A 52,451-nucleotide genomic window follows, 5' to 3' on the forward strand; every position below is an offset into this window, starting at 1 on the left:
ACCCCCCCCCCCTGGGGGGTGGTGGGGGTGGTCTCCCGGGGCCCCCCGGCCCCCCCCCCCCCCCACCCCGGGTCACTGCTTGTAGAAGATCTTCCGCTCCCAGGACTCCCGGCTGGTCAGGTCGGGCAGCGCCGCGCGGTAGCTGCGGCGCAGCTCCGGCCACGCCTTGGCGACCTCGCGCAGCTGGCGCACCGAGTTCGCCAGCATGCCGCGGAACAGCTGCGGGTCGCGGCGGCGGAAGGTGACGCCGCGGCCGTCGGGCGTGGAGACGGTGGCCGAGTCGAGCCGGGACAGCACGAACCACTGCGCCTGCCGCGACGGCACGTTGCGCTGCGGCACGACGTGGAAAGCCGGGTCGGGGGTGCGCAGGTTGTGCACCACGCTGCGGGCCAGGCCCTTGGCGATGGCGACCTTGCCGGTCGGCGGCTCCGGGAACAGCTGCGCGGCCAGCGCGTCCAGCTCGGAGAGCGGCACCTGGGTGGCCGAGTCGAGCGGGCGCCCGTCGTCGTACTGGGCGCGGGTGGCCCGGATGTCGGCGAGGATGGTCGGCAGGTTCTCGAACAGCTTGTCCGGGCCGGCCAGGAAGTCGCGCAGCGCCATGGCCTGCAGCGCGACCGCCGAGTACTCCATCAGCATCAGGTGGCGCAGGGTGCGCTTGACGGTGTCGCGCACCAGGGCCTTGGCGCTGTCCGGGCCGTGCAGCGCGGCGGCGACGAACCGGTTGCGGTAGTGGAAGTAGGCCTGCCAGTCGCTGGTGTCGTCCTTCTCCATGAACGACATGTGCCAGATCGCGATGCCCGGCACGGTGGCCGTGCGGTAGCCGCGGGAGCGGGCGCGCAGGCCGTACTCGGCGTCGTCCCACTTGATGAACAGCGGCAGCGGCATGCCGAGGTCCTCGGCGACGGCCCGCGGGATCAGGCACATCCACCAGGCGTTGTAGTCGACGTCGGTGCGCCGGTGCAGCCACGGGGTCTGGCGCAGCGGGCGCTCGGCCAGGTCGTGGTGCGGCTGGGTGCCCGGGGCGTTGCGCCACAGGAAGGCGTTGCGGTCGACGACCTCGCCCATGGTGGACAGCTGCGAGCGCACCTGCAGCGACAGCATCTGCCCGCCGACCAGCATCGGCTCGCGCGAGTACCGGGAGAACGCGACGGCGCGCAGCACCGAGTCGGGCTCGAGCAGGATGTCGTCGTCCATGAACAGGATCTGCTCGCAGCCGGTGCCCGCGCCGTCGGCGCCGTAGAGCGCCTCGTGCATGACGCGGGCGTAGCCGCCGGACCCGCCCAGGTTGGGCTGGTCGATGATGCGCAGCTTGTCGCCCAGCACGGCGGCGGCCTCGGCGAAGCCCGGCTCGTCGCGGACCTTCTTCGTGCCCTGGTCGGCGATGACGACGGCGGTGACGGTGGCCAGCACGAGCGGCTGCTCGCCGATCGCGGTGAGCGTGGCGACGCAGTCGGCGGGCCGGTTGAACGTCGGCATGCCGATGGTGACCGCGGCCCGCCCGGTCGGCGCCTCGGTGGCGAACCACCCGCCGGAGTGCACGACCAGCTCGTCGCTGTCGGTGGTGAGGTCGAACCAGTACCAGCCGCCGTCCTCGAACGGGCGCAGGTCGAGGGTGATCTCGACGTCGCGGCGCCCGCCGGCGAGCACCTCGCCGCACACGAAGATGTGCGAGCCGTCGGCCTTGGTCCGGTAGACGTCGATCCGCCCGGTGCCCTCGACGTTCAGCCGCAGCCGCACGTCGGTGAGCCGCGACCAGCGCCGCCAGTAGCCGGCGGCGAACGCGTTGAAGTACGCCCCGAACGACACCTCGCTCTGCGCGGCGATCACCGCGGAGGTGCGGGAGGTGGCCAGCAGCCTGCGCGCGCTGGTCGCCGACCCGGCCAGGTGCACGGGGGTGACGGGCGCGCCGTAGGGGTCGCCGGGTGCGGTGGTCATGCGGATGCCGGTGCGCTCGTCCATGTACAGCGAGCGCACGCTCATCGGGTCGCCCGCGCGCGGCAGGATGACCCGTTGGAGCAGGTTGCCGATCGGGTCGGTGTCCCCGTTCACCGGCACGGTCAGCTCAGCGGTCTGCGTCATCAGGGAAGGCTCAGTCCTCGCTCGACTCGGTGCCGGCCAGTGCGCGGCCCTCGGTGAAGTACGGCGTGATCCGGTTCTCGAACATGGTCAGCGCCGACCCGATCGCCATGTGCATGTCCAGGTACTTGTAGGTGCCCAGGCGCCCGCCGAACAGCACGTTGGCGTTGGCGGTCTCCTTGCGGGCCAGCTCGCGGTAGCGGGTGAGCTTGGCGCGGTCCTCCGGCGTGCCCACCGGGTAGTACGGCTCGTCGCCGGGCTCGGCGAAGCGCGAGTACTCCCGGACGATCACCGTCTTGTCCTTGGGGTAGTCGCGCTCGGGGTGGAAGTGGCGGAACTCGTGGATGCGGGTGTAGGGCACGTCCGCGTCGTTGTAGTTCATGACCGAGGTGCCCTGGAAGTCGCCGGTGCCGTGCAGGACCTCCTGCTCGAAGTCCAGCGTGCGCCAGCTCAGCTCGCCCTCGGAGTTGCCGAAGTAGCGGTCCAGCGGCCCGGTGTAGACGGTCGGGGTGCCGGCCGGGATGTCCTCGCGGACGTCGAAGTAGTCGACGTCGAGCCGCACCTCGATGTTCGGGTGGTCGGCCATCTTCTCCAGCCACGCGGTGTACCCGTCGACGGGCAGGCCCTCGTAGGTGTCGTTGAAGTACCGGTTGTCGAAGGTGTAGCGGACCGGGAGCCGGGTGATGATCGCGGCGTCCAGCTCGGTGGGGTCGGTCTGCCACTGCTTGGCCGAGTAGCCCTTGACGAACGCCTCGTAGAGCGGGCGCCCGACCAGCGAGATCGCCTTCTCCTCGAGGTTCTTCGCGTCCTTGGTGTTGATTTCGCCGGCCTGCTCGGCGATGAGGGCGCGGGCCTCGTCCGGGGTGTGCGACTTCCCGAAGAACTGGTTGATCAGCGCCAGGTTCATCGGGAACGCGTAGACCTGGTCGGCGACGCGGGCGAACACGCGGTGCTGGTAGCCGGTGAACTCGGTGAACCGGCTGACGTAGTCCCACACGCGCTTGTTCGAGGTGTGGAACAGGTGCGCGCCGTACCGGTGGATCTCGATGCCGGTCTCCGGCTCGGCCTCCGAGTAGGCGTTGCCGCCGATGTGCGACCGCCGCTCCAGAACCAGCACGCGCTTGCCGAGCTCGGCGGTGCGCTCGGCGATGGTCAGACCGAAGAATCCCGAACCGACGACGATGAGGTCGTATCCCGCGTAGCTCACGACCATCGAGGGTAGCGGGGGGCCGGCGAGGACCGACGGCCGCGGTGACCGTGGCGACGACGGCGGCGATGGCAGGGTGGTGGCGGCGCCGGGCGGTGCGCCGGGCGGCGGTCCCCGCGACGAACCGTGCGCCGTGTGCGGGGCTGTACGACGCGCATGACATGCTCGCCCACGGACCGGTGATGATCAGTGGAGGATGACCGTGCCACTGCCCGACCTCACCGCCGCGGATCTCGGACTCGTCGGCTTCACCCTCGCTCTCGTGCTGACCCCCGGCGCCCTGGTCGGCGCGGCGGGCGGGCTGCGGGGGTGGTCGCTGGTCGCGGCCGCCCCGCTGCTCACCTACGCCATGGCCGGGCTCACCGGGCCGTGGACCACCGCGCTGGGCATCCCCTGGTCACCCTGGGTGCTGGTGAGCGCCACGCTGGTCCTCGCCGCCGTCGTCGCGGTCGTGCGGGTGGTGGTCACGCCAGGGCGCGACCCGGACCGCGCGCCGGACCGACCGCCGCCCCGCCCGCCGGCCGCCGACCTCGCGCTGGCCGCCGCGGTCGCGGTCTCGGCGCTGGTCGGCGCCGCCGCCGTGCTCGGCGGGATGGGCGGGCTGGGCACCGTGCCGCAGGACTGGGACGCGGTCTTCCACGCCAGCGGCATCCGGTGGGTCGCCGAGACCGGCGACGCCGGGCTGTTCGGGATGAGCCAGACCAACTGGTTCGTCGGCGGCACCGAGATCTTCTACCCGAACGCCTACCACCTCGTGGGAGCCGTCGTCCGGCAGGTGACCGCCCAGGACCTGCCCTCGGTGCTGAACGCGCAGACCTGCCTGCTGCCGGGCCTGGCCGCGCTCGCGCTCGCCGCGTTCGTCCGCCGCTTCGGCGGCTCGACCACGCACGCCGCCGGGGCCGCGCTCGCCGTGTCCGGCCTGAGCGCCTTCTACGACATGCTGTGGCGCGGGCCGCTGCTGCCCTACACCACCGGCGTCGTGCTCACGCCGGTCTTCGCGCTGCTGATCGTGGAGTTCCTCGACGCCGCCGACCGGCGGGCGCGCACCGGCACCGGGGTGCTGCTGGCGCTGGGCACCGCCGGGCTGCTGTGCCTGCACCCGTCGATGCTGTTCGGCGCGGTCGTGTTCGCGCTGGCCCTCGTGGTGTGGCGGTGGGCGCGCCGGCCCGCGGCGCTGCGCCGCGAACCGCTGCTGCTGGTCGCGGCCGGGCTGGGCGGGCTCGCGCTGTCGGCCCAGCAGATCGCCGGCTCGATCTACAGCGCCGCGAGCTTCCCGCCGGTGGACTGGCCCGCGGACCTGGCGTGGACGACGGCGACCGTCGAACTGCTGTCCTTCGGCCACGAGGCCGACACCCCGCAGCTGTGGCCGACGCTGCTGCTCGCCGTCGGCGTGGCGACCTACCACCGGCTCGGGGAGCTGCGCTGGGTCGGGGCCGTGGCCGTCGTGCTCGGTGCGCTGTTCGTGCTGGCCGCGAGCTCGGACGCGGAGTGGGTGAACGCGATCACCCGGCCGTGGTGGAACGACCGCTGGCGGCTGGCCGGGCTGTTCGCGCTCACCGCGTGCGTGCTGATCGGGCACGGCCTCGCCCAGCTCGCCGCGCTGGGCGCGGCGCTGGCGCGGGCCGCCGTCCCGCGCCACCCCGTCGACCCCGCCGCGGTGGGCGCTGTGGCGGTGGTCGCGCTGGTCGCGGGCAGCGGGCTGCTCGACCTCGGCCGCAGCCAGATCCGGATGTCGAACAACACCGGGGAGGGGCCCGCGGTGTCCTCCGCGGAGATCGCCGCGTTCCACGCGCTCGCCGAGATCGTGCCGCCCGGCACGCGGGTGCTCAACGACCGCAACGACGGGTCGGTGTGGATGTACCCGCTGGCCGGGCTGCACCCGGTCGCCGGACACTACGACGCCACCGCGCTCGGCGACACCGACGTCGGGCTGCTGGAGACCCGCTTCAACCAGTACGCCGACGACCGCGCCGTGCGAGCGGCGGTGGAGCGGCTGGACGTGGGCTTCGTGCTGGTGGGCCGCGGCTTCCTGCGCGGCGAGCAGACCCAGCGCGCACCCGGGCTCACCGATCTGGCCGACCGGCCGTTCCTGACCGAGGTCTACCGCAACGCCGACGCCACCGCCTACCGGATCGACCGCGACTACGTCCCCGACCGGCCGTGAGACCCCGTCCGGCCCGGCGCGGCGCGCCGGACCGGACGGGGCTCAGGCCGCGGGCGGCGAGGAGGACACCTGGCGCACCGCGCGCGGCGGCAACGGGTCCTCGCGCAGCTGGCGCGACGGCGGCGCCGACGGCCGGTCGGGGCTCTCCTGGATGTCGAGCATCAGCGCGTACATCAGCATCTGCATGCCCAGCAGGAACGGCGCCACGGCGAGGATGACCGACCCGGCCGTCGCCGCCGGCGGCCCGATCGTCTCGATGATCGTCCAGATGCCCACCGCGGTGCCGAACAGCGTCAGCAGCAGCCCGCCGATGACGAACAGCGCCACCGGCGAGAACGAGTGCACGACGTACTTCCACAGGAAGCGCCGCCAGAAGCCGCGGAACAGCAGGTTCGCGATCTCCGGGCCGACCCGGCGCAGCTTGATCGAGGAGATCTCGTCGCCGTAGACCGCCGGGATCGGCACGTCGGTGGCCGGCACGCGCAGGATGTTGAGGTTGATCAGGACGTCGTTCTCGTAGGAGTAGCGCCGGGCGAGCTGGTGCATCGGCATCCGCTGCAGCACGTCGCGGCGGGTGGCCGTGTAGCCGTTCTGCGGGTCGAACATGTGCCAGTACCCGGAGGCGAACTTCGTCAGGAACGACAGCACGATGTTGCCGAGCACCCGGTAGGCCGGCATGCCCTGGTAGGAGCCGGTGGAGAAGAACCGGTTGGCCTTGGCGAAGCCGTAGCCCTCGTGCACGATCGGGTCGAGCAGCGCGGGCAGGTAGCTCGGGTCCATCTGGGCGTCGCCCGCCATCACGACGTCGATGTCGGCGCCGAGGTCGAGCGCGGCCCGGTGCCCGGTGATGATGGCCCCGCCCACACCGGTGTTCTTCTCGTGGGTGATGACGAGCACCCGCGGGTCGCCGGTGGAGCGGGCCCGCTCGGCCGTGGCATCGCTGCTCTTGTCGTCGACGATCACGATGTGGTCGACGAAGTCCGGCATCGTCGTGATCACCTTGGTGATCAGCTTCTCCTCGTTGTACGCCGGCACCACGGCCGCGATGCGGTGGTTCTCGTACACCCTCGTCCCGTCTCCCTCGTGTGTGGATGGTCTCGTGCGGTGGGTGGTCAGAGCCCGGCCGCGGCGCGCACCCGCTCGGCCAGGTCGAGCGCCCGCATGCCGTCGCGCCCGGTGACGCGCGGCTCGGTGCCGTCGCGCACGGCCGCGGCGAAGTGTGACAGCTCCAGGTACAGCGGCTCCCCCCGGTTCTCGAGGAACGGCAGTTCGACCACGCCGGTCTGCCGGTAGCGCGTCCCCTCGTCGGAGAGGTACTCCGAATGGTCCACCCGGTGGATCGTCACGTCCTGGCGGAGCAGGTCGACGCTGACGAAGTCCTTCTCCCGGGTGATGGCCAGCGTGCGGATCTTGTTCTGGCCGATCCGGCTGGCCGTCAGCGACGCGCTGACCCCGTTGTCGAACTCCACGATCGCGCTGACCAGGTCCTCGGTGGCCGAGCGCGGCCGCTGCGCGATGGCCGACACCGCGGTCGGCTCGCCCCCGGCCAGGGCGAGCACGATGTCCAGGTCGTGGATCATGAGGTCGAGCACCACGCCGACCTCGACCCGGTTGCTGTAGGGGCTGATCCGGGCGGTGTCGATGTGCACGATGCCGTCGCGCAGCCGGTCGAGCTCCAGCACCGCCGGGTTGAACCGCTCGACGTGCCCGACCTGCAGGACGACGCCCCGGTCGGCGGCGGCGTCGACGAGCCGCTGCGCCTCCTCGCGGCTGGTCGCGATCGGCTTCTCGATCAGCAGGTGGGTGCCGTGCCCGAGCAGGGCCAGTCCGTGCTGCTCGTGCAGCGAGCTGGGCGAGGCGACGACGGCGCAGTCGACGCGGCCGAGGACGTCGGCGAGGTCGGTGGTGGCCTGCGCACCGCAGCCGGCGGCGACCCGCTCGGCGCGGTCGCGGTCGGGGTCGACGACGTACGCGACCTGCACTCCGGGCACGGAGCGGGCGATGCGCGCGTGGTTGGTGCCCATGACACCGGCGCCGACGATGGCGAACTTCAACACGGCTGCTTCCTCGTATCGGCTCAGGTTGTGGTGACCGGGTCGGCCGGTTCGGTGCTGCGGAACACCCACAGCTGGTAGGCGAAGTAGTTCCAGAGGGTGGTCATCGCCACCGAGATGATCTTCCCGAGCTGGTAGCCGAGCCCGGTCCGCTCGGCGAGCCAGATCACCCCGAGCGTCGCCAGGTAGTTGACCCCGAGCAGGATGAAGTAGCGCACCAGCTGGCGGTGCCCGGCCCCCTGCGCGCCGAAGGTCAGGTACTTGTTGGACAGGAAGACCACGCCGAGGCTGCCCCAGAACGCGACGGTCGCGGCGAGCCAGACGGGGGCGCCGAACACCTCGCGCAGCAGCACCAGCAGGCCGAAGTCGACGGCGAACCCGATCGCGCCGACCCCGATGTAGATCAGGAACCGGCGCGCGCTGAGCGTCGAGCGCCCGCTCCGCTGCGGCGCGTCACTCACGACAGCACGTCCCGCACCGCGTCGGCGACCCGCTCGACCTCGTCGTCGGTCAGCGCGGCGTGCACGGGGAGCGCGAGGCACTGCCGGGCGATCCGCGCGGCGACCGGGGTGTCGGCCACCTCGACCAGGGGGTGCTCGGCGTAGGCGGGGTACTCGTGGGCGAGCTTCGGGTAGTAGATCCCGCTGCCGACCCCGCGCTCGGCCAGCCCGGCGCCGAGCGCGTCGCGGTCGACGGCGGCGTCCTCGGTGACCAGCACGGTGTACTGGTGCCAGACGTGCTCGCGCCCCGGCAGCACCTCGGGCACGACCAGCCCGGGCACGTCGCGCAGCCGCTCGGTCAGCCGGTCGGCGTTCGCCCTGCGGCGCCGCACCTGCTCGGGGTAGCGGGCCAGCTGGGGCAGCCCGACCGCCGCGGCCAGGTCGGTCATCCGGTAGTTGTGACCGACCATCTCGTACTGGTAGCGCGCCCGCATGCCCTGGTTGCGCAGGACCCGCAGCCGGTCGGCCAGCTCGTCGTCGGCGGTGGTGATCATCCCGCCCTCGCCGGTGGTCAGGTTCTTCGTCGCGTAGAACGAGAAGCACCCGACGCCGAACGACCCGGCCGTACGGCCGCGGTACCCGGCCCCGTGCGCCTGTGCGGCGTCCTCCACGAGCCGCAGGCCGTGGTCGGCGGCCACGGCGAGCAGCGGGTCCATGTCGGCGGTCTGCCCGAACAGGTGCACCGGCATCAGCACCTTCGTGCTCCCGGTCACCGCGTCCTTGACCGCGGACGGGTCGAGGGCGAAGTCGTCGGCGCGGATGTCGGCGAAGCGCACCCGGGCCCCGGTGGCGAGCACGGCGTTCACCGTGGCGATGAAGGTGAACGGCGAGGTGAGCACCTCGTCGCCGGCGCCGAGCCCCAGTCCCTGCAGCGCGGCGGTGAGCGCGATGCTGCCGTTGCTCACCGCCACGGCGTGCGGGACCCCGCACAGCGCGGCGAACTCCCGCTCGAACTCGGCCACCTTCGCGCCCTGCGCCAGATGGCCGGAGCGCAGCACCTCGAGCACGGCGCGCTCCACGTCGGACCCGAGCTGGACGGTGGAGATGGGGATCATGCGGTTCCCGGCGGTGGACACGATCGGACAGCGTATCCGGGCATCCGCACGGCGGCGGTCCCCCCACCTCTACGGTGGTCCGCGTGATCGTCCATCCGACCGCGGTCGTCGGGCCCGGCGTCGAGCTCGGCACCGGTGTCGAGATCGGGCCGCACGCCGTGCTGCTCGGTCCCTGCCACATCGGCGACGGCGTGCGCATCGGGGCGGGGTGCGTGATCGGCAGCCCGCCCGAGCTCACCAGCGCCGCGCAGAACGCCGCGTGGACGGGCGACCTGCAGCACCACGGGGTGGAGATCGGGCCGGGCACGGTCGTGCGGGAGATGTCCAGCGTGCAGCAGGGCAGCCGGGGCCCCACCCGGATCGGCGCCGGGTGCTGGCTGCTGAGCCGCTCCTACGTCGCCCACGACTGCGAGCTCGGCGACGAGGTGACCACGTCGGCGGGCGCGGCGCTCGGCGGACACGCCCGCATCGGGTCCTGGGCCAACCTCGGCATGAACGCCACCGTGCACCAGCGCCGCGTGGTCGGGCCCGGTTCGATGATCGGGATGTCGGCCGTGGTGACCCGCGACGTGCCGCCGTTCGGCAAGGCCTACGGCAGCCCGGCGCGGGTGCACGGGGCCAACACGGTCGGCATGGCCCGCCGCGGCGTCACGGAGGCGGACGCCGCGGCCCTCGACGCGTCCTACCGCGCGGGCCGGGTGCCCGCCGACCCGGGCCCGGGCGACGCGCTGGTCGCCGCCTGGCGGTGGTGGGACGAGCGGACCGGGACGGCTCAGAAGTAGACCGCTGCGGTGAGCGTGGCCAGCCACATCACGGCCAGCACCTGCAGCACCCGGTCGCCGAGGGCGATCTCCTCCGGCTCGCCGCCGTTGCCGCCGTCGACGTCGACGGAGTAGCGCAGCACCGCGACCACGAACGGGACGATCGAGATCGCCGACCACACCATGTTGTGCTGCTGCTCACCGATCGCGAACGCCCACAGGCAGTACGTGGTGATGAGCACGGTGGCCGACAGCGCCCACACGAACCGCAGGTAGGACGCCGAGTAGCTCTCCAGCGACTTGCGGATCTTCGCGCCGGTGCGCTCGGCGAGCATCATCTCCGCGTAGCGCTTGCCGGCCACCATGAACAGCGAGCCGAAGCCGGCCGAGAGCAGGAACCACTGCGACAGCGGGATGCCGGTGGCCGCGCCGCCGGCCACGGCGCGCAGCAGGAAGCCGGAGGCGACGATGCAGATGTCGAGCACCGGCTGGTGCTTGAGCCAGAAGCAGTACGACAGCTGCACGACCACGTAGACGGCCAGCACCGCAAGCAGCTGCAGGCTGGCCAGCGCGCTGAGCGCGAGCGCGCCCAGCAGCAGCACCACGGCCACGCCCAGCGCCAGCGGCACCGGGACGACGCCCGCGGCGATGGGGCGGTTGCGCTTGGTCGGGTGGGCGCGGTCGGCCGCGACGTCGTTGGCGTCGTTGACCAGGTAGATGCCCGATGCGGCGATGGAGAACGCGGCGAACGCGATCAGCAGGTCGACCGCGATGCCGGGCATGAAGATGTCGCCCGCGGCGAACGGGGCGGCCAGCACCAGGACGTTCTTCACCCACTGGCGCGGGCGCATGGTGCGCAGCACGCCCGCGGCCACCCGGGCGGGGGTGCGGGGGGTCGGCTCGGCAGGCGTCGTCGACTCGTCGCCGGTCGGTCCGGCCATGTCGGGCTCGGTGGTCGGCTCCACGACCGGCGGGTCGGTCGGCTCCGCCGCAGGCTCCACGACCGCTTCCTCGGCCGACTGCTCGGTCGACTGCTCGGTCGACTGCTCGGTCGACTGCTCGGTCGACTGCTCGGTCGACTGCTCGGCGGGCGTCGGGTCCACGGGCTTCGAGCCGTTCGCGGCGGTCGCCCCGTTGGTGCGCGCGGTGGAGTCGGTGCTGCTGGTCATCGCCGTCCCTCCCGGGCGGAGAGGCGCCGGGTGAACAGGCCGACCGCGGCGCCGAGGGCGGTTCCGGCGAGGACGTCGGTGGGGTAGTGCACGCCCAGCACCATGCGCGACAGCGCCATCGGCGCCACCGCGGCGGTGACCAGCCGGCCCGGCCTGCCCAGCAGCGGGCCGAGCAGCACGGCGGCGGCGGCCGTGGAGGTGGCGTGGGCGGAGGGGAAGCTCAGCTTGCTGGGGGTGCCCACGAGCACCCGCACGCGCTCGTGGTCGGGGCGCGGGCGGCGGACCACCCGCTTGACCCCGACCGAGGCGCCGTGCGCGAGCGCGACGCCCGCGGTGGCGGCGACCCACTCGCGGCGACGGCGGCGGTCGAGCAGCGCGCCCGCGGCACCGATCGCCAGCCAGCCCATGGCGTGCTCGCCGAAGTGCGACATGCCGGTGGCCGCGCGGACCACCGGCGGGCGTCCCATGCGCTGCTGCACCGCTTCCAGGACGCGGACCTCGGCGGGGGCCGGGGGCACGACGACCTGCTCGGTCGTCGCGTCGGGATCGGCTCCCGGTCGGGGAGCGGGAGCCTGCGGGCGGCTCGGGCCGGGGCGGTCGAGGAGCTCGGCCACGGTGGAGGGCCTCCAGTGCGGCGCCGGAGCTCGTGCCCGCGCCGGGGATCGGGTGTGGGCGGACAGGGGTGCGTGCCCGCGGTGCGGCGACGATGCTACGCCCGGCGCCCCGCACCGACCGGGTGCGGTGCACCAGTGCGGATGCCGGGCCCGGTCAGAACCAGCGTTCCAGGACCAGCGCCAGCCCGTCCTCGCCGTTGGCCGCGGTGACCTCGTCGGCCACCTCGATCAGCGCCGGGTGGGCGTTGCCCATGGCCACGCCGTGCCCGACCCAGCGCAGCATCTCCAGGTCGTTGGGCATGTCGCCGAACGCGATGACGTCGCAGGGCTCGACCCCGGCCCGGCGCGCCACCTCGGCGAGCCCGGTGGCCTTGGTGACCCCCGGCGGCGACATCTCGACCAGGCCGCGGGGGTGGGAGAACGTGAGGTCGGCGAGGTGGCCGACCACCGGGGTCAGCGCGGCGACCATCGCGTCGCTGGACAGGCCCGGGTTGCGCACCAGCATCTTCACCGCGGGCCGGTCGAGCAGCTCGTCGCGGGTGGTGACGGCGTTGTCGGCCTCGGGCCAGGCGTGCTGGTAGGCGGGCTCGGCGATGAACGGCACGGCGTCGTCGAGTGCGCGCTCCCCCACCCGCTCGACGGCCAGCCCGGACTCCGGGAACACCCCGGCGACCGCGGTGGCCAGGGCGTCGAGGGCGTCGGGGTCGAGCGTGCGGGACCACAGGATGCGGTCGTCGACGGCGTCGTACAGGACGCCGCCGTTGGCGCACACGGCCAGCCTGCCCACCGGCAGCTCGGCCAGCACGGGCGGGATCCAGCGCGGCGGCCTGCCGGTGACCAGCACGAAGCCGACCCCGGCCGCGACCAGCCGCTCGATGACGGCGACCGCCCTGGCCGGGACGTGGTCGTCCGGGCCGAGGAGCGTGCCGTCCACGTCGGTGGCGACGAGCCGTGGAGCCTGCACCCGCCCCACCCTACGTACCGCTCCGGTCAGAGCTGGGCGCGGAGGCGGGCCACGGCGCCGGTGATCATGTCGGCGTACTCGCCGGGCGGCAGGTCGGCGAAGCCGGCCTCGGCGCGATCGAGGTGGTGTCGGGCGGCCTCCGGATCGCCGAGCTCGACGAGGTCGGCGGCCAGGTTCAGGTGCAGCGACGGGTAGAAGCCGCGCACCGCCAGCGACGAGTGGTACTCCCGGGCGCGCTCGTCGGTGAGGCCGTCGGCGGCGCGCAGGGCGCGGCGGTCCCACTCCAGCTCGTCGGCCGGGTCGTCCTGCAGATCGGCCAGGAAGTGGGCCAGCGACACGGCGTGCAGCGGGTCGCCCGCCTCGCCGCCGATCTCGTCCCACAGCGCCGCCAGGTCGGCGGCCGCCCCGGCCCGCTCCCCCGCCGCGGCCCGCAGCTGGGCGGCGTGGATCCGGCCCATCACCGGGTCCTCGACGCCGGTCGCCTCCCGCCCCGTCGCCTCCCGGCCCGTCACAGCCGCACCGGCATCAGCAGCGAGACCGACCGCGGCGAACGCACGACCAGCGGTGTCACCGGGCCGTCGAGCAGCAGCTCCAGCTGGCCGGGACCACCGGCGTCCAGCGCCTGCAGCAGGAACTCCCGGTTGACGCCGATCCCGCCGCTGCCGTCCGCGGTGAGCAGGCCGTCGGCGGTCAGGCCGAGCGCCGCGACCTCGAACTCGACGCCGTCGGGCTCGCGGCTCATGGTGCGGGTGGGCGCGGCGGCCAGCGCGCGGCGCAGCCCCTCGTCGACCGCGACCCGGCGGCCGTCCCCGGTGAGCAGGGCCCGGTAGTCGGGGTAGGCGTCGGGCAGCAGCTCACCCCCGACCGCCCCGACGGTGATCGACATCCCGCGCACGGACACGGCGACCTCGGTGTCGTCGAGCTGCGCGGCGATGCGGTCGGCCAGCTCGACCGGCACCAGCGCGCCCACCGGCGGCCCGCTGACCTCGACGCACGGGGCGGGCGCCACGGCCAACCGGAAGCGGTCGGTGGCGACCAGGGTGATCGCGTCGGCACCGACGTCGAACAGCACGGCGCCCAGCGCCGGCATGTCGGGGTGCGCCCCGGCGGCGAACCGGACGGCGCGCAGAACGGCGGCCAGGTCGGCGCCGCGCACGCGGGCGGTGGTGGGCAGGGCGGGCACGGGGTCCTCCTCGAGCAGCGAGCGGATCGAGGAGAGCGCGCGACGGGCGTCGACCAGGCCCTGCTCCAGCCGGCGCAGGTGCGCGGCCAGCAGCGCGTCGAGCGCGTCCGGGTCGTCGCGGTGCGCCAGCACCTCGCGGATCCCGGCCAGCGGCATCCCCACCCGGCGCAGCCCGGCCACCAGCCGGGCCACGACGAGCTGGTCGGGAGCGTAGAACCGGTAGCCCGAGCGCGGGTCGACGACGGCGGGCACGAGCACCCCGGCGCCGTCGTAGAAGCGCAGGGCGCTGACCGACAGCCCGGACTCCCGGGCCATCGCGCCGATCCCGCGCAAGCTCTCCTCCATGCCGATCACCCTCGGGTCTCGACCTTGTCGAGAGTCAACTGCACCATCGCGACCCCATCCCGGAGTTCAGGAAAGCCACGATGCTGCCCTCTGAGGGCAGCATCGTGGCTTCCTGAACTTTCGAGCGAGCGAGCGAGCGGCGAGGGGGTGGGAGCGGGGAGGGAGCGGGGAGGGAGGGTCAGAGGATGGCGACGGCGACGACGAGGCCGAGGGCGACGTGGGCGGCGGAGACGACGTAGGCCTGGGGGCGGATCTCCGGGGCGGCGAGCACCTCGCCGATGTCGATGCCGGTCACCCACTCCAGCAGCCGCACGCCCAGTACCTGCACGATGATCCCGACCAGGCCGAAGATCAGCGAGGCCAGCAGCCCCTCCAGCAGCGCGCCCCCGGAGCTGTAGATGGCCACGACGACGATGAACGCCATGCTCACCATGCCGGCGGCGGTGACGATGACGGAGTTGGGGCGACCCTCGCGGACGAGGCGGTTGAGCTTGCCGGGCGTGGTGATGTCGACGGCCCAGAAGCCGAGCAGCATCAGCAGCACGCCGACGACAGCGTAGAGCAGGATCGCGCCGATCCCGCGGCCGATCAGGGAGAAGTAGGTCCCGTCGATCTGGGCGAGGATGGTGGTGTTCACGGACGGCCTCCAGGGAGCTCCGAGCGGGGTGCCCGGCGGATCTAAGGGGGTGGGGAGGGGTGTGGGGAGCGGTCAGTCCCGTATCAGGTGCGGGACGAAGGCGGCGCCGTCGTCGGTGACCAGTCCGACGGTCTCCCGGATGCCCAGGCCGGCGGAGGTGTCGCCGACGATCCAGGCGCCGAGGGCGGGACGGTATCCGTCGAACTCGGGCAGCGGGGCGAAGAGCTGGTAGACGTAGCCCTCCTCGCCGTAGACGCCACCCGTCTGGTGCTCCATGCCGGGCGCGACGATCTGGATGTTGGCGCCCTCCCGGCCGAGTCGGGGCTTGCGGACGTACTCGGTGAGCAGGCCGGGCTGGTCGAGGAACGCCGGGAGCAGGTTGGGGTGGCCGGGGTAGAGCTCCCACAGCACGGCGAGTAGCGCCTTGTTGCTGAGCAGCGACTTCCACAGCGGCTCGATCCACAGCGTCTCGGGCAGCCCGCGGGCGACGTGCTTGCCGAAGTCGTCGGTGAGCACCCACTCCCAGGGGTAGAGCTTGAACGCGGTGGAGATGGGGGCTTCCTCGAGGTCGACGAAGCGGTCGAGGGCGGAGTCCCAGCCGATGTCCTCGATGGCCAGCCCGACGGTGTCCAGGCCGGCTTCGGCGGCGGTCTCCTGCAGGTAGCCGACGGTGACGTGGTCCTCGCCGCTGGCGTCGGCGCGCGACCAGGTGAAGTGGATGTCGTCGCCGGGCAGGCGGGCCTTCAGCTCGCCCCACCGCTCGACGAGCTTCTCGTGCAGCGAGTTCCACTGGTCGGAGTCGGGGTGGGTGTCCTGCAGCCAGTTCCACTGCAGGACCGATGCCTCCAGCAGCGTGGTGGGCGTGTCGGCGTTGTACTCCAGCAGCTTGGCCGGTCCGCCGCCGTCGTAGCGCAGGTCGAACCGGCCGTAGACGTGCGGGTCGCTGCGCTTCCAGGACTTGGCGACGGCCTCCCAGGACCATTCGGGCAGCGCGAAGTCGCGGAACCGCTCGGCGGTGACGACGTGGTCGACGGCCTCCAGGCACATGGAGTGCACGACCTCGACGTCGGCTTCGAGGGACAGGACCTCGTCCATGGTGAAGCTGTAGTGGACGGACTCGTCCCAGTAGTCGCGGTCGGCGCCGCCCTCGCCCCGTCCGGGCGTGCCGTAGACCAGGCCCTGCTCGGCGACCTTGCGCTGCCAGTCGGGCCGCGGTTCCCCCCGGTGCCGTTCCATCAGCTGCCGCTGCTCGATCCGGTGCCGTTCACGCCGAGCCCGCCGCGGGAGACGCTGGGGCTGCCCGCGGAGCTGCCGCTGGAGCTGGAGCCCGAGCCGGCCGAGGTGCCGCCGGAGGTGCGCGGCGGGGTGCCGGCCGAGCCGCCCGAGAGCGTGCGCCCCGACGGCGTCCGCACCGTCACGCCGTCCTTGGGCGCGATGGCCGTGCCACCGCTCACCCGCGAGCCGAAAGTGCCGCTGCCGCCGTAGTTGTAGCGGTACTGCCGGCCGCCGTCGCCGACGAAGATGAAGTACCCGCCGCCGCCGTGGTAGGTCGGGTTGGCCGCCGGGGTGACGCAGTTGGCGTCGTCGACGACGACACCGGTCTCCTCGTCGACGCACTGGGCCTCGACCACGTCGTCCGGGGCGGCGAGCGCGTACCCGACCGCGATCACGGCGACCACACCGACGGTGACGCCGGTGCCGACGAGCACCCTCTTGCGCACCCGCTTCTTGCGGTCCGCTTCTTCCTCGGCGGCGCGTTCGGCCTCTTCAGCGCGCTTGCGGGCCTGCTCGCGGGCCCGCCTTTCGGCGAGGGTAGGCTCACGCGGAGTAGTGGTCTCGTCCTGGAACCGCATCCGGCCGGACGTCGACCGCTCCTCCTCCTCGTTGTCCGCCACGCGAATCCCCTGTCGCTCACCGACTTGCCGTTCACCGATCCGGCCTGCGCGCGGAACCGTACCGGCCGACGTCGGGCGCGCACACGTTGACGCTCGCAGCACGGCGACGACCGATGGCCGAGCGACCGGCGCGGCCCGGTGAGCCGACGCGGCGGGTGACGGCATCATTGCGCCCGTCATGGACCGAACCCTCACGGCGCCACGCCGAGGTCTCACCGACGCCGACGCTCCCCCGCCCGGCTTCCCCGAGATCCCGCCCGCGTTCCCCCGGTACCCGGACGACCGCGCTCCCCTGCGGCAGTCGGGCATGCTCGGCGGTGACCACACCGCCCTGGCCCCGCTGCCCAGGTCGGGGCGCCCCGCCCCGTCGCGGCGAGCGGGGAGCGGGTTCTCGACCCAGCACCCGGCCCGTCGCGTGGTGCTGGGCGTGCTGGTCGGCGCGCTGACCATGCTCGGCGTGGCCAGCCTGGACACGCTGGGCGCGGGCACGGTGCCGGTGCTGGGGTCGTTCGCGGCCCTGCCCGCGGCGCCTGCCGTGCCGGAGATCGTGGAGGTCGAGCCGCCGCCCGCCACCCCGGGCACCTGCCTGAACTGGACCCGGCCCGACGCCGCGGACACCGCGCTGGTCGACTGCGCCCAGTCGCACCTGTTCGAGCAGGCGGGCTCGATCGCGCTGGCCGACCAGGCGGCGCTGCCCGACGACCAGAAGATGCGCCAGCTGGTCAACGAGCGCTGCACCCCGATCGTGGTCAACTACCTGAACGGGAAGTTCGACCCGGTCGGGCGGTACCGGGTGGGTGCGCTCAAGCCGTCGGCCGCGAAGTGGGAGCAGGGCAACCGCGACCTGCGCTGCGGCCTGCAGAGCGCCTCGCGCTCCGGTGCGCTGTACCCGATGGTCGGCAAGGCGTCCGACAGCGACCAGTCGAACGTCCAGGAGCCGGGCACCTGCCTGGCCATCGACGGCAAGACCATCGGCGACCCGGTCAGCTGCTCGGGCCAGCACGCCGTCGAGACGGTCGGCATCGTCGACCTCTCCGGCCAGTTCCCCGACGCGTTCCCGCAGGTCGGCGACCAGGACGGCTTCCTGCAGCCGGAGTGCGCCCGGATCGCGGGCGAGTACCTGGGCGACCCGGCCGCGATCGCGGCCAAGGGCCTGACCGTCTACTGGGACAACATCACCGAGGAGTCCTGGGCCGCGGGCACCCGCCGGGTCAACTGCAACCTGGCGGCCCTGCTGCCCGACCGCAGCGGCTTCGCGCCGATCACCGGAGCCGCCAAGGGCACCGTGGTCGTGGGCGGCGAGCCTGCCCCGCCGGCCGTGAACCTCCCGGCCCCCGGTGTACCGGCCCCGTCGGTCGAGGAGACCGAGCGGCCGCAGGGCGACGGCGGCGGCGACGAGCAGCCCCCGCTGGACGGCCAGAACCCGCCCACCGACGGCGAGCAGCCCGACGGCGAGCAACCGCCCGTCGAGGGTGAGGCACCCGTCGGGGACGGCGGCGAGGTCCCGCCGACGACCGAGGTCCCGACCACCCCGGAGCCCCCGACCGACGGCGACACCGGCGGCGAGATCGACGTCCCGATCGTCGACCAGGAGCTGGACATCAATCCGCCGGCAGGCACCTGACCCACCCCCGTTCGCCCAGGTGGAAGACTGGCGTCGTGCAGATGACCCGGCGCCGGTTCGAGGAGCTGGTGTCCGACGCCCTGGACTCCGTGCCGGCCGAGCTGTCCGCCCAGATGGACAACGTCGTGGTCCTGGTCGAGGACCGCAACGACGAGGAGCCCGCGCTGCTCGGGCTCTACCACGGCGTCGCGCTCACCGAGCGGACCTCGTCCTACGGCGGGGTGCTGCCCGACCGGATCAGCATCTACCGGGAGGCGATCCTCGACGTCTGCGCGGACGAGGACGAGGTCGTGCACGAGGTGACGGTGACGGTGGTGCACGAGATCGCGCACCACTTCGGGATCGACGAGCAGACGCTGCACGACCTCGGGTGGGGCTGAGTCGCCCCTACCCGGCGCCGCTCACCAGTCGTCGCGCTCCTGGAGGTCGCGCAGCTGCTGCCGGACCTCCGACCACCGGAGCCGATAGCGCCGCCCCGGGGTGATGACGGCGGGGACGAGCTTGCCCTGAGCCACCCACTTCGTGACCGCGCGCTGCGTGACTCCGAGCCGCTTGGCGACTTCACCGCACGGCGACAGGTGAGGTACCGGACGACGGCTTCGCCGCCGAGCCGGCGAGGTGCGGCGCCCTTCCCGACCGCCTGATCGCGCTGCACGTCGACGACGGCACCGGCCGCTACACCCACCCGTGCACGCTGCGCACCGTGGCCACCGAGGCGCTCGTCATCCAGGCCCGAGAGCGCCCTCGACCGCCCACCCGACGAGCGATGAGCCGGTGAGGGGTCAGTCCGCCTCGCCGCCCGCGGTGACGTCGCCCGGGCGCGGCGGCGCCGGGTCCCAGTGCACGAGCTCCCACCCGCCACCCTGCCCGCTGCCGTCCCCGCTGCCGATGGCGGACAGCACCACGATCCCGGTGTTGCCCAGGTACGCCGTCTCGACCACGTCGCCCAGCAGGGCCGCGGCCCCGAGTCGGATGGCGGCGCCGTGGCTGACCAGCACCACCGTGCCGGCGACCGGCCCCGCGGCCGGGCCGGTGATCTTCTCGACGGCCGCGGTGAACCGGTCGCGCAGCTCCTGGGCCGACTCGCCACCGGGCAGGTGGGCGTCCAGGTCGCCGCGCCCCCAGGCCGCGTAGACCTCCTCGAACCGCTCGCGGGCCTCGACGTCCGAGCGGTTCTCCAGGTCACCGACGAAGATCTCGTGGGCGCCGTCGACGACCTGCACCTCCAGGCCGAGCGCGGCGGCGAGGGGGGCGGCGGTCTGCTGGGCCCGGGTGGCCGTGGAGGCGTGCACGGCGCTGATCGGACCGCCGACCACGGGGTCGACCCGCAGCCGCTCGGCCAGCGCGGCGGCCTGCGCGTGGCCCAGCTCGGTGAGCGGGGCGCCGGGCGGGCGGGTGTCGAGGGCGTGGATGACGTTGGCGGCGGTCTGGCCGTGGCGCACCAGGACCAGGCGCGGAGCGCGCTGTGCTGATGATTCGCTCGCCAGCTCGCGCTGCGCCGATGATTCGCTCGCCAGCTCGCGCTGCGCCGATGATTCGCTCGCCAGCTCGCTCATGCCCGCGTCCCCGCGCGCAGTCCGGCCAGCCATTCCTCGGCGGCGCGGAAGCCGTCGGCGTCCGGGTCGCCGAACGGGGCGGGCGTGGGGCCCGCGGCGTCGGCGGCGCCGTTGCCCGCCCGTGGGTAGGAGCCCAGGTAGCGGACCTTGTCGCAGCGGCGGTGCAGCGCGGCCAGCGCCTCGCCCATCGCCGGTTCGGCGACGTGGCCGGTGCAGTCGAGGTGGAACCAGTACTCGGCGTGGCGGTCCTTCAGGGGCCGCGACTCGATGCGGGTCAGGTCGATGCCGCGCATGGTCAGCTCCGTCAGCAGGCCGAGCAGGGCACCCGGTCGGTTCTGGGTGGTCGCGGCCAGCGTGGTCCGGTCGCGCCCGGTCGCCGCCGGCGGCGTGGTGGGCCGGCTGACCAGGGCGAACCGGGTGATCGCGCCGCGGTTGTCGGCGACGTCGTCGTGCAGCGCGTGCAGGCCGTGCAGCTCGCCGGCCAGCGGTGCGGCCACCGCGGCGTCGACCTCGCCGCGCGCCACCTGGGCGGCGGCCTCCGACGTGGACGTCGTGGTGCGCACGTCGGCCCCCGGGAGGTGCTCGGCGATCCAGCCGCGGGTCTGCGCGATGCCGTGCGGGTGCGACGCCACCGACCGCACGTCGTCGACCGTTCGTCCCGGGCGCACCAGCAGCGCGAACCGCACCGCCAGCACCGCCTCCCGCACGATGACCAGCGGCGGGTCCTCGACGAGGCTGTCCAGCACGGCGGGCACCGCGCCCTCCACCGAGTTCTCGATCGGCACGCAACCGGCCTCGACCTCGCCGTCGCGGACGGCGGCCAGCACGGCCAGGCTTCCGGCGAACGGCACCAACTCGGCGTCGGAGGCCTCCGGGAGCGACCGCAGCGCCTGTTCGGTGAACGTGGCGTGCGGCCCGAGGAACGCGATGCGGGACACGCCCCCGACCCTATGCGTTCGGCCGCCCGTGCCCCTGCGCCCCCGTTCGCCGACGGTCCTGGCCCCCATAGCGCCTCTGCGTAGAAGTGCGCATCACCCGATCCGGTGGTCGCCGTAACCTCCGTCGCATGGTGGGGGTATCCAGCCGGTTACGGCAGGCGACGGCGGTCGCGCTCGGCGCGCTGACCCTGGTCTCGCTCGCGGCGTGCAGCTCGACGGTGCAGGGCCGGGCGGCGGCCGCGCTACCGCGCGACGGCGAACCGCCGCTGACCGCGGCACCCGCTCCGCCGTCCCCGGAGGACATCATCCAGGCGCCGGAGGACGGGCGGAGCCTGGAGGCGCACCGGCTCGCCGCGGCCACGCCGATCATCCCGTCGGTCTTCCCCGACCGGACCGAGTACTGCTTCCCCGAGGGCGCGTTCTTCAGCACGGAGAGCATCGAAGCGCTGTACTTCGTCGAGGGCACGGCCAAGCCGATCCTGGACAAGTACGGGTTCGCCGCCGGGTGGGGCGAGTGCCAGCAGGACGTGGAGAACCGCGGGACGCTGTCGCTGTCGGTGGAGCTGTCCGACCCGGCGTCGGCGCGGGCCGCGGCCGACGAGCTGGCCAAGGCCGGGCAGGACTTCGACGAGCGCACCAGCACCGTGCTCGACGGCTACCCCGTGCAGACCAGCAACGACGAGGAGAACGACACCGTCGAGATCTGGGCGCCGGTCGGGCGCACCCTGGCCTACGTCTTCCACACCGCGCCCAGCGGCCAGGCCCTCGACGGCGCCACCCGGCTGATCACCGAGCACACCCGGCTGCTGGAGGCGTTCACCCCGACCCCGCAGGCCGAGCTGCCCAACCTGCCGCTCGACCCGGCCGGCCTGATCCCGCGGATCGTCAAGCTGCCCGGCGAGATCCAGAAGGGCACCGGCCCCTACGAGCTCGAGTCCTACCTGCGGCTCGCGATCGACGCCGAGGCCGAGCGCGACCTGCTGGCGGACAACGGGTTCGAGTCGATGTTCTACGTCACCTCCGGCGACGACGAGCACAACTACTCGGTCTCGCTCTACAAGTTCCCCGGCTCCGCGCAGACCAACGTCGTCTACGACGGCTTCGCGCGGCTGGAGGAGACGGCGTTCGGCGGCACCCCGTTCGAGCTGGAGGCCATCCCGGACGCGCCGTGCTTCGTCTTCGACGGCGGCCTGCCCGGGACGCCCTCGTTCTACCAGCGCTGCTACGTCGGCTTCGGCGGCTACCTGGCCAGCGTCGACGTCGGCGGGCTGGACTCGGCCGACGACACCGCCAAGATGAACGAGCTGCTGCCCCAGCAGCGCGACCTCATCCAGGGCTGACCGGCCCGACTCGACCGTTCGGGGGGACGGACGATGACCGGAGGGGACGGCCGCGCCGGCCACGGCACCGGGCGGTGGGCGGTGGCGCTCGGGCTGCTCGCGGCGCTGTCCGCGTGCGCGGCGCCGCTGGAGGGCCGGGCGGCGGCCGTGGACGCGGTCGCGGCGCCCACTGCGCCGGGCGAACCGGCGCCCGGCATCACCCCGCCCCCCGCGGAGGGGATCTCGGTGGAGGCCGCGCGGCTGGCCGCCGCCACCCCGTACGTGCGGGAGGTCCTCCCCGACCGCGCCGACACCTGCGGCCCGGCGGGGCCGCTCACCAGCCCCGGGCGCGTCGAGGACCTCGGCGCCTACCCGCCCGGCACGGTGGAGCCCGTCCTGGTGAAGTACGGCTACGTCGCGGGGTGGCGGGCGTGCGCCGCGCCGCCGGACGCCCCGCCCGAGGTGCGGTCCGTGGCCGACACCCTGGAGATGGCCGACCCCGCCGCGGCCCGGGCCACCGCGGCCGAGCTGGCCGCCACGTCCCTGCGGTCCGGCGAGCAGCAGACCTCCGTCCTGGGCGGGTCGCGGGCCCAGGTGCTCTCCGAGGGCGACCGGGAGGTCGTGGAGATCTGGGTGCCGGTCGGGCGCACGATCGGGTTCGTCCGGCACAACGGCCCGGCCGGGACCGCGCTCGGCGAGGCCACCCGCCTCGCCGACGCCCACGCCCGGCTGCTCGCGGCGTTCACCCCGACCCCGCAGGCGGAGGTGGCCGACCTGCCCGTCGACCCGCTCGGCCTGGTGCCGCGGATGGTCCGCCCGCCCGGCGACGTGCTCAGCGGCACCGGCTGGTACGGCCTGGCCGCCACCCTGCACACCGCGGCCGACCCCGTCGCCACCCGCGCCCTGCTGACCACCCACGACCACCTGGGCGGGTTCCGCATCCGGACCGACGACGGCATCCTCGGCTACCTCGTCGTGCTCGACGCGTTCCCCGGGCCCGCCCAGGCCGAGGCCGTCCGCGCCGCGTACGCGGCGGTCGAGGACGGCTACCCCGACCAGCGGCGGATCGCGCTGCCCGCGGTGCCCGACGCCACCTGCCACACCGTCGACCGGGGCACCACCGGCGCCCCGCTGGTCACCCAGCGCTGCCTCGTCACCCGCGGCGGCTACCTGGCCCCCGTCGACGTCTACGGCTCCGACCGGGTCGACGACACCACGACGCTGGGCGCCATGGTGCGCACCCAGGTCGACCTGATCGACGGCTGACGGAGGACCGCCCGATGCACCCAGCCCGACGCTGGTCGACCGCGCTCGCGGCGCTGTCCGTGGTGGCCGCCACGGCCTGCGCCGCCCCGGTGGCCGGGGCCGCCCGCCCCGCCCAGCTGATCGACCTGCCCACCGGTTCCGGGGAGCCCGCGCCCGGGATCGTCGTGCCGCCACCGCAGGGCAACGGCCAGATCCTGGAGGCGATCCGGCTGGCCGCGGCGACGCCCATCGTGCGCGAGCAGTTCCCCGACCGCACCAACCCGTGCTCGACGACCGGCGAGCTGGTGGCCCCGCGCGACGTCGAGGCGACGTCCTTCCCGGAGGGCACCGTCGCGCCCGTCCTGGCCAAGTACGGGTTCGTCACCGCCTGGCGGGCGTGCGCCTCGAACGCGGAGGGGTGGTGGACGGTGACGCAGTCGGCCGAGCTGTCCGACCCGGCCGCGGCGCGCCACGCCGTCGTCGAGCTGGCCGCGGCCTCGCTGGTCTCCGGCGAGCGCCAGACGACCGTGCTCGGCGGGGCGACGGCGCAGGTCAGGGTCGAGGAGGAGACGGAGGTGGTGCAGATCTGGGTGCCGGTGGGCCGGCTGTTCGGCTACGTCTTCCACCAGGCGCCCGCGGGCGTCGCGCTCGCCGAGGCCACCCGGCTGGCCGAGGTGCACTCCCGGCTGCTCGCGTCGTTCACGCCCACCCCCCAGGCCGGGGTCCCCGACGTGCCCGACGACCCGGCCGGGCTGAGCGAGCTGACCGTCCGCCCGCCCGGCGACGCCGTCCGGGGCAGTGGCCCGTTCGACCTCGAGGCGACCCTGCACTCGTCGACCGACCCGATCGCCGACCGCGCCCTGCTCACCGCGAACGGCTTCCGCGGCTCGTTCCGCTGGCTCACCTACGACGGCGCGCACAGCTACGCCGCCGTCCTGCAGGCCTTCCCGGGGCCGGCGCAGGCCGAGGCGGTCCGGCAGGCGTTCGTCACCTCCGACGCCGGCGCGGAGGGGCGCGTCCCGTTCACGCTGCCGGGCGCCCCGGACGCGTCCTGCTTCCGCACCGACCGCAGCGTGCCCAGCCTGGCGTCGTTCTACCAGCGCTGCTACGCGAGCCGCGGCGCCCACCTCGTGTGGGTGGACATCGACGCCATCCGCTCGGTCGACGACACCGCGGCCATGACCACGCTGCTGGCGGCCCAGATCGACCTGATCGACGGCTGACGGCCGGGCCGGACGGCCTCAGGCGGGCAGGCCCAGCCCGGCCAGCTCGTCGGCGGGCAGCGGGCCCGGGTCGGCGCCGCAGCGCGCCAGCCGCCCGCGCACCCCGCCGACCGCCTCCGGCGACAGCCCGCCCAGCTCCGCGACCAGTGCCGCCTTGTCGGTGCTGCGCAGCGCCTCCACCACGTCGCCACCGGCGATCGCCCGCGCCACGGCGACCAGCAGGTTGAGGACGCCGTGCTGGTCCGGCTCCGCGGAGTGCACGACCTGGCGCAGCCCGGAGGTGGTGAACCCGCGCCCGGACTCCGCGGTGATCCGCACGAACCGCTCCACCTGCTCCACGCTCGGCACGTCCGAGGGCCGCGGGCCGCCGCAGCGCAACTTGGGCGCGCAGCCGTGCTCCGCGACCCGGCGCACCGCCTCCAGCCAGGCCCCGATCAGCTCCTGGTCGTCGCCGAGCGGGCGGCGCGGCTCCACGACCGCCACCACGTCCTCCGGCACGAACTCCGACACCCGCTCCAGCCAGACCGCGTCGACGTCCGGCGGCGCCGCCGTCTCGATGGTGCGCGGCGCGAGCAGGGAGGTGCGGGAGAACACCGTCGACAGCGCCTTCGGCACCGCTCCGAGCCCGGTGTCGACCACCAGCGACAGGTCGACCGGGCGGGCGGGTGCCGCCCGCGCCAGCTCGGTGACCAGCGCGGGGAGCCGCGACACCGGGCAGGCCAGGTGGCCCACCAGGCCCCCGTGCCGACCGTCGCGCGCTTCCAGGTGGCGGGCGACCACCGCGTCCACGCCGGGGGCGCCGGCGCGGGGCGACAGCAGGCTCGTGTCGTCCACCAGCCGGGAGAACAGCGGAGGGATGGCCCAGGCGTCCGCTCCTGCCTCCGTCATCACGGTCGATGACGCTAACCGGTCGCCGAGCGTGGCCTGACAACGGGCCGCTGGACACGCCTCGAACCGGTCGATAACTTAGGCTTACCTAATTCGGAGGTGAGCCCCTTGGGACGCAGCAGGCTGCGCCGCCCGCCCGCCCCCGCCGACACCGAGCGCGCGCGCAGCATCGCCGCCCGGGGCGGCGCGGCATCGCTGGTCGCGACCGGGGAAGCGACCGTCGCGCCGCTCGTGCACCAGGTCCGCGCCGACGGCTCCGCGGTCCTACTGTTCGCCGACGACGAGCCCGTCGTCGAGCGCATCCGGCGCGGCGCGGGCAACTACACCGCCATGCTGGAGCTCACCGACACCGCACCGGTCGACCTGCGCCAGCCGGTCAGGGGGCTGCTCTGGGTGACCGGACGGCTGTGGCTGCCCGAACCCGAGACCGCCCGCCGGTTCGCCCTGCAGGTCGCCGACGCCAACCCCCACCCCGACCTGCTCCGGCTCGGCCACGGGGCCACCCTCGTGCGGCTCGACCCCGACTTCATCGTGCTCTCCGACGCCGAGGGCAGCGCCGCGCTGGCCCCCGTCGAGCTGGCCGGCGCCCGGCCCGACCCGTTCTGCCGCGCCGAGCAGGGCCTGCTCTCCCACATGGAGAAGTGCCACCCCGAGACGCTCACCGCGCTCGCCCGGCACCTGCCCGCGGCGCTGCGCGAGCGGCCCGACGTCCGGGTGCGCCCGCTCGGGCTCGACCGGCTCGGCCTGCGGCTGCGCGTCGAGACCCCGTACCGCGACCACGACGTCCGGCTGTCCTGGGACGCCACCCCGGCCACCGTGCCGGAGCTGTGGGCGCAGCTGCGGCTGCTGATCGGGCTCACCGCGCCGGACGCCGAACGACCGGCGGTGTGAGCCCCGCCGTCAGCTGACCGGCGAACGCCCGGCCCGCACCCGGGCGGTGACCCGGCGCTCCGCGACGAACGACGCGATCGGGATCGTGCCGGCGAGCAGGATGAGCAGCGCGTCCAGCGGCTTCCACCGGCCCCGCTCGGCCAGCAGCAGCGTGCACACGATATAGATCATGTAGAGGAAGCCGTGCGTCACGCCGACCACGGCCACCGGCCCCGGCACGTCCAGGAAGTACTTCAGCGGCATGGCCACGAACACGAGCGCGATCAGCCCGATGCCGGTGACCCACGCCGCGACGCGGTAGTTGCGCAGAGCGGTCTCGACGGACACGGGGGCCTCTCGATCGGGGAGCGGGTCAGCCGGCGGCGTCGCGGGCGGCCAGCGCGGCGAGCATGCGGTTGTACTCGGCCAGTGCCGGGTTCTCCTCGTCGGTGACCGGGGCGACCCGGTACGACGCCGGGCGCGGGCCGAACGGCGAGGGCTGGGCGGGGACCGGCGAAGCGGGCTCGTCCTCGACATCGTGCTCCCGCCCGGCCTCCTCGGACTCCTTGGCCAGGTCGGCCGCCGCCATGCGCAGGAAGCGGAACCACATGTAGCCGAAGAACACCGCGAAGACCGGCCACTGCAACCCGTAGCCGACGTTGAGCGCAGACCCCATCGCCGACCCGGCGCGCTGCCACTGCCAGGCCGCGAGCAGGCCGCACGTGACCATCGCGCCGAGGGTGAGCACGTGCCAGACGATCCACCTGGGGGTGAGGATCAGCTGCCGCACGGTCCCACGATACGCGCCCGGTACCGTCGGCGATCGTGTCCCGGTCCACCGCCACGACCGTCCGCAGCTGGCTCGTCCCGCCCGTCCCGGACACGCCCGTGATCACCGACCCCCGCACCCGGCGGCTGGTCGGCACCGAGGTCATGGTCGTGCTGACCGTCACCCTCGGGCTGTCGGCGCTGCGCAGCGCGCTCAGCCTGCTCGACGCGCTGCTCGCGCCGGTCCCGCTGAACCAGCAGACGGTGGCGCTCAACGCCCCCGGCGCCCAGGCCGACCTCGTCGACCTCGCCGTGCAGCTGGTGCGGGTCCTGCAGCTCGTCGGCTGGGGGGCGCTGGGGGCCTACCTGCTGGTGCGCGGCGGGATCGCGCTGCGTGCCGTCGGCCTCGACCGCACCCGCCCCGGCCGCGACGCCGCGGGTGCCGCCGGCCTGGCCGCGCTGATCGGGGTGCCCGGGCTGGGCCTGTACCTGGTCGCCCAGGCGATCGGCGTGAGCGTGACGGTACAGCCGTCCGTGCTCGACGACACCTGGTGGCGCACGCCGGTGCTGCTCGCCTCCGCCGCGGCCAACAGCTGGGCCGAGGAGGTGGTGATGGTCGGCTACCTGCTCACCCGGCTGCACCAGCTCGGCTGGTCGCAGAACCGCGCCCTGCTCGCCCAGGCCCTGCTCCGCGGGGCCTACCACCTCTACCAGGGGCTGGGCGGGTTCGTCGGGAACGTGGTGATGGGGCTGGTGTTCGGCCGGGTCTGGCAGCGCACCAACCGGCTGTGGGCGCTGGTCGGCGCGCACGCCCTGATCGACGTCGTCGCGTTCGTCGGCTACGCCCTGCTCGCCGGCGCCGTCTCCTGGCTCCCCTGACCCGCCTTCCGTCGAGAACGAACCTGTCGTCGTTTTGGACCGGTCCAAACGACGACAGGTTCGTTCTCGACGGGGGTGGTCAGCGGAGGGTGACCTGCTTGCCGGCGAGGGCGTCGCGGGCGCGGCGCTCGGCGTCGGTGAGGGGGGTCGTCTCGGCGAGGGCCTTGTCCAGGCGCTTCGCGAAGGCGGCGACCGGCTCCACCCACTCCTTGGCGTGCTGCTCGCGGTCGAGGTCCCACACCGGCACCAGCAGGCCGTGGGCGCGGAAGGCGCCCGCGTAGCGGGTCTCCGGGGAGAGGTTGAGCTCGTCGCGGGCCTGCAGCCGGGCCAGGGCCGCCTGCAGGGCGTCCTCGGGCTCCGGGCGCACCCAGCGCAGGTGGGCCTTCGCGCCGGTGTCCACCCAGTAGGCCGAGCGCACGCCCTCGGCCTCGACGGGCTCGGTCGGCAGGATGACCGAGTTCGCCCGCTCCAGGGTGGCCACGACGTCGGCGGCGGGCTCGCTGCCGTCCTCGGGCGGCGGCACCCACCAGCCGAAGTCGGCGTGCACCGTGAGGTCCAGGGTGGCCCCGGTGTCCAGGACGTCCTGCAGGCGGGTCGGCTCGCCGGCCAGGCCCGGCCCGACCACCGGCAGCGCCGAGCCGGGCGCGGCCTCCAGCGCCCAGGCCAGTGCCTTGGCCAGGTCGGCCGACAGGTCGCCGGAGCGGGTCTGCACCTGCATCCCGATCAGGACCTCGCCGTCCGGGCGGACCAGCGCCGCGGACGCGCCGGGCAGCACCGTGGCCAGCGTGACCGTGCGCTCCGCGGGCGGGGCCAGCGGCAGCGGCGCGGTCGCCGACGGCAGGAACTCGCGCATCGCGACCAGGTCGCACTCGGCGGCGAGCCCGCTGAACGGCCGTGTGACGATCACGTCGTCGCCGGCACCGTGGCAGGCCTTGTAGCGTTTGCCCGAGCCGCAGGGGCAGGGACGGCGGGGGTTGTCCTGGCCCGTCCCCGCGGCGGCGCGGGCGCGTGTCTTCTTCGCCATGATGCGCAGACGGTAGCGGGTCGGTTCCGCCACCGGTGGTGGTCGGTGCCCGCGCACCGCCGAGAGAGCAGCTGGAGGCGCCCGGTGTCCCCGTTCGACCCGGCCGACCCGGATTTCCTGGCCGACCCGTACCCCGTGTTCGCCGGGCTCCGCTCGGTCGCCCCCGTGCACGAGCACCCGCTGCTGGGCATGCCCGTCGCGGTGTCCCACGCGGCCTGCTCTGAGGTGCTGCGCGGGCGCGACCTGGGCCGCATCTGGGCCGACGCGCAGCCGGTCGAGGAGTTCGGCGCGTTCAACCTGCTGCACCGCAACTCGCTGCTGGAGCGCGAGGGCGAGCCGCACCACCGGCTGCGCAGGCTGGTGGCCGGGGCGTTCGCCCGCGGGCACGTGGCCCGGCTGGGGCCGTGGGTGCGCGAGCTGGCCGACCGGATGGTCGCCGATCTGGTCGAGCGCATCGACGCCGAGGGCAGCGCCGACCTGCTCGCCGACGTGGCCGCCGTGCTGCCGGTCGAGGTGATCGCCGAGCTGCTCGGCGTCGCGGAGCCGGCCCGCTCGCGGCTGCGCGGCTGGTCCAACGCCATCGTGACGATGTACGAGCCGGCCACCGGGCCGGAGGCCGACGCCCGGCGGGCCGGCGCGGAGCGGGCGTCCGGGGAGTTCGTCGAGGCGCTGCGCGAGCTGGCCGCCCACCGCCGCCACCACCCCGGCGACGACCTGGTCACCGACCTGCTGGCGGGCAGCGACGAGGGCCGCGTCGACGAGGACGAGCTGGTCGGCACGGCCGCGCTGCTACTGATGGCCGGGCACGAGGCCACGGTGAACGTGCTCGGCAACGGCGTGCTCGCGCTGCTGCGCCACCCCGCGCAGTGGCGGCGCCTGGTGGACTCGCCTGGCGTGGTCGACACCGCGGTGGAGGAGCTGATCCGCTACGACCCGCCGCTGCAGCTGTTCGAGCGCACGGCCGTCGTCGACACGGAGGTGGCCGGGCACCCCGTCCCGGCCGGCACGAAGATCGCCGCGCTGCTCGGGGCCGCGGCCCGCGACCCCGCCGCCTTCGACCGGCCCGACGAGCTCGACATCGGCCGCACCCGCAACCCGCACCTCGGGTTCGGCGCGGGCGTGCACTACTGCCTGGGCGCCCCGCTGGCCCGGCTGGAGGTCGCCGCCGCGCTGGACGCGCTGCGCCGCAGGCTGCCCGACCTGCGGCCGGCCGCGGAGCCGGGGCGCAGGCCCGACTTCGTCATGCGGGGGCTGACGGAGCTGCGGGTCACGCGGTAGCGGTCGGCCGCCACCGGAAGGGCCGGCGGGGCGCGGCGTCGGAAGCGCTGTCGGCCACCGACACCAGGATCTCCCGGCGGGTGCGCCCGGGCAGCAGCAGCCGGGTCAACCGGGTGACCAGCAGGGCCGTGAGCACCGCGGTGGCCACGGCGAGCAGGTCGAGCACCGCGTGCAGGACGACGCCGTCGGCGCGGGCCTGCACCCCGGTGCGCAGCGACCACAGCAGCACCACGACGGTGAGCACCCCGCCCGCGGCCCAGGCCGCCCACCACACCAGCAGCAGCGGCGAGGGCCGCGGCCGCCGGGAGGCGGGCAGCCGCAGCGCGCTGTGCTCGACCTCGGCCAGCACCGACCCCGGCACGACCAGGTTGATCCCCGGCACCAGCCAGCCCAGCACGACGAGGGGCGTCGAGCGGGCCGGCCGCACCCCGGCCACCTCGGCCGCGGCCTGCCGGGCGCGCACGCTCCACAGCACCAGCAGCCCGCCGGCGAGCAGGGACAGGATCGGGGCGACCGTGCCGGCCGCGTTGACGAACGCGTCGGACGCGGCGACCGTGCCGGCGTCGAGGGCGCCGTCGCGGCTGGCCAGCAGCAGCGCGTAGCGCCATGTCTCGGCGGCCGCGGCGAGCAGCGAGACGGCCGCGGTGGCCCACAGCACCGGCACCGCGCTCGCCGCCAGCGAGCGGGCGCGCCACACCGGGTCGGCGGGCGGCGGACCGGTCGGCCCCGGCGGCTGCCAGGCCCGGGCCGGGAAGCCCCACCGGGGCAGGTACCGGTAGCGCGGGGGCCCCGAGTACGGCGGGCGGGGCGGGGCAGGCGGGGCCGGGGCCGCGCCGGGGGGCGGCTCGGCCACCCAGATCAGGGCGGCGAGGTAGCGCCCGCAGTACGGGCAGAACCGGCCGGCCTCCGGCGGCGCCGGGCGCCCGCAGCGCGGGCACGGCGCGGCGGCGGCCGGGGTGGGCGGCACGGGGATCAGATGATCTCGGGGCGGGCGCCGCCGTCGGCCACCACGGCCCGGCCCTGCGCCGCCCACGACTGCATGCCGCCGTCGACGTTCACAGCGGGGTAGCCCTGGCCCGCGAGGTAGGCCACGACGCGGGCCGAGCGGGCGCCGGAGCGGCACACCACGTAGAGGGGGTCGTCGGCGGGGATCTCGCCGAGGCGCCCGGTCAGCTCGGACATCGGCAGGTGGCGGGCGGTGGGCGCGTGGCCCGCGGCCCACTCGTCGTTCTCCCGCACGTCGAGCACGGGGGCGTCGGCGGGCAGGTCGGCCACCTCGATCGTCGGCACACCTGGTCCTGTCATGCCGCCATCCTGGCACCGCCCCCGTGACTCCGCCGTTAACGGGGACCGGCGGGAACGCCGACGGGGGCGGACCCGGGGTCTCCGGGTCCGCCCCCGCGCCGAGAGCCGAGGGGTTGCTCTCGGTGGTCTAGTGCGAGATCGCCTTCTCCGAGCCGGCGCCGGTCAGCGACCGGACCTCCATCTCGGAGTACTTGGCGATCTCGACGTGGTGCCGGGCGCCGACGTAGGTGCCGATGATCCCGAGCAGGAACGACAGCGGGATCGACACCAGGCCGGGGTTGGCCAGCGGGAAGATCGCGAAGTCGGCGTCCTTGATCATCGACGTCGGGCGGCCGGAGACCGCGGGCGAGAACACGATCAGCAGCACGCAGGACAGCAGGCCGCCGTAGATGCTCCACAGCGCGCCGGTCGTGTTGAACCGCTTCCAGAACAGCGAGTACAGGATGGTCGGCAGGTTCGCCGACGCGGCCACCGCGAACGCCAGGGCCACCAGGAACGCGATGTTCTGGTTGCGGGCCAGGATGCCGGCCGCGATGGCGACCGCGCCGATCACCACGGCGGTGATCCGGGCCACCTTGACCTCGGAGTCCGGCGCGGTCTCCCCCTTCTTGATCACATTGGCGTAGACGTCGTGCGCGAACGACGCCGACGCGGTGATCGTCAGGCCGGCGACCACCGCCAGGATCGTGGCGAAGGCGATCGCCGAGATGAGCCCGAGCAGGATCTCCCCGCCCAGCTCGAAGGCCAGCAGCGGGGCCGCGGAGTTGGTGCCGCCGGGCGCGGTGCTGATCCGCTGCGCGCCCCCGGGCACCAGCGCCGAGGCGCCGTAGCCCAGGATCAGGGAGAACAGGTAGAAGATGCCGATCAGCCAGATCGCCCAGACCACCGAGCGGCGGGCCTCCTTGGCCGTGGGCACGGTGTAGAAGCGCATCAGGATGTGCGGCAGGCCGGCGGTGCCCAGCACCAGGGCCAGGCCCAGCGAGAGGAAGTCGATCTTCGCCGTGGCGGTGGCGCCGTACTGCAGACCGGGGGCCAGCAGGTTCTCGCCCAGCAGCTTCTCCGCCCCGGCCGCCGTGGTCAGCGACGGGTTCGCCGAGACGGACTGGCCGAGCAGGGCCGAGAGGTTGAAGCCGAAGATGGTCAGCACCCACACCGTGATGACGGCGGTGCCGGCGAGCAGCAGCCCGGCCTTGATGATCTGCACCCAGGTGGTGCCCTTCATCCCGCCGACCAGCACGTAGACGATCATCAGGATGCCGACGACGGCGATGACGATGCCCTGACCCAGCACGTTCTCGTTGGGGATCTGCAGCAGCAGCGCGACCAGCGCGCCCGCCCCGGCCATCTGGGCCAGCAGGTAGAAGAACGACACCACCAGCGTCGAGGTGGCCGCTGCGGCCCGCACCGGGCGCTGGCGCATGCGGAACGCCAGCACGTCGCCCATCGTGAACTTGCCGGTGTTGCGGAGCAGCTCGGCGACCAGCAGCAGGGCGATCAGCCACGCCACCAGGAAGCCGATCGAGTACAGGAACCCGTCGTAGCCGTTGACCGCGATGGCCCCGGCGATGCCCAGGAACGACGCCGCCGACAGGTAGTCACCCGCGATGGCCACGCCGTTCTGCGGGCCGGTGAACGACCGGCCCGCGGCGTAGTAGTCCGCGGCGGTCTTGTTGTTGCGGCTCGCCCGGAACACCACCACGAGCGTGACCACGACGAACGCCCCGAAGATGCCGATGTTCAGGACCGGGTTGCCGACGCCCCCCTCGACGGGGGCCTGCGCGATCGCGTTCACGCCGCGCCCTCGATCCGCTCGCGGAGGCGCTCGGCCGCCGGGTCGAGGTGCTTGTTGGCGTAGCGCACGTACAGCGTGGTGATCAGGAACGTGGTGACGAACTGCAGCAGCCCGATGATCAGCCCGACGTTGATGTTCCCGAGCACCTTGATGGCCATGAACTGGGGCGCGTAGGACGCCAGCAGCACGTAGGCGAGGTACCAGACGAGGAACGCCGCGCTCATCGGGAAGACGAAGCGCCGGAGCCGGGAGCGCAGGTCCGCGAATTCCGGGCTCGCCTGCACCTGTTCGTAAATCGTCTTGTCCGTCGACTCGCCAGGTCGCTCGTTCAGCGTACTCAAGTCGTCCCTCCCCGCTCCGGACCGCGCGGCGCCCGGCACCATCGCCGAGTCGCCTGGGTCACAACGCAGCGAACGATAGATGAGTGACACGCCTGTTTCGGAATACGCCGTCCGAGTGAACGCGGGTGATGCGGAAACCCCTCGTCAAACTCCTGACCAGCGGTCGGCCGCCACGACGAACGGTCGACGAGCGGTCCACAAACGGCACCTCCGGGGGCCGTGTTTCCGTTCGGTATCGATCGGTTTCACCCGATCGTGCGAAAGCGCCCCGGCGGGTCACCGGCGGCCACACGGACGGCCGTCGGCAGGCGTTCAGAGGCCGGTGGAGCGGAGCCGCTCGGCCAGCCGGTCGCGGCTGAGCCCGAGGCGCTCCGGGGCGTGCATGCGCAGCATGACCTGCTCGGTGTCGGCCGGCTGGCGCCTGCGGGTCAGCGTGCTGACCACCGCCATGACCAGGAACGCCGTCGGCACCGTGACCAGCGCCGGCCGGTAGAGCAGCACCGACAGCGTGCCGTCGGGGACCTGACCGCTGAGCGCGACGCCCACCGCCCCGGCCGACAGCACGCCGCCGACCAGCACCCCCGCGATCGCGCCGCGGTCGGTGAGCCCCCGCCACCAGATGCCCAGCACCAGCAGCGGGCAGAACGTCGACGCCGCCACCGCGAACACCAGCGCGACGGCCTCGGAGAAGTCGAGCCTGGTCACAGTGAGCGACAGCACCAGCGGCGCCGCCCCGGCGACGACCGCGGCCAGCCGGAAGTCGCGGACCTTGCCGCTGCGCAGCACGTCGGTGGACAGCACGCCGGCGATGCTGACGATCAGGCCCGACGAGGTGGACAGGAACGCCGCCCACGCCCCCGCCGCGACCAGCGCCCCGAGCAGCGCCCCGGCCCAGCCACTGCCCAGCACCGCGGAGGGCAGCAGCAGCACCGCGGCATCGGTGTCGCCGCTGACCAGCAGCTGCGGGTTGTACAGCCGCGACAGCGCGCCGACCAGCGTGACCGCGATGTAGAACACGCCCAGCATGCCCAGCACGATCACCGCCGTGCGCCGGGCCGCCCTGCCGTCGGGGTTGGTGTAGAAGCGCACCAGCACGTGCGGCAGCCCCATGGTGCCCAGGAACAGCGCGATGATCAGCGAGTAGGTGCCGAGCAGCCCGCCCTCCTGCTCCCCCGCGTACGGGACCAGCCAGTCGGCGTCCTGCACCGGGGCGCCGAGCACCACCGGCACCTTCGCCCCGCCGGCGAACTCCAGGCTGGTACCGGCCGGCACGTCGTAGCGGCCGGGCTCCCAGTTGACGTCCTCGCCGTTGTAGCCGACCACCACCGACTCCTCGACCCGCAGCACCACGTCGGTGCGCACGTCGACGACCGTGCGGTCGGGGAACTGCGGCGGGGCCTCCCGGTTGAAGGTGCGCTCGTCGCTGACGAAGAAGATGACCGCGATGGTGGCCGGGACGACCATCGCGGTGAGCTTGAGCCAGTACTGGAAGGCCTGCACGAAGGTGATCGAGCGCATGCCGCCCAGCACCACCGTGGCCACCACGACGACCGCCGAGGCCACCATCCCGACCCAGGACGGCAGCCCGGTGACCGTGGTCAGCGTGAGCCCGGCCCCCTGCAGCTGCGGCAGCAGGTAGAGCCAGCCGATCACCGCGACGAACACGGTGCAGATCTTGCGCAGGGTGCGCGAGCGCAGCCGGGACTCGGCGAAGTCGGGCACCGTGTAGGCCCCGGAACGACGCAGCGGGGCCGCGACGAACAGCACCAGCGCCAGGTAGCCCGCGGTGAACCCGACCGGGTACCACAGCGCGTCGACCCCGTCGCGCAGGATGAGCCCGGCGATGCCCAGGAACGAGGCCGCCGACAGGTACTCCCCCGAGATCGCCCCGGCGTTGGCCGTCGGGCCGACGGTGCGCGAGGCGACCAGGAAGTCCGACGTGCTGCGGGCCACCCGCACGCCGAGCGAGCCGATGACGGCCGAGGCCACCGCCACCAGGGCCATGGCCGTCAGCGCGGCGATCGCCTCGATCGGCACGGTCAGCCCTGGGACCTGCGGGCGAGCCGGTCGCCGCCGAGACCGAGGCGCTCGGGCGCGTGCATGGTGAGCAGGGTGCGGTCGACGTCGGGCGGGACGCTCCCCTTCGTCAGCTTGCTGACCAGCACCATCGTCAGGAAGGCCGCCGGCACCGAGATCAGCGCCGGGCGGTACAGCAGGGTGCCCAGCGGGTTGTCGGGCAGCACCGTGAACAGCGCCGCGACGACCGACGCGCCGGACAACAGCGCCCCGACCACGACCCCGGTGATCGCCCCCGGCGCGGTCAGCCCGCGCCACCAGATGCCCAGCACCAGCAGCGGGCAGAACGTCGACGCGGCCACCGCGAACACCAGCGGGATGGTCAGCGCGAAGTCGAGCCTGGTCACGCTGACCGCGAGGGCCAGCGGCACCACCATCGACAGCACGGCGGCGAGCCGGAAGCGGTGCCAGCGCCCGCGCATCACGTCGGTGAACAGCACCCCGGCCAGGCTGACCACCAGGCCGGAGGAGGTCGCCAGAAAGGCGGCCGCCGCGCCGGCCGCCACCATCGCCGCGAGCAACCAGCCGAGCACGTTGTCGCCGAGGGCGGCGGTCGGCAGCAGCAGCACCGCCGCATCCGATCCGCTCATCATCAGTTGCGGAGTGTAGAGGCGGGAGAACGCACCCAGCAGGACCACCGCGACGTAGAAGGCGCCGATCATCGCCAGCACGACGATGGTCGTGCGCCGGGCCGCCCGGCCGTCGGGGTTGGTGTAGAAGCGCACGAGCACGTGCGGCAGGCCCATGGTGCCGAGGAACCCGGCGATGAGGGTCGAGTAGATGGTCAGCATCTGGTCGAGCCCGCCGCCGCGGCCCATCGGCTCGATCCAGGCCTGGTCGGTGGCCGGGCGGTTGAAGACCGCGGGCACCGGGCTGCCCGCGGCGAACTCGAGGCGGCCGCCCCTGGCCACCACGTGCTCGCCCGGCGCCCAGGTCACCGGGGCGTTGTCCACCACCTGCTCGCCGTCGATCAGGCCGGTGGCCCGGAACGTGACCGGCTCGACGGTCTTCAGCCGCACGTCGACGGTGATGTCGACGACCGCGTCGGCGGGGAACCGCGGCGGGGCCGGCCGGTCGAGCGTGCGGTTGTCGCTCATGAACAGCGACAGGATGACCATCGCCGGGATCGCCAGCGCGGCGAACTTGAGCCAGAACTGGAACGCCTGCACGAAGGTGATCGAGCGCATCCCGCCGCCGATCACGGTGAGCAGCACGATCACGGCCGCCCCGACCGCACCCGACCACGGGGGCAGCCCGGTCACCGTCTGCAGGACGAGCCCGGCGCCCTGCAGTTGGGGCAGCAGGTAGAGGGTGCCGATCAGCAGCACGATGGCGGTGCACACCCGCCGCAGGCCCGGCGAGGGCAGCCGGGCCTCGGCGAAGTCGGGCACCGTGTAGGCGCCCGAGCGGCGCAGCGGGGCCGCGACGAACAGCAGCAGGGCCAGGTAGCCGCCCACGTAGGCGACGGCGGCCCACAGCCCGTCGGCGCCGTCGCGCAGGATCGTCGCGGCGATGCCGAGGAACGCCGCCGCCGAGAGGTACTCGCCGGAGATCGCGCTGGCGTTGGCCACCGGGCCCACCCGGCGGGAGGCGACCAGGAAGTCCGACGTGCTGCGGCGCATCCGGATGCCGTACATACCGATGATGGTCGAGGTGACCCCGACCGCCAGCATCGCCAGCAGCCCGAGCAGCGCGGGCGTACCCATCAGCGGATCCTCATGCGGGGGGAGCGGGAGCGGTCACGCCTGGTGCCATGGTCCTAGTCCTGCACGTGGTCGGCGAAGTTCTGCTCGACCCGCTCCGCGGTCCGGGTGTGCCACATGCCCACCAGCACGAGGAACGGGTAGACCAGGACCCCCAGCAGCAGCCACGGGAGGCGCAGGCCCAGCAGCTCGGTGCGGCCGATCTCGGGGAACATCGCGAACAGCACCGGCAGCACGCCCAGTGCGAGCCCGGTGCCCACGGCGAACCGCAGCGCCACCGTCAGCTGGGAGCCGATCAGGTTGCTGCGCAGCAGCTCGCCGACCCCGGTGCCCTCCTGGACGTCGACCACGGTGCGCACCGGGCGGGCGCCGCCGCGGCGCTCGGACAGCACGACCCGCACGCGCCTGCTGTCCATCGTCTCGACCGGGTCGGGGTCGGGCGCGTCCGGGTCGCCGGGCACGATCGGGACGGCGTCGAGGCGGGCCTTGCGCACGCCGTGCAGGTCGCCCGAGCGGTACGGCGGCGGAGCGCCCTGCTCCTCCACCGGGACCTTCGCCACGCCCCCGGCCAGCATCGTGCGCCGGTGGCCCTCCGCGGGCGGGGACGGAGCGCGCGGGGACGGAGCGGGCCGCGCCTCCGGCGCCGGGGCGTCGGCGGGGACCACCGCGGCGGCGGGCGGCTCGGGCGCCTCGGCCGGCGTGACCCGGGCCGGCGGGGCCGGGCTGGACCACGCCGCCGGCACCCGCGGCAGCCCGCGGGCCGGTGTGGACACCGGCTCCGGCGGCAGCGCACCGGGCCCCGGCGTGGCCGTGGAGTGCCGCGGCACGTAGCTGATCGACGTCGTCGAGCTGGCCACCTCGTGGCGGGAGTGCCTGCCCTTGGACGCCCGCCGACCGGCCGCGATCCGGCGCTGGATCTCCTCGTGCAGCCAGAGCGCGCCGCTGTCGGCGCCGTCCTCGTCGCGGTCGCCGTACCGGTCGCCGTCGGCGTCGTAGCGGTCGCCCGGCCCGTCGTCCTCCGGACCCGGCCTCATCGACGGCGAATCGCCGTCGATGAACGTACTCACCTGACGCTCACCGCTGGCTCCACGCCTGCTTCGTCGCGCGCACCAGGCGGTCCTTCAGCTCGCGGGTGTGCCGGCGGCTGACCGGGAGCTCGGCGCAGTCCGGGCCGCTGCCGACCCGAACCACGTAGCCCGACCCGGACAGCCGCAGCTCGGTGACCAGCGGCAGGGAGACCAGGAACGAGCGGTGGATGCGCACGAAGCCGGCGTCGCGCCAGCGGTCCTCCAGGACCGACAGCGGGATGCGGACCAGGTGGCTGCCCTCGTGGGTGTGCAGGCGGGCGTAGTCGCCCTGGGCCTCCACGTACCGCACCGCCGAGCGGGGCACCAGCTTGGTGGTGCCGGCCAGCTCGACCGGGATGACCTCGTCCTCGCCGCCCTGCTCGGGCACCGGCTCGGCGACGCCCGCGGCCCGGTTGGCCAGGATCCGGTCGATCGCCGAGGCGAGGCGCTCGGCGCGCAGCGGCTTGAGCAGGTAGTCGACCGCGCCGACCTCGTAGGCGTCGACCGCCCGGTCGTCGTGCGCTGTGACGAAGACCACCGACGGCGGCACGGCCATCGAGGAGAAGACCCTGGCCAGCTCCATGCCGTCCAGGCCGGGCATCCGGATGTCGAGGAAGACGACCTCGATGTCGGTGCGCTCGGCGACGCGGGTGCCGGTCATCGGGTTGGCCAGCCCGCGCCCGGGCGGCCCGGCCGGGGCCGCCTCGCGCACGCCCTGGCGGCTGTTGAGGATGCGCAGCGCGTCCGTCGCGTCGGAGGCCTTGAGCACCATCCCGACCCGGGAGTCCTCGCTCAGCAGGTAGGCCAGTTCTTCGAGAGCCGGCTCCTCGTCGTCGACGGCGAGGACGACCAGGCCACCGGAGCTGTCGTTGCTGTCCACGATCTCCTCATCCTGCGTGTCCCGGGATCACCCGAAGGTCGGGGTCCCACCCCGACCGCCCGACCATGGTGACGGTGAATCCATCCGAGTGCCAAGTGGCCCGCACCAATCGGGTCGCCACGGCCACCATCCCGCTACAGACCGTACCGCGCCCACGTGGCCCTGACCTCGGCCGCCTGCACCACGCCCAGCATCCCGTCGGCGCCGAACACCCCGGACGCGGCGGGCGAGCCGGCCAGCCCCAACCGGGCCAGCAGCGGCTTGCGCCCCTCCACCTGGACCAGCTCGGCGTCCGGGAAGCGCTCGGTGAGCACCGCCCTGGCCGAGCCGACCCCGTCGACCAGGCCCAGCTGCGCGGCCCGGGAACCGGTCCACACCTCACCGGTGAACAGGTCGGCGTCCTCGGCGAGGCGATCGCCGCGGCGGCTGGTGACCCAGTCGCGGAACATGGCGTGCAGCTCGTCCTGCAGCCCGCGCAGCCAGTCGACGTCCTCGGGCTTCTCGGGCAGGAACGGGTCGAGCCGCGACTTCGACTCACCGGCCGTGTACAGCCTGCGCTGCACCCCGAACCGCTCGATCAGCCCGTCCAGGCCGAAGCCCTGGCTGATCACGCCGATCGAGCCGACCAGCGACGTCGGGTGGGCGTAGATCTCGTCGCCCGCGCAGGCCAGCCAATAGCCGCCGGAGGCCGCGACGTCCTCGCAGAACGCCAGCACCGGCACGCCCTTGTCCTCGGCCAGGCCGCGGATCCGGTCGGCGACCAGCGCCGACTGGGTCGGCGCGCCGCCCGGCGAGTTCACCAGCAGCGCGACGGCGGCCAGCCGCTCGGGCGCGAACGCGCGCTCCAGCGTCTTCTCCACCGCGCCGATGTTGATGACGGCCCGCGGCACCGGCGCGGCCGACGCGGCGATGACGCCGTGCAGCCGGACCATCGACACCACCGGCCGGTCGGCCCGGTCGCCGAACTTGCCCGGCAACCGGGAGGTCAGCCGGTCGGCCAATCTCAGCCCGTCCATGCCGTCACGTTAGTCGCAGGTCCGCCGCCGTGCGACGAACGGCACCCCGACGGTGTCGGGAACCCGTCACGCGCGGATGCCCGCCCGGAACTTGGGCACCCTCAGGGTGATCTTCATGCCGGCGCCGACCGCGGTGTCGACCACCAGCCCGAAGTCGTCGCCGAAGGTCGAGCGCATCCGGTCGTCGACGTTGCCCAGGCCGACGTGCGCGCCGGACAGGTGGGCGTCGTCGAGGTCCTCGGTGAGCCGGGCCGGGTCCATGCCGATGCCGTCGTCCTCGACGATGACCACGCACTCCGCGCCGGCGTTCTCCGCCGAGATGGTGATCGTGCCGCCGTTCGGCTTGCTGGCCAGCCCGTGCCGGACCGCGTTCTCCACCAGCGGCTGCAGGGCCAGGAACGGCAGCACCACGGAGAGCACCTCGGGGGCGATCTGCAGCTTGATGTTGAGCCGGTTGCCGAACCGGGCCTTCTCCAGCCGGATGTAGCGCTCGATGTTGGCCAGCTCGTCCTGCAGCGTCGTGTACTCCCCCGCCGACCGGAACGAGTAGCGGGTGAAGTCGGCGAACTCGATCAGCAGCTCGCGGGCGCGCACCGGGTCGGTGCGGATGAACGAGGCGATCGTGGTCAGCGCGTTGTAGACGAAGTGCGGCGAGATCTGCGCGCGCAGCGCCCGCACCTCGGCCCGGTTGAGCCGGGCCCGCGACTCGTCCAGCTCGGCCAGCTCCAGCTGGCTCGACACGTACCGCGCCACCTCGGCGGTGGCCCGCAGCAGCACCGGGCCCGCCGTGGACGTGGTGAGCGCGGCCAGCGTGCCGACGATGTTGCCGTCGGTCTCCAGCGGGACGGCCACGATGCCGCGGACCACGCAGTCGGGGCGCTCGCAGTCGATCGCGGTGTGCGAGAGCACCTGCTGGCGGCCCGTGGAGATCACCGTCTCGGCCAGGGAGCGCACGTCGGGCTGGTGGCGGTCGGACTCGCCGTCCCAGGCCAGCGGGTTGCCCTTGTTGTCGGTCATCGTCAGCGCGCACGTGTCGAGCAGCTGGCGCAGGTAGGGCAGCGCGAACGCGGCCGAGGTCTGCGACAGCCCCTCGCGCAGCGCGGGCGCGGCCAGCGCGACCGTGTGCAGGGTCGCGAACGTCGCCTTCTCCAGCGGCGTGGCGAACGTGTTGCGCCGATTGCGCAGCACGAGGGCCACCACCAGGCCGACCAGGGCGACCAGCAGCGCGACCGCGACGATCAGCGCAGTCGTCGATTGCATCCACTCACTCACGTCAGCTACTACCTCACCAGGCGCGACAGCCGCCGGTCGGCGAGCGGCTTGCCACCGGTCTGGCAGCCGGGACAGTACTGGAAGGACCGGTTGGCGAACGAGACCTCCCGCACGGTGTCGCCGCACACCGGGCACGGCGTGCCCGTGCGGGCGTGCACCCGCAGGCCGGAGCGCTTCTCGCCCTTGAGCTCCGCGGCCCCCTGCCCCACCGAGCGGTCCACCGCGTCGGTGAGCACGGACCGCATCGCCGCGTACAGCGCGTCGACCTGCTCGGGGCGCAGCCGACCGGACACCGCGTACGGGGAGAGCCGGGCCGTGTGCAGGATCTCGTCGCTGTACGCGTTGCCGACCCCGGCCATCCAGGACTGGTCGACGATCAGGGTCTTGATCCGCTCGGTGTGCCCGGCCAGCAGCTCGCCGAACTCGTCGCGGCTCACCGCGAGCGCGTCGGGGCCCAGGCGGGCGATGCCCGGCACGTCCCCGGGGTCGGGCACGAGGTAGATGGAGAGCCGCTTCTGCGTGCCGGCCTCGGTCAGGTCGAAGCCCGGGCCGCCCACCTCGTCGAGGTGGACCCGCAGCTCCAGCGGACCCTTGCCCGGCTTCGGCGGCGTGGTCGAGGCGGTGGCGTGCCAGCGCAGCCAGCCCGCCCGGGACAGGTGCGTGATCAGGTGCAGCGGCTCGTCGGGCCGGTCGGCGAACTCGACGGCCAGGAACTTGCCGTACCGCGCAGCCCCGGTGACCACTCGCCCGACCAGCGCCGACATCGGCGGGTCGAACGTCTTCACCGCGCTCATGCTGGCCACGTCGACCCGGGCCACCGGCCGGTAGACGGCGTGCTCGCGCAGGTGGTGGGCGAGGGCCTCGACCTCGGGCAGCTCGGGCATCGGCGGTACCTCCAGCCGGTTCTTGGCGCCCCTCTAGTTCACCGGCTGCAGCGGGCTGTCGGCGTGGCCCGGGGTGCCCTGGGTGCGCAGGCGGCGGATCACGATCCGCAGCTCCTCCTTGGCCTTCGAGCCCCCCCGGATCATGCCCGTCCACCGTTCGGCGGGCAGATCGTAGCTGCCCGTGGTCTCCGCGACGATCGTCCACGGCCTGCGCAGCAGCCAGCGGATCGGGAAGAACCCGACCACCAGCACCGCGATGATCCACAGCCACCACGGCACGTGCAGCTCGGCCGGGGACCACACGACGAGGATCAACCAGAAGACGAACAGCGAGGACAGGATCAGGAAAGCCGCCCCGCGACCGCCGTCGACGTCGTGCTCGAAGTCGTCGCCGGTGGCCGGGAGCGACCACTCGATGCTGCGCCGGACCGACCACGTCCGCCCGTCCACACCGTTGACCGTCTTGCGCGCCATTGAACCCCGCCGTCGTGAGAAGGGCCGTTCCGCCGCCCAGTTTCCCACACGCCGGGCGCCCGCGGCCGAAATCGCGGGCGGCCGGCGCACCCGCCGTCACGGGCCGGGCCGGCACTCCTCCACGCGGGCCTTCAGCCCGTTCACGAACCGGTCGAACGACGGCTGCAGGTCGGGCATCGTGCGCCAGACCAGCCCCAGCAGCGGACCCGTGTACTCCTCGCGCATCGTGAACAGGGTCGCCCCGCCGGGCGCGTCGTCCAGGCCGAAGGTGCGCGTGCCGCGGAACAGCCCCAGCGGCAGCCCGCCCGTCCACACCATCAACCGCGGCGGGTCCAGCGCGACGAGCACCGGGAACGCCCGGCCCGGGCTGGCCGCCGAGTGCACGGTGATCCGCCCACCGTCCACGATGTCACCGTCCACTGCGGTCACCCCGGAGTCCCAGTCCGGGTACCGCGACGCGTCCGCCAGCACCGCCCACACCGCCTCGGGCGCCGCCTCGATCAGCACGGACGACTCGTAGTGCCTCATGGCGGTTGACTCGCGCGGCGGGCGGACGGCGCTACCAACGCAGCGGAAGGTGGGTGATCCCGTTGATGAAGTTGGAGGTCAACCGGCGCGGCCGACCGCCCAGGCCGACCTCGGGCAACCGGAGGAACTCGGTGAAGAAGGCGCGCATCTGCAGCCGCGCGAACGCCGCCCCGAGGCACAGGTGCGGGCCCTGCCCGAAGGACACGTGATCGTTGGGCGAGCGGGTGACGTCGAAGCGGAACGGGTCGGCGAAGCGGCGCTCGTCGACGTTCGCCGACACGTGGTAGACGACGACCTTGTCGCCGGCCGCGATCCGGGTGCCGGCCAGCTCCAGGTCGCGCGTCGCGGTGCGGCGGAACGTCAGCACCGGCGGGTGCACCCGCAGCATCTCCTCGATCGCGCCGTCGAGCAGCTCGGGCCGGGCGCGCAGCAGCCGGTACTGCTCCGGGTTGTCCACCAGCGCCAGCACCCCGCCGGGCAGCGCGCTGCGCACCGTGTCGTTGCCCGCGATGACCAGCAGGAAGAAGAACATGTTCAGCTCGGCGTCGGTGAGCCGCTCCCCGTCGGACTCGGCCTGCACCAGCGCGGTCATCAGGTCGTCGGCGGGCTCCCGGCGCTTGCGCGCGGCCAGCTCCTGGGCGTAGCCGAACATGTCGGCCAGCTGCGCGGGCGAGCGGGGGTTGACCGGCCTGCCGCGCTCGTCGAGGACGACCTCGCCGTGCTCGGGGTCCTGGTAGCCGATCACCCGGTTCGTCCACTTCAGCAGCAGCGCCCGATCCTGCGCGGGCACCCCCAGCAGATCGGCGAGGTTCTGCAGCGGGAGGTCGTCGGTCACCTCGCGGGGCAGATCGCACTCCCCCCTCGGTCGCACGCCCGCCAGCAGCTCGGCGGCCCGCCCCCGGATCAGCTCAGCCGACCGCTCCAACCGGCGGCGCGTGAACGCCCCGGTGACCAGCCTGCGCAGCCGCAGCTGCTCCGGCGGGTCCATGTTGAGGATCATCCGGCGGATGAACGGCAGGTCCTCCGGGTCCGGATCGCGGATCTGGGTGGCCCCCAGCGCCGAGGAGAAGTCGGCGGGCGAGCGCAGCACGTGCCGCACGTCGTCGTAGCGGGTGACCGCCCAGAACCCCGACCCCGCCGGCCAGATCCCCACCTCCGGCTCGTCCTGCCGGCTGACCGGCGCCGTGTCGCGCAGCTGCTTGAGCGCGGCGTGCGGGACGCCGCGGGCGAAGGTGCGGGGATCGAAGACGTCGAGCACCCGCCGTGCCTACCCCGCCGCCCCGCCCCCCGTCGACCCCTCCCCCGGGGAGTCAGCCGAAGTCGAGGGTGGGGGTGAGGACGCCCTCCAGGGCGAGCAGCCACTCCTTGCGGGCCACGCCGCCGCCGAAGCCGCCCAGGCCGTCGGCGGCGAGCACCCGGTGGCACGGGACGACGACCGGGATCGGGTTGGACCCCATGATCGAGCCGACGCCGCGGGCGCCCGTGTAGCCGCCGCCCAGCCCGGAGCGGGCGGCCAGCTCGCCGTAGCTGACGGTGGCGCCGAAGGGCACGCTCTGGAAGAGCACCTCCAGGACCGTGCGCTGCCGGCCCGCGGTGAGCCGCCAGTCGAGCTCGAGGTCGAACGCGCGGCGCTCGCCCGCGACGTACTCCCGCAGCTGCGCGGCGGCCGCCGCCGTGGCGGCGGGGTCGGTGACCACCGGCTCGCCGAGGCGCCGGCCGGCGCGCAGCACGACGTCGGGCTCGTCGCCGAACACGACCAGGGCCAGCCCCACCCCGGTGACGCCGACGGTGAGCGCGCCCATCGGACCGGGGACGGGGACCACCTGCTGCGCGAGCGCCACGCCCCCATCGTGCCCCGCCCCACCGACATCCCGGCGGCGAGTCTCGTTCGGTCCCGACGCCGGCTCCGAGCGCGGGGCGGGTCGTCGCAGCCCGGAGTGGGTGCTCGCAGCGCGCCGGCGGGCTGCGAGCACCCACCCAGTGCTGCGAGGCGCACCCATCGCCGGCGGGCGGGGAGGTGGGTGGGTGGCGCTAGGTTCGGCCGGGTGGCGCAACGGCGGATCGACGTGCTGCTCGTGCGCTGGTACGAGCGGCGGGAGCGGTCCGGGCCGGTCATGGCGCGGTGGGTCGCCGCGGCCGAGGAGCACCTGCCGGTCGCGCTCCCCCGCCGGTTCGGCGACCGCGAGCCCCTGCGCGGCCGGCTCGACCGCGACGGGCCCGACGGCCTCGCCGCCGCCTACGAGCGGGCCGACCAGCTGTTCTTCCTCGCCGGGGAGCCACCGGTGCACGCCGGGTCGCTGTCGGCAGGGGAGGCGCGCTGGGGGCCGGTGGCCGTGCACACCCTGCACGTCGAGCTCGGGTCCGCCGACGAGGCCGTGCGTCGGTTCGCGCTCGCGGTGGCCGGCGAGCACACCTTCTACGTCTCGGCGTCGGTCGAGCACGACCTGCTGCTCGACGGCCGCACCCTGGTCTCCGACCGGCCCAGCACCGGCGAGCCCTACCTCGCCGCGTTCGGCGACTGGGTCGGCCTGCCGCCCCGGCCGCCGCTGTGGGCGTGGTTCGGGCCGGCGTACGCGCCGCTGGTGCGCCGCCACCTCGACGCCGACCCGGAGGCGGGCGGACTGCTGCGCACGGCCGGGCCCTGGGTGCCCGACGCCCTCGTCGCCCGGCTCGACGAGGTCGACCCGGCCCGGCGCAACGCCGCCCGCATGCCCCGCGGGCTGCGGCGCTCGACCTGGCGGATGCTCGTGGACGGCGCGCGGGCCGGGCGGCGGCGCTGAGAAAGTCTTCTTCACGCCGTGTCCTTCCGGGCGGATCCCGTTCGTGGGGAGGGGGTGCGGCCGCCACGGCCGCCGAGGACAGAGGGAGACCGACGATGAAGTACATGCTGCTGATCCAGGCGAACGCGGTCGGCGCGGACGGCGCGTCCGCGGACTGCACCGTCGAGGACTGGATGGCCTACGACAAGGAGGTCACCGAGGCCGGGGTCAAGGTGTCCGGCGAGTCGCTGGCCGACCTGGTCACCGCCACCACCGTGCGGGTCGACCGGGACGGCAGGCGCACCGTGACCGACGGGCCGTTCGCCGAGAGCCGGGAGCTGCTGGGCGGCTTCCTGGTGATCGACGTGCCCGACCTGGACGCCGCCCTCGACTGGGCGGCGCGCTGCCCGGGCGCCCGCGACGGCGCGGTCGTCGTGCGGCCGGTCGCCGACTTCGGCGGCTGAGCGCGGTGGACGAGCGGGCCGCAGCCGGCGGGGCGCCGGCCTCCGTGGCGGCCGTGTTCCGCGAGGAGCACGGCCGGTTGCTGGCCGCGCTCGTCCGCCGCTTCGGCGACCTCGACCTGGCCGAGGACGTCACCGCCGAGGCCATCGCGGCGGCGCTGGAGCTGTGGCCGGTGCACGGCGTCCCGCCGAACCCTGGCGGCTGGCTGATGACCACGGCCCGCCGCCGCGCGGTCGACCGGCTGCGCCGCGACAAGGCGTACGCGGCCCGGCTGGCGGTGCTGGCGGTGGAGGCGGAACGGGCCGGGCCGGTGCCGCCGGTCGAGCCCGGCGCCGAACTGCCCGACGAGCGGCTGCAGCTGTTCTTCACCTGCGCCCACCCGGCGCTGGCCGCCGAGGACCGCGGCGCGCTCACCCTGCGCTGCCTGGCCGGGCTGACCACGCCGGAGGTGGCCAGGGCGCACCTGGTGGCCACGGCGACGATGGCCAAGCGGATCACCCGGGCCAAGCGCAAGATCAGCGAGGCGCGCATCCCGTTCCGGGTGCCCGGCCCCGACGAGCTGCCCGAGCGGCTGCCCGGCGTGCTCCAGGTGCTGTACTCGATCTTCACCGAGGGCTACGCGGCCAGCGCGGGACCCGACCTGCAGCGGCTCGACCTCGCCGAGGAGGCGATCCGGCTGGCCCGGATCCTGCGCCGGCTGCTGCCCGCCGAGCGTGAGGTCGCCGGGCTGCTGGCGCTGATGCTGCTGGTGCACGCCCGGCGCGCGGCCCGCACCGGCCCGGACGGCGAGCCGGTGCTGCTCGACGAGCAGGACCGCGCCCGCTGGGACCACCCGATGATCGACGAGGGCCGGGCGGTGCTGACCACCGCGCTGACCGGTGGACCGGTCGGCCCGTACGCGGTGGAGGCGGCGATCGCCGCCCTGCACGACGAGGCGCCGGACGTCGAGCGCACCGACTGGGCGCAGATCGTGGCCCTCTACGACGTGCTGCTGGGGCTCGTGCCGTCGCCGGTGGTGGCGCTCAACCGGGCCGTGGCGGTCGCCATGCGCGACGGCCCGGCGGCCGGGCTCGCACTGCTCGACGAGCTCACGGACGAGGCGCAGCTGCGCGGGTACCACCCGTTCGCGATGGCCCGCGCCGACCTGCTGCAGCGCCTCGGTCGTCGGCGCGACGCCGCCGAGGCCTACCGCACGGCGCTCGCCCAGGCCGGCACCGAGCCCGAGCGCGCGTTCCTGCGCCGCCGGATCGCCGCCGTCGAGATGTGACGACTGCCACATCCCGTGCGGTCCTTCCGTCCCGGCCCCGCTCGTGGTGATCCCGAACAGCCCACCGACCACGGGAGCAGGACATGCGCGACGACGAGATCCTCGACTGGACAAGGACCGAGCGGCTCGGCCTGGCCGACTTCCTGGACGGCCTCGACGACGACCAGTGGCGGGCGCCGTCGCTGTGCGCCGGGTGGTCGGTGCACGACCTGGCCGCGCACCTGACCCTCTCCACCCGCACGACCCTCGGGCTCGTGATCAAGGAGGCGATCCGGGCGCGCGGCAGCTTCGACCGGATGGAGCTGGTGATCTCCCGGGAGCGGGCGGCCCGGTTCGACCGCCACGAGTTGGTGGCCCAGCTGCGCGAGACGGCCGGTTCGCCCCGCCGGGCTCCCGGGGCCGGACCGCTGGACCCGCTGGTCGACGCGCTGGTGCACGGCCAGGACCTCGCCCGCGCGCTCGGCATGGAGCGGCCGATGCCGCCGGCTCCCGCCGTCGCCGCGCTCGAGCACGTGCGGACGAGCGGCTTCTACGGCGGCCGCCGCCGCTTCCGCGGCACCCGGCTGGTCGCCACCGACGTCGACTGGTCGGCGGGTGCGGGTCCGGAGGAGATCCGCGGCCCGGTCGCCGACCTGCTGCTCGTGGCCACCGGGCGGACCGCGGGACTGGCCGCGCTCAGCGGGCCGGGGACCCGGCGGCTGGTGCTGGCCTGACTGTCCGTCCGGTGGCGCTGCTGACGCCGTCCCCGCCGCTCCGCCGGGTTCAGGAAAGCCACGATGCTGCCCGCAGGGGGCGGGAACGTGGCTTTCCTGAACCCGGGGAAGGGGCGGGGTTCGGGTCAGGGGAAGAGATCGGCGGCGGCGTGCCGAGCGACCCAGTCCTGCCAGTCCGGGAACGTCCAGCCGTGCTCGACGACCATCAGCCCGTAGGTCTCCGGGGAGCACAGCGCGCCCAGCGCCTCGGTGGCCTGCTGCAGCGAGATCCGGTGGGTGAACCCGGGCTTGTCGGCCAGCTCGTCGACGGCCCGGGCGTGCGCGAGCAGCACGTCGGCCCGCTCGCGCTCCAGCAGCGCGGCCGGCTCCGGGTCGGCCGCGGCCGCGCGCAGGACGGCGGCCAGCGGGTAGCGGCGCTCGACCGCGGCCGCCGCGACCGCCACGTGCAGGGCCAGTGCGGTGGGCCCGTGCGGCTCGGCGCGGACCTCGTCGAGCCGGGGCCCCGCGGGGACGGCGGTGCCGGCCAGCGCGGCCTCCAGGATGGCGATCTTGCTGCCGAACGACAGGTAGAGCGTCTGCACGGCGACGCCTGCCGCTTTGGCCACGGCCGAGACGGTGGTGTCGAGGTACCCCCGCTCGACGAACAACCCGGCGGCTGCGACCAGGATGCGCTCGCGGGTCTGCTCGGCGCGCTGCGCGCGGGCGGCCCGGCTGCGCTCCTTCGGCCGATCAGCGTTCTGTACCGCCGTGCTGTAATGCCGTTCCATCATGGTATTACAGCACGGTGTTCCACCTTGCTTCGCACCCGGCCACCGCCCCCGCCGGGTTCAGGAAGGTGGCCTTCCTGAACCCACGGGGCCTGAAGGTGGCCTTCCTGAACTCGGGTGCGGGCGCGGGGGTGGGCGGGGATAGTGCCCGGCGTGGGAGGGGGCCGAGGCGGCGGGGCGGGTGGGGCGGGGGCACTGCTGCGGGGCAACCCGGCGTTCCGCAACCTGGCGATCGCCCGGCTGGTGTCGTTCGTGGGCGACTCGCTCAGCCTCGTCGCGCTGATGCTGCACGTGGCCGCGACCAGCGGGCAGGCCATCGCGGTCGCGGCCCTGCTGCTGGTGGGCGACTTCGTGCCGGCCCTGCTGGCGCCGCTGTCCGGGGCCGTCGTCGACCGGTTCGACCGGCGTCGGGTGATGATCGTCTGCGAGCTGGTGCAGGGGGCGGCGCTGCTGGCGATGGCGCTGCTGCTGCCCCCGCTGCCGCTGCTGCTCGTGCTGGTCGGGGTGCGGGCGGTCGCCGGGCAGGTGTTCGCGCCGGCGTCCCGGGCGGTGGTGCCGGCGCTGGTGCGCGACCGCGACCTGGAGGCCGCCAACTCGACGGTCGGGTTCGGGGCGAACGGGGCCGAGGCGGTCGGGCCGCTGGTCGCCGCCGCGCTGCTGCCCGCGCTCGGGGTGCCGGGCGTGCTGCTGGTGGACGCCGCGTCGTTCCTGGTGTCGGCGCTGCTGCTGACCCGGCTCCCGGCGCTGCCCCCGACCGCCGAGCCGGACGTCGAGGCGGGTTCGCTGCTGCGGCGCGCCCGCGACGGGCTCGGCTGGATCGCCGCGGCGCCGCCGGTGCGGATCGTCGTGCTCGGGTTCTGCGCGGTGGTCGCGGCCACCGCCATCGACGACGTGGCGCTGATCGTGCTGGCCACCGAGGACCTGCGGGCCGGGGAGTCGGCCACGGCGGTGCTGCTGGGCGCGGTCGGGATCGGGCTGCTGGCCGGCTACCTGCTGCTCGCGCGCGGGGCGGCCCGGGTGCCGACGGCGGTGCTGCTGGTCGCCGGGTTCGCGGTCAGCAGCGTGGGCAACCTGCTGACCGGGCTGGCCTGGGCGGTGGCCGCGGCGTTCGCGCTGCAGGCCGTGCGCGGGCTGGGGATCGCCGCCATGGACGTCGCGCACGTGACGCTGCTGCAGCGCCTGGTGCCCGACCACCTGCTCGGGCGCGTCTTCGGCAACCTGTACGGGGCCATCGGCGTGGCCGCGGGCACCTCCTACCTGGGCGGCGGGCTGCTCCTGGACGCCGTGGGCGCGCCGAGCACCTTCCTGATCGCCGGGGCCGCTGGCACGGCCGCCACGCTGGCCGTGGCGCTCACCCTCCCGCGGGCCCTGCGCGCGCACCGGCCGCCCGACAGCTAGCGCAGCGGACGCTCACCGCCGCGGCGCCACAGGCCCCACCCGACAGCCCGGCGACCACGAGCACCCCAGAGCCGGGTCGCGACCGAGGTCAGCACCAACAGCAGCAGCCAGATCGTCCCGAGACCCCACCGGAACTCCCCGATGGGTGGGGTACGGGAGGCTGACCGCGACCACGGGTGGCCAGGCACCACCGACCGCAGCCCGGAGAGCCGGTAGGTGGGCTGCTCGTCGAGGTGGGGCTCCGGTAAGCTCGCCGGGCCGCCCGCCAGGGCGTCAGCTCGACCCATCCACCACTCATGTGGCGCGCGCTCCCCCCGTGGCGACACAACACGGCCCGACGGACGGCGTTCCCCCCGCCGACCCCCTCGGGATAGCAGTTCCCCACAACCGAGAGTAGTGGCCCCAGCGCGGGGCGCACACCGATCCATGAATGCTCGGCCCCGCACCCCCGGGCACCGGCCGGACAGATCCGGACAAATCGCCGGACATCGTGACGGATACCTCCGAAATACCTGTCACACCGGCGCTACCAGGCACGACCTCCTTGTCGGGATGCCCACGACCGAGGAGGGCGTCGCGGGCCATCGCGTTCGAGGGAGTTCCATGAACTGGTACATGAAGGTGCTCAGGCAGTACTCCGACTTCACCGGGCGGGCGCGCCGGGCGGAGTACTGGATGTTCGCCCTGATCCACGCCGGCATCGCGTTCGCGATCGGCCTGGTCTCGGTCCTGCTCGGGGCCGTGATCGGGACCGGCGGGTACGTGGCGGGCATGGTCATCCTGGGGCTCTACACCCTGGCGGTGCTGGTGCCGGGCCTCGCGGTGAGCGTGCGCCGGCTGCACGACACCGACCGTTCCGGGCTCTTCCTGCTGGTCTCGCTGATCCCGGCGGTCGGCGGCATCATCCTGATCGTGCTGACCGCGCAGGAGGGCACCCGCGGGCCGAACCAGTACGGCCCCGACCCCAAGGCCGAGTTCGGCGCGGAGCCGGGCTACCCGGTCGCGCAGGGCGCCTACGGCCAGTCGGGCGGCTACCCGCAGCCCGGTGGCTACCCCCAGCCCGGCGGGTACGCCGAGCCCGGCTACCCGCAGCCCGGCTACCCCCAGCAGGGCGGCTACCCGCAGCCCGGCTACGGCCAGAACGGCCAGCCGGCGGGCTACCCCCAGCCGTCGGGCTACCCGCAGCAGGGCGGCTACCCCCAGCAGGGCGGGTACCCGCAGCCCGGCTACCCCCAGCAGGGTGGCTGGCCGCAGCAGGGCAACCCCTCCGGCGGCCAGCGGTACTGACGCTCACGTGGTCGGCGGGGTCGGGCGGCGACCGAGCGAGCGCGGCGCGGCCAGCGCGACCCCGACCGCGACCAGCACCAGGACGCCCGCCGCGGCGAACCCGACGCGGTAGCCGGCGGTCAGCGCCTCGGCCCCGCCGCCGTGGGGGGGGGCGCCGCGCCCCCCCCCCCCCCCCCCCCCGCCCCCCCCCCCGCCCCCCCCCCGGGGGGGGGGGGTGAATACCG

The 52,451-nt window shown here is 74.3% G+C and carries 53 protein-coding genes; 16 read left to right on the forward strand and 37 right to left on the reverse strand.

Features of this window, described 5'->3' with window-relative positions; translation table 11 throughout:
• Positions 1–72 precede the first annotated feature (72 nt).
• Positions 73–2,079, reverse strand: coding sequence for a glycosyltransferase (locus KDL28_RS23075; protein ID WP_252441566.1), 2,007 nt, complete (start codon positions 2,077–2,079; stop codon positions 73–75).
• Positions 2,080–2,089: 10 nt separating this feature from the next.
• Positions 2,090–3,283: a UDP-galactopyranose mutase gene (glf, locus tag KDL28_RS23080; protein WP_252441567.1), complete on the reverse strand. Its 1,194-nt coding sequence runs from the start codon at positions 3,281–3,283 to the stop codon at positions 2,090–2,092.
• Between the two features lie 196 nt (positions 3,284–3,479).
• Here glf and KDL28_RS23085 point away from each other — a divergent pair, with 196 nt between their 5' ends.
• Positions 3,480–5,447 (forward strand): DUF6541 family protein, encoded by a 1,968-nt coding sequence (locus KDL28_RS23085; protein ID WP_252441568.1) that lies wholly within the window; start codon positions 3,480–3,482, stop codon positions 5,445–5,447.
• A 42-nt stretch (positions 5,448–5,489) separates the two neighbouring features.
• Here KDL28_RS23085 and KDL28_RS23090 read toward each other — a convergent pair whose 3' ends face one another.
• Genes KDL28_RS23090 through KDL28_RS23105 form a run of 4 tightly spaced genes read right to left on the reverse strand, consistent with a single transcriptional unit; the run spans position 5,490 to position 9,056 of the window.
• Positions 5,490–6,512 carry a glycosyltransferase family 2 protein gene (locus KDL28_RS23090; protein ID WP_252441569.1) on the reverse strand — a complete coding sequence of 341 codons (1,023 nt, stop codon included), beginning with the start codon at positions 6,510–6,512 and terminating at the stop codon, positions 5,490–5,492.
• 47 nt (positions 6,513–6,559) lie between these two features.
• Complete coding sequence (locus KDL28_RS23095) at positions 6,560–7,504, reverse strand: Gfo/Idh/MocA family protein (RefSeq protein ID WP_252441570.1); 945 nt, start codon at positions 7,502–7,504, stop codon at positions 6,560–6,562.
• 20 nt (positions 7,505–7,524) lie between these two features.
• On the reverse strand, positions 7,525–7,962 hold the full coding sequence (locus KDL28_RS23100; RefSeq protein WP_252441571.1) for a GtrA family protein: 438 nt from the start codon (positions 7,960–7,962) through the stop codon (positions 7,525–7,527).
• A complete protein-coding gene (locus KDL28_RS23105; RefSeq protein ID WP_252441613.1) occupies positions 7,959–9,056 on the reverse strand; it encodes a DegT/DnrJ/EryC1/StrS family aminotransferase in 1,098 nt (365 codons plus the stop codon). The genes KDL28_RS23100 and KDL28_RS23105 overlap by 4 nt, the downstream gene beginning before the upstream one ends.
• 83 nt (positions 9,057–9,139) lie before the next feature.
• Between KDL28_RS23105 and KDL28_RS41645 the strand changes: the two genes are divergently transcribed.
• On the forward strand, positions 9,140–9,838 hold the full coding sequence (locus KDL28_RS41645) for an LbetaH domain-containing protein (RefSeq protein ID WP_252441572.1): 699 nt from the start codon (positions 9,140–9,142) through the stop codon (positions 9,836–9,838).
• On the opposite strand, the gene KDL28_RS23115 is transcribed toward KDL28_RS41645, so the two are convergent.
• The 8 genes from KDL28_RS23115 to KDL28_RS23150 form a co-directional block, all read right to left on the reverse strand.
• Positions 9,829–10,758, reverse strand: a complete 930-nt coding sequence (locus KDL28_RS23115) for a decaprenyl-phosphate phosphoribosyltransferase (protein WP_372497047.1) — start codon at positions 10,756–10,758, stop codon at positions 9,829–9,831. The genes KDL28_RS41645 and KDL28_RS23115 overlap by 10 nt on opposite strands.
• 224 nt (positions 10,759–10,982) lie before the next feature.
• Entirely contained in the window at positions 10,983–11,600 is a 618-nt protein-coding gene (locus KDL28_RS23120; RefSeq protein ID WP_372497046.1) for a phosphatase PAP2 family protein, read from the reverse strand.
• A 154-nt stretch (positions 11,601–11,754) separates the two neighbouring features.
• Positions 11,755–12,564, reverse strand: coding sequence for an HAD family hydrolase (locus KDL28_RS23125; RefSeq protein WP_252441574.1), 810 nt, complete (start codon positions 12,562–12,564; stop codon positions 11,755–11,757).
• A gap of 26 nt (positions 12,565–12,590) precedes the next feature.
• Positions 12,591–13,076, reverse strand: a complete 486-nt coding sequence (locus tag KDL28_RS23130; protein WP_252441575.1) for a hypothetical protein — start codon at positions 13,074–13,076, stop codon at positions 12,591–12,593.
• Positions 13,073–14,092: a DNA polymerase III subunit beta family protein gene (locus tag KDL28_RS23135; protein WP_252441576.1), complete on the reverse strand. Its 1,020-nt coding sequence runs from the start codon at positions 14,090–14,092 to the stop codon at positions 13,073–13,075. Before KDL28_RS23135 ends, KDL28_RS23130 begins: the two co-directional genes overlap by 4 nt.
• 178 nt (positions 14,093–14,270) lie before the next feature.
• Positions 14,271–14,729 carry a DUF350 domain-containing protein gene (locus KDL28_RS23140; RefSeq protein WP_252441577.1) on the reverse strand — a complete coding sequence of 153 codons (459 nt, stop codon included), beginning with the start codon at positions 14,727–14,729 and terminating at the stop codon, positions 14,271–14,273.
• 72 nt (positions 14,730–14,801) lie between these two features.
• A complete protein-coding gene (locus KDL28_RS23145; RefSeq protein ID WP_252441578.1) occupies positions 14,802–15,965 on the reverse strand; it encodes a glutathionylspermidine synthase family protein in 1,164 nt (387 codons plus the stop codon).
• A complete protein-coding gene (locus tag KDL28_RS23150; protein ID WP_252441579.1) occupies positions 15,965–16,624 on the reverse strand; it encodes a hypothetical protein in 660 nt (219 codons plus the stop codon). Before KDL28_RS23150 ends, KDL28_RS23145 begins: the two co-directional genes overlap by 1 nt.
• A gap of 178 nt (positions 16,625–16,802) precedes the next feature.
• On the opposite strand from KDL28_RS23150, the gene KDL28_RS23155 reads away from it, so the two are divergent.
• Both KDL28_RS23155 and KDL28_RS23160 read left to right on the forward strand, forming a co-directional pair.
• Positions 16,803–18,248 carry a septum formation family protein gene (locus KDL28_RS23155; RefSeq protein WP_252441580.1) on the forward strand — a complete coding sequence of 482 codons (1,446 nt, stop codon included), beginning with the start codon at positions 16,803–16,805 and terminating at the stop codon, positions 18,246–18,248.
• 41 nt (positions 18,249–18,289) lie between these two features.
• Complete coding sequence (locus tag KDL28_RS23160) at positions 18,290–18,628, forward strand: metallopeptidase family protein (RefSeq protein WP_252441615.1); 339 nt, start codon at positions 18,290–18,292, stop codon at positions 18,626–18,628.
• A 21-nt stretch (positions 18,629–18,649) separates the two neighbouring features.
• On the opposite strand, the gene KDL28_RS40600 is transcribed toward KDL28_RS23160, so the two are convergent.
• From KDL28_RS40600 to pheA, 3 genes are all read right to left on the reverse strand, one after another.
• Complete coding sequence (locus KDL28_RS40600; protein WP_256502514.1) at positions 18,650–18,826, reverse strand: excisionase family DNA-binding protein; 177 nt, start codon at positions 18,824–18,826, stop codon at positions 18,650–18,652.
• A 204-nt stretch (positions 18,827–19,030) separates the two neighbouring features.
• Complete coding sequence (locus KDL28_RS23170) at positions 19,031–19,804, reverse strand: histidine phosphatase family protein (protein ID WP_252441582.1); 774 nt, start codon at positions 19,802–19,804, stop codon at positions 19,031–19,033.
• Entirely contained in the window at positions 19,801–20,742 is a 942-nt protein-coding gene (gene pheA / locus KDL28_RS23175; RefSeq protein WP_252441583.1) for a prephenate dehydratase, read from the reverse strand. Before pheA ends, KDL28_RS23170 begins: the two co-directional genes overlap by 4 nt.
• A 128-nt stretch (positions 20,743–20,870) precedes the next feature.
• Here pheA and KDL28_RS23180 point away from each other — a divergent pair, with 128 nt between their 5' ends.
• Genes KDL28_RS23180 through KDL28_RS23190 form a run of 3 tightly spaced genes read left to right on the forward strand, consistent with a single transcriptional unit; the run spans position 20,871 to position 24,529 of the window.
• Positions 20,871–22,082: a DUF7373 family lipoprotein gene (locus KDL28_RS23180; protein ID WP_252441584.1), complete on the forward strand. Its 1,212-nt coding sequence runs from the start codon at positions 20,871–20,873 to the stop codon at positions 22,080–22,082.
• A gap of 33 nt (positions 22,083–22,115) precedes the next feature.
• Positions 22,116–23,327 (forward strand): DUF7373 family lipoprotein, encoded by a 1,212-nt coding sequence (locus KDL28_RS23185; RefSeq protein ID WP_252441585.1) that lies wholly within the window; start codon positions 22,116–22,118, stop codon positions 23,325–23,327.
• 14 nt (positions 23,328–23,341) lie between these two features.
• Positions 23,342–24,529: a DUF7373 family lipoprotein gene (locus tag KDL28_RS23190; protein WP_252441586.1), complete on the forward strand. Its 1,188-nt coding sequence runs from the start codon at positions 23,342–23,344 to the stop codon at positions 24,527–24,529.
• 18 nt (positions 24,530–24,547) lie between these two features.
• Here KDL28_RS23190 and KDL28_RS23195 read toward each other — a convergent pair whose 3' ends face one another.
• On the reverse strand, positions 24,548–25,417 hold the full coding sequence (locus tag KDL28_RS23195; protein WP_252441587.1) for a hypothetical protein: 870 nt from the start codon (positions 25,415–25,417) through the stop codon (positions 24,548–24,550).
• Positions 25,418–25,525: 108 nt separating this feature from the next.
• Between KDL28_RS23195 and KDL28_RS23200 the strand changes: the two genes are divergently transcribed.
• The gene (locus tag KDL28_RS23200) at positions 25,526–26,308 is read left to right on the forward strand and encodes a DUF2470 domain-containing protein (RefSeq protein WP_252441588.1); all 783 of its coding nucleotides are present in this window, start codon (positions 25,526–25,528) and stop codon (positions 26,306–26,308) included.
• 9 nt (positions 26,309–26,317) lie between these two features.
• Here KDL28_RS23200 and KDL28_RS23205 read toward each other — a convergent pair whose 3' ends face one another.
• The gene (locus tag KDL28_RS23205) at positions 26,318–26,635 is read right to left on the reverse strand and encodes a DUF3817 domain-containing protein (RefSeq protein WP_252441589.1); all 318 of its coding nucleotides are present in this window, start codon (positions 26,633–26,635) and stop codon (positions 26,318–26,320) included.
• Positions 26,636–26,660: 25 nt separating this feature from the next.
• Positions 26,661–27,077, reverse strand: coding sequence for a hypothetical protein (locus KDL28_RS23210; RefSeq protein ID WP_252441590.1), 417 nt, complete (start codon positions 27,075–27,077; stop codon positions 26,661–26,663).
• Positions 27,078–27,109: 32 nt separating this feature from the next.
• Between KDL28_RS23210 and KDL28_RS23215 the strand changes: the two genes are divergently transcribed.
• A complete protein-coding gene (locus KDL28_RS23215; protein WP_252441616.1) occupies positions 27,110–27,934 on the forward strand; it encodes a CPBP family intramembrane glutamic endopeptidase in 825 nt (274 codons plus the stop codon).
• 79 nt (positions 27,935–28,013) lie between these two features.
• Here the strand turns inward: KDL28_RS23215 and KDL28_RS23220 are convergent, their stop codons facing one another.
• The gene (locus KDL28_RS23220; protein ID WP_252441591.1) at positions 28,014–28,958 is read right to left on the reverse strand and encodes a DUF5926 family protein; all 945 of its coding nucleotides are present in this window, start codon (positions 28,956–28,958) and stop codon (positions 28,014–28,016) included.
• Between the two features lie 84 nt (positions 28,959–29,042).
• Here KDL28_RS23220 and KDL28_RS23225 point away from each other — a divergent pair, with 84 nt between their 5' ends.
• Positions 29,043–30,236, forward strand: a complete 1,194-nt coding sequence (locus KDL28_RS23225; protein WP_252441592.1) for a cytochrome P450 — start codon at positions 29,043–29,045, stop codon at positions 30,234–30,236.
• Here KDL28_RS23225 and KDL28_RS41650 read toward each other — a convergent pair.
• The 15 genes from KDL28_RS41650 to KDL28_RS23300 all read right to left on the reverse strand — a co-directional run bounded on the left by KDL28_RS41650 (position 30,226) and on the right by KDL28_RS23300 (position 45,415).
• Positions 30,226–31,203, reverse strand: coding sequence for a DUF4328 domain-containing protein (locus KDL28_RS41650; protein ID WP_252441593.1), 978 nt, complete (start codon positions 31,201–31,203; stop codon positions 30,226–30,228). The genes KDL28_RS23225 and KDL28_RS41650 overlap by 11 nt on opposite strands.
• Positions 31,204–31,208: 5 nt before the next feature.
• Positions 31,209–31,541 carry a rhodanese-like domain-containing protein gene (locus KDL28_RS23235; RefSeq protein WP_252441594.1) on the reverse strand — a complete coding sequence of 111 codons (333 nt, stop codon included), beginning with the start codon at positions 31,539–31,541 and terminating at the stop codon, positions 31,209–31,211.
• A 127-nt stretch (positions 31,542–31,668) separates the two neighbouring features.
• Positions 31,669–33,333 (reverse strand): monocarboxylic acid transporter, encoded by a 1,665-nt coding sequence (locus KDL28_RS23240; protein WP_252441595.1) that lies wholly within the window; start codon positions 33,331–33,333, stop codon positions 31,669–31,671.
• A complete protein-coding gene (locus KDL28_RS23245) occupies positions 33,330–33,665 on the reverse strand; it encodes a DUF485 domain-containing protein (protein ID WP_372497048.1) in 336 nt (111 codons plus the stop codon). Before KDL28_RS23245 ends, KDL28_RS23240 begins: the two co-directional genes overlap by 4 nt.
• 321 nt (positions 33,666–33,986) lie before the next feature.
• Positions 33,987–35,711, reverse strand: coding sequence for a sodium/solute symporter (locus KDL28_RS23250; protein WP_252441596.1), 1,725 nt, complete (start codon positions 35,709–35,711; stop codon positions 33,987–33,989).
• 2 nt (positions 35,712–35,713) lie between these two features.
• A complete protein-coding gene (locus KDL28_RS23255) occupies positions 35,714–37,456 on the reverse strand; it encodes a sodium/solute symporter (protein WP_252441597.1) in 1,743 nt (580 codons plus the stop codon).
• Positions 37,457–37,509: 53 nt separating this feature from the next.
• Positions 37,510–38,520 (reverse strand): hypothetical protein, encoded by a 1,011-nt coding sequence (locus KDL28_RS23260; RefSeq protein WP_252441598.1) that lies wholly within the window; start codon positions 38,518–38,520, stop codon positions 37,510–37,512.
• 7 nt (positions 38,521–38,527) lie between these two features.
• On the reverse strand, positions 38,528–39,400 hold the full coding sequence (locus KDL28_RS23265) for a LytR/AlgR family response regulator transcription factor (RefSeq protein WP_252441599.1): 873 nt from the start codon (positions 39,398–39,400) through the stop codon (positions 38,528–38,530).
• 134 nt (positions 39,401–39,534) lie between these two features.
• Positions 39,535–40,407 (reverse strand): S49 family peptidase, encoded by an 873-nt coding sequence (locus KDL28_RS23270; protein ID WP_252441618.1) that lies wholly within the window; start codon positions 40,405–40,407, stop codon positions 39,535–39,537.
• 75 nt (positions 40,408–40,482) lie between these two features.
• Entirely contained in the window at positions 40,483–41,676 is a 1,194-nt protein-coding gene (locus KDL28_RS23275; protein WP_252441600.1) for a histidine kinase, read from the reverse strand.
• Between the two features lie 20 nt (positions 41,677–41,696).
• Positions 41,697–42,572: an Fpg/Nei family DNA glycosylase gene (locus KDL28_RS23280; protein ID WP_252441601.1), complete on the reverse strand. Its 876-nt coding sequence runs from the start codon at positions 42,570–42,572 to the stop codon at positions 41,697–41,699.
• Between the two features lie 33 nt (positions 42,573–42,605).
• The gene (locus KDL28_RS23285; protein ID WP_252441602.1) at positions 42,606–43,022 is read right to left on the reverse strand and encodes a hypothetical protein; all 417 of its coding nucleotides are present in this window, start codon (positions 43,020–43,022) and stop codon (positions 42,606–42,608) included.
• A 120-nt stretch (positions 43,023–43,142) separates the two neighbouring features.
• Positions 43,143–43,574 (reverse strand): SRPBCC domain-containing protein, encoded by a 432-nt coding sequence (locus tag KDL28_RS23290; protein WP_252441603.1) that lies wholly within the window; start codon positions 43,572–43,574, stop codon positions 43,143–43,145.
• A 31-nt stretch (positions 43,575–43,605) separates the two neighbouring features.
• Positions 43,606–44,832, reverse strand: a complete 1,227-nt coding sequence (locus tag KDL28_RS23295; protein ID WP_252441604.1) for a cytochrome P450 — start codon at positions 44,830–44,832, stop codon at positions 43,606–43,608.
• 52 nt (positions 44,833–44,884) lie between these two features.
• A complete protein-coding gene (locus tag KDL28_RS23300; RefSeq protein WP_252441605.1) occupies positions 44,885–45,415 on the reverse strand; it encodes a methylated-DNA--[protein]-cysteine S-methyltransferase in 531 nt (176 codons plus the stop codon).
• 204 nt (positions 45,416–45,619) lie between these two features.
• Here KDL28_RS23300 and KDL28_RS23305 point away from each other — a divergent pair, with 204 nt between their 5' ends.
• The 4 genes from KDL28_RS23305 to KDL28_RS23320 all read left to right on the forward strand — a co-directional run bounded on the left by KDL28_RS23305 (position 45,620) and on the right by KDL28_RS23320 (position 48,775).
• Positions 45,620–46,354 (forward strand): hypothetical protein, encoded by a 735-nt coding sequence (locus KDL28_RS23305; protein WP_252441606.1) that lies wholly within the window; start codon positions 45,620–45,622, stop codon positions 46,352–46,354.
• 95 nt (positions 46,355–46,449) lie between these two features.
• Positions 46,450–46,797 (forward strand): YciI family protein, encoded by a 348-nt coding sequence (locus KDL28_RS23310; protein ID WP_252441607.1) that lies wholly within the window; start codon positions 46,450–46,452, stop codon positions 46,795–46,797.
• Positions 46,798–46,802: 5 nt separating this feature from the next.
• Positions 46,803–48,062 carry an RNA polymerase sigma factor gene (locus KDL28_RS23315; protein WP_252441608.1) on the forward strand — a complete coding sequence of 420 codons (1,260 nt, stop codon included), beginning with the start codon at positions 46,803–46,805 and terminating at the stop codon, positions 48,060–48,062.
• A gap of 83 nt (positions 48,063–48,145) precedes the next feature.
• Entirely contained in the window at positions 48,146–48,775 is a 630-nt protein-coding gene (locus tag KDL28_RS23320; protein WP_252441609.1) for a maleylpyruvate isomerase family mycothiol-dependent enzyme, read from the forward strand.
• A gap of 125 nt (positions 48,776–48,900) precedes the next feature.
• On the opposite strand, the gene KDL28_RS23325 is transcribed toward KDL28_RS23320, so the two are convergent.
• Positions 48,901–49,542 carry a TetR family transcriptional regulator gene (locus tag KDL28_RS23325; RefSeq protein ID WP_252441610.1) on the reverse strand — a complete coding sequence of 214 codons (642 nt, stop codon included), beginning with the start codon at positions 49,540–49,542 and terminating at the stop codon, positions 48,901–48,903.
• Between the two features lie 153 nt (positions 49,543–49,695).
• Here KDL28_RS23325 and KDL28_RS23330 point away from each other — a divergent pair, with 153 nt between their 5' ends.
• Positions 49,696–50,940 carry an MFS transporter gene (locus KDL28_RS23330; RefSeq protein ID WP_252441611.1) on the forward strand — a complete coding sequence of 415 codons (1,245 nt, stop codon included), beginning with the start codon at positions 49,696–49,698 and terminating at the stop codon, positions 50,938–50,940.
• Positions 50,941–51,543: 603 nt separating this feature from the next.
• Positions 51,544–52,227, forward strand: coding sequence for a DUF805 domain-containing protein (locus KDL28_RS23335; protein ID WP_252441612.1), 684 nt, complete (start codon positions 51,544–51,546; stop codon positions 52,225–52,227).
• Positions 52,228–52,451 lie beyond the last annotated feature (224 nt).

Source organism: Pseudonocardia humida (assembly GCF_023898865.1).
Lineage (GTDB): Bacteria > Actinomycetota > Actinomycetes > Mycobacteriales > Pseudonocardiaceae > Pseudonocardia > Pseudonocardia humida.

Coding starts and splice junctions, on each gene's coding strand:
- KDL28_RS23075 (WP_252441566.1), bottom strand. CDS start 2,079: ATGACGCAGACCGCTGAGCTGACCGTGCCGGTGAACGGGGACACCGAC.
- KDL28_RS23255 (WP_252441597.1), bottom strand. CDS start 37,456: ATGGGTACGCCCGCGCTGCTCGGGCTGCTGGCGATGCTGGCGGTCGGG.
- KDL28_RS23335 (WP_252441612.1), top strand. CDS start 51,544: ATGAACTGGTACATGAAGGTGCTCAGGCAGTACTCCGACTTCACCGGG.
- KDL28_RS23310 (WP_252441607.1), top strand. CDS start 46,450: ATGAAGTACATGCTGCTGATCCAGGCGAACGCGGTCGGCGCGGACGGC.
- KDL28_RS23275 (WP_252441600.1), bottom strand. CDS start 41,676: ATGCAATCGACGACTGCGCTGATCGTCGCGGTCGCGCTGCTGGTCGCC.
- KDL28_RS23290 (WP_252441603.1), bottom strand. CDS start 43,574: ATGAGGCACTACGAGTCGTCCGTGCTGATCGAGGCGGCGCCCGAGGCG.
- KDL28_RS23170 (WP_252441582.1), bottom strand. CDS start 19,804: ATGAGCGAGCTGGCGAGCGAATCATCGGCGCAGCGCGAGCTGGCGAGC.
- KDL28_RS23325 (WP_252441610.1), bottom strand. CDS start 49,542: ATGGAACGGCATTACAGCACGGCGGTACAGAACGCTGATCGGCCGAAG.
- KDL28_RS23190 (WP_252441586.1), top strand. CDS start 23,342: ATGCACCCAGCCCGACGCTGGTCGACCGCGCTCGCGGCGCTGTCCGTG.
- KDL28_RS23180 (WP_252441584.1), top strand. CDS start 20,871: ATGGTGGGGGTATCCAGCCGGTTACGGCAGGCGACGGCGGTCGCGCTC.
- KDL28_RS23115 (WP_372497047.1), bottom strand. CDS start 10,758: ATGGCCGGACCGACCGGCGACGAGTCGACGACGCCTGCCGAGCCGACC.
- KDL28_RS23085 (WP_252441568.1), top strand. CDS start 3,480: ATGACCGTGCCACTGCCCGACCTCACCGCCGCGGATCTCGGACTCGTC.
- KDL28_RS23155 (WP_252441580.1), top strand. CDS start 16,803: ATGGACCGAACCCTCACGGCGCCACGCCGAGGTCTCACCGACGCCGAC.
- KDL28_RS23220 (WP_252441591.1), bottom strand. CDS start 28,958: ATGGCGAAGAAGACACGCGCCCGCGCCGCCGCGGGGACGGGCCAGGAC.
- KDL28_RS23145 (WP_252441578.1), bottom strand. CDS start 15,965: ATGGAACGGCACCGGGGGGAACCGCGGCCCGACTGGCAGCGCAAGGTC.
- KDL28_RS23185 (WP_252441585.1), top strand. CDS start 22,116: ATGACCGGAGGGGACGGCCGCGCCGGCCACGGCACCGGGCGGTGGGCG.
- KDL28_RS23160 (WP_252441615.1), top strand. CDS start 18,290: ATGACCCGGCGCCGGTTCGAGGAGCTGGTGTCCGACGCCCTGGACTCC.
- KDL28_RS23235 (WP_252441594.1), bottom strand. CDS start 31,541: ATGACAGGACCAGGTGTGCCGACGATCGAGGTGGCCGACCTGCCCGCC.
- KDL28_RS23320 (WP_252441609.1), top strand. CDS start 48,146: ATGCGCGACGACGAGATCCTCGACTGGACAAGGACCGAGCGGCTCGGC.
- KDL28_RS23135 (WP_252441576.1), bottom strand. CDS start 14,092: ATGGAGGAGAGCTTGCGCGGGATCGGCGCGATGGCCCGGGAGTCCGGG.
- KDL28_RS23195 (WP_252441587.1), bottom strand. CDS start 25,417: ATGACGGAGGCAGGAGCGGACGCCTGGGCCATCCCTCCGCTGTTCTCC.
- KDL28_RS23280 (WP_252441601.1), bottom strand. CDS start 42,572: ATGCCCGAGCTGCCCGAGGTCGAGGCCCTCGCCCACCACCTGCGCGAG.
- KDL28_RS23105 (WP_252441613.1), bottom strand. CDS start 9,056: ATGATCCCCATCTCCACCGTCCAGCTCGGGTCCGACGTGGAGCGCGCC.